The 54911-nt window shown below is 61.2% G+C and carries 61 protein-coding genes and 1 pseudogene (1 of these 62 running past the window's edge); 40 read left to right on the top strand and 22 right to left on the bottom strand.

The window, feature by feature from the left end; genetic code table 11:
- The 12 genes from nrfD to dsrA all read right to left on the bottom strand — a co-directional run.
- A protein-coding gene (nrfD, locus tag ACLP2E_RS19540; protein ID WP_442466868.1) for an NrfD/PsrC family molybdoenzyme membrane anchor subunit crosses the window boundary here: on the bottom strand, window positions 1-895 show its 5' portion. 311 nt of this gene lie to the left of the window's left edge; only the first 895 of its 1206 coding nucleotides appear in the window; it begins with the start codon at window positions 893-895; its stop codon lies off the left edge, out of view.
- A gap of 17 nt (window positions 896-912) precedes the next feature.
- Entirely contained in the window at window positions 913-1680 is a 768-nt protein-coding gene (gene dsrO, locus ACLP2E_RS19535; protein ID WP_442466867.1) for a sulfate reduction electron transfer complex DsrMKJOP subunit DsrO, read from the bottom strand.
- Window positions 1677-2162 carry a cytochrome c3 family protein gene (locus ACLP2E_RS19530; RefSeq protein WP_442466866.1) on the bottom strand — a complete coding sequence of 162 codons (486 nt, stop codon included), beginning with the start codon at window positions 2160-2162 and terminating at the stop codon, window positions 1677-1679. The genes dsrO and ACLP2E_RS19530 overlap by 4 nt, the downstream gene beginning before the upstream one ends.
- Window positions 2163-2165: 3 nt before the next feature.
- Window positions 2166-4127, bottom strand: a complete 1962-nt coding sequence (locus tag ACLP2E_RS19525) for an NAD(P)-binding protein (protein ID WP_442466865.1) — start codon at window positions 4125-4127, stop codon at window positions 2166-2168.
- Window positions 4128-4139: 12 nt separating this feature from the next.
- Window positions 4140-5693 (bottom strand): sulfate reduction electron transfer complex DsrMKJOP subunit DsrK, encoded by a 1554-nt coding sequence (gene dsrK, locus ACLP2E_RS19520; protein WP_442462336.1) that lies wholly within the window; start codon window positions 5691-5693, stop codon window positions 4140-4142.
- Between the two features lie 11 nt (window positions 5694-5704).
- Window positions 5705-6436 carry a respiratory nitrate reductase subunit gamma gene (locus ACLP2E_RS19515; protein ID WP_442462335.1) on the bottom strand — a complete coding sequence of 244 codons (732 nt, stop codon included), beginning with the start codon at window positions 6434-6436 and terminating at the stop codon, window positions 5705-5707.
- Window positions 6437-6492: 56 nt separating this feature from the next.
- Window positions 6493-6828, bottom strand: coding sequence for a TusE/DsrC/DsvC family sulfur relay protein (locus ACLP2E_RS19510; protein WP_442462334.1), 336 nt, complete (start codon window positions 6826-6828; stop codon window positions 6493-6495).
- A 27-nt stretch (window positions 6829-6855) separates the two neighbouring features.
- Window positions 6856-7164 carry a sulfurtransferase complex subunit TusB gene (tusB, locus tag ACLP2E_RS19505; RefSeq protein ID WP_442462333.1) on the bottom strand — a complete coding sequence of 103 codons (309 nt, stop codon included), beginning with the start codon at window positions 7162-7164 and terminating at the stop codon, window positions 6856-6858.
- Between the two features lie 10 nt (window positions 7165-7174).
- Window positions 7175-7591 carry a sulfurtransferase complex subunit TusC gene (gene tusC / locus ACLP2E_RS19500; RefSeq protein WP_442466864.1) on the bottom strand — a complete coding sequence of 139 codons (417 nt, stop codon included), beginning with the start codon at window positions 7589-7591 and terminating at the stop codon, window positions 7175-7177.
- 10 nt (window positions 7592-7601) lie between these two features.
- On the bottom strand, window positions 7602-7994 hold the full coding sequence (gene tusD / locus ACLP2E_RS19495) for a sulfurtransferase complex subunit TusD (RefSeq protein ID WP_442462331.1): 393 nt from the start codon (window positions 7992-7994) through the stop codon (window positions 7602-7604).
- Window positions 7995-8061: 67 nt separating this feature from the next.
- On the bottom strand, window positions 8062-9141 hold the full coding sequence (dsrB, locus tag ACLP2E_RS19490) for a dissimilatory-type sulfite reductase subunit beta (RefSeq protein WP_442462330.1): 1080 nt from the start codon (window positions 9139-9141) through the stop codon (window positions 8062-8064).
- 82 nt (window positions 9142-9223) lie between these two features.
- Window positions 9224-10531, bottom strand: coding sequence for a dissimilatory-type sulfite reductase subunit alpha (gene dsrA / locus ACLP2E_RS19485; protein ID WP_442462329.1), 1308 nt, complete (start codon window positions 10529-10531; stop codon window positions 9224-9226).
- Between the two features lie 225 nt (window positions 10532-10756).
- Between dsrA and ACLP2E_RS19480 the strand changes: the two genes are divergently transcribed.
- The 7 genes from ACLP2E_RS19480 to ACLP2E_RS19450 all read left to right on the top strand — a co-directional run bounded on the left by ACLP2E_RS19480 (window position 10757) and on the right by ACLP2E_RS19450 (window position 15828).
- Complete coding sequence (locus ACLP2E_RS19480) at window positions 10757-11734, top strand: TauD/TfdA family dioxygenase (RefSeq protein WP_442462328.1); 978 nt, start codon at window positions 10757-10759, stop codon at window positions 11732-11734.
- Window positions 11721-11921, top strand: coding sequence for a sulfur relay protein DsrC (locus ACLP2E_RS19475; protein ID WP_442462327.1), 201 nt, complete (start codon window positions 11721-11723; stop codon window positions 11919-11921). The genes ACLP2E_RS19480 and ACLP2E_RS19475 overlap by 14 nt, the downstream gene beginning before the upstream one ends.
- The gene (locus ACLP2E_RS19470; RefSeq protein ID WP_442462326.1) at window positions 11918-12142 is read left to right on the top strand and encodes a DUF6967 family protein; all 225 of its coding nucleotides are present in this window, start codon (window positions 11918-11920) and stop codon (window positions 12140-12142) included. Before ACLP2E_RS19475 ends, ACLP2E_RS19470 begins: the two co-directional genes overlap by 4 nt.
- Window positions 12143-12237: 95 nt before the next feature.
- The gene (locus ACLP2E_RS19465) at window positions 12238-13266 is read left to right on the top strand and encodes a YeiH family protein (RefSeq protein WP_442462325.1); all 1029 of its coding nucleotides are present in this window, start codon (window positions 12238-12240) and stop codon (window positions 13264-13266) included.
- Window positions 13267-13713: 447 nt separating this feature from the next.
- A complete protein-coding gene (locus ACLP2E_RS19460; protein WP_442462324.1) occupies window positions 13714-14997 on the top strand; it encodes an NAD(P)/FAD-dependent oxidoreductase in 1284 nt (427 codons plus the stop codon).
- Window positions 14998-15065: 68 nt separating this feature from the next.
- Window positions 15066-15572, top strand: a complete 507-nt coding sequence (dsrE2, locus tag ACLP2E_RS19455) for a sulfur carrier protein DsrE2 (RefSeq protein ID WP_442462323.1) — start codon at window positions 15066-15068, stop codon at window positions 15570-15572.
- 28 nt (window positions 15573-15600) lie between these two features.
- Entirely contained in the window at window positions 15601-15828 is a 228-nt protein-coding gene (locus tag ACLP2E_RS19450) for a sulfurtransferase TusA family protein (protein WP_442462322.1), read from the top strand.
- Between the two features lie 259 nt (window positions 15829-16087).
- On the opposite strand, the gene ACLP2E_RS19445 is transcribed toward ACLP2E_RS19450, so the two are convergent.
- Together ACLP2E_RS19445 and ACLP2E_RS19440 are read right to left on the bottom strand one after the other, a co-directional pair.
- On the bottom strand, window positions 16088-16378 hold the full coding sequence (locus ACLP2E_RS19445; protein WP_442462343.1) for a HypC/HybG/HupF family hydrogenase formation chaperone: 291 nt from the start codon (window positions 16376-16378) through the stop codon (window positions 16088-16090).
- Window positions 16379-16556: 178 nt separating this feature from the next.
- A complete protein-coding gene (locus ACLP2E_RS19440) occupies window positions 16557-17348 on the bottom strand; it encodes a sulfite exporter TauE/SafE family protein (protein ID WP_442462321.1) in 792 nt (263 codons plus the stop codon).
- A gap of 146 nt (window positions 17349-17494) precedes the next feature.
- Here ACLP2E_RS19440 and ACLP2E_RS19435 point away from each other — a divergent pair, with 146 nt between their 5' ends.
- A complete protein-coding gene (locus tag ACLP2E_RS19435) occupies window positions 17495-17806 on the top strand; it encodes a gamma-butyrobetaine hydroxylase-like domain-containing protein (protein WP_442462320.1) in 312 nt (103 codons plus the stop codon).
- A gap of 23 nt (window positions 17807-17829) precedes the next feature.
- Here ACLP2E_RS19435 and ACLP2E_RS19430 read toward each other — a convergent pair whose 3' ends face one another.
- Both ACLP2E_RS19430 and ACLP2E_RS19425 read right to left on the bottom strand, forming a co-directional pair.
- Window positions 17830-18177 carry an ArsR/SmtB family transcription factor gene (locus ACLP2E_RS19430; protein ID WP_442466863.1) on the bottom strand — a complete coding sequence of 116 codons (348 nt, stop codon included), beginning with the start codon at window positions 18175-18177 and terminating at the stop codon, window positions 17830-17832.
- 141 nt (window positions 18178-18318) lie between these two features.
- The gene (locus ACLP2E_RS19425) at window positions 18319-18822 is read right to left on the bottom strand and encodes a GNAT family N-acetyltransferase (RefSeq protein WP_442466862.1); all 504 of its coding nucleotides are present in this window, start codon (window positions 18820-18822) and stop codon (window positions 18319-18321) included.
- A 254-nt stretch (window positions 18823-19076) separates the two neighbouring features.
- On the opposite strand from ACLP2E_RS19425, the gene ACLP2E_RS19420 reads away from it, so the two are divergent.
- The 7 genes from ACLP2E_RS19420 (at window position 19077) to ACLP2E_RS19390 (ending at window position 26461) form a co-directional block, all read left to right on the top strand.
- Window positions 19077-20381, top strand: a complete 1305-nt coding sequence (locus tag ACLP2E_RS19420) for an OmpP1/FadL family transporter (RefSeq protein ID WP_442466861.1) — start codon at window positions 19077-19079, stop codon at window positions 20379-20381.
- Window positions 20382-20604: 223 nt separating this feature from the next.
- Window positions 20605-21093 (top strand): HyaD/HybD family hydrogenase maturation endopeptidase, encoded by a 489-nt coding sequence (locus tag ACLP2E_RS19415; RefSeq protein WP_442466860.1) that lies wholly within the window; start codon window positions 20605-20607, stop codon window positions 21091-21093.
- Window positions 21090-21533, top strand: a complete 444-nt coding sequence (locus ACLP2E_RS19410) for a hydrogenase expression/formation C-terminal domain-containing protein (protein ID WP_442461165.1) — start codon at window positions 21090-21092, stop codon at window positions 21531-21533. Before ACLP2E_RS19415 ends, ACLP2E_RS19410 begins: the two co-directional genes overlap by 4 nt.
- A complete protein-coding gene (locus tag ACLP2E_RS19405) occupies window positions 21523-22596 on the top strand; it encodes a hydrogenase small subunit (protein WP_442461166.1) in 1074 nt (357 codons plus the stop codon). Before ACLP2E_RS19410 ends, ACLP2E_RS19405 begins: the two co-directional genes overlap by 11 nt.
- Before the next feature lie 3 nt (window positions 22597-22599).
- Window positions 22600-23259, top strand: coding sequence for a hypothetical protein (locus ACLP2E_RS19400; RefSeq protein WP_442466859.1), 660 nt, complete (start codon window positions 22600-22602; stop codon window positions 23257-23259).
- Window positions 23256-24563 (top strand): (Fe-S)-binding protein, encoded by a 1308-nt coding sequence (locus tag ACLP2E_RS19395; RefSeq protein ID WP_442461168.1) that lies wholly within the window; start codon window positions 23256-23258, stop codon window positions 24561-24563. Before ACLP2E_RS19400 ends, ACLP2E_RS19395 begins: the two co-directional genes overlap by 4 nt.
- A 137-nt stretch (window positions 24564-24700) precedes the next feature.
- Entirely contained in the window at window positions 24701-26461 is a 1761-nt protein-coding gene (locus tag ACLP2E_RS19390) for a nickel-dependent hydrogenase large subunit (RefSeq protein WP_442461169.1), read from the top strand.
- A gap of 33 nt (window positions 26462-26494) precedes the next feature.
- On the opposite strand, the gene ACLP2E_RS19385 is transcribed toward ACLP2E_RS19390, so the two are convergent.
- On the bottom strand, window positions 26495-26806 hold the full coding sequence (locus ACLP2E_RS19385) for a TusE/DsrC/DsvC family sulfur relay protein (protein ID WP_442461170.1): 312 nt from the start codon (window positions 26804-26806) through the stop codon (window positions 26495-26497).
- A gap of 113 nt (window positions 26807-26919) precedes the next feature.
- On the opposite strand from ACLP2E_RS19385, the gene ACLP2E_RS19380 reads away from it, so the two are divergent.
- Window positions 26920-27813 (top strand): LysR family transcriptional regulator, encoded by an 894-nt coding sequence (locus tag ACLP2E_RS19380; protein ID WP_442461171.1) that lies wholly within the window; start codon window positions 26920-26922, stop codon window positions 27811-27813.
- Between the two features lie 272 nt (window positions 27814-28085).
- Here the strand turns inward: ACLP2E_RS19380 and ACLP2E_RS19375 are convergent, their stop codons facing one another.
- Window positions 28086-28664, bottom strand: a complete 579-nt coding sequence (locus ACLP2E_RS19375) for a DUF302 domain-containing protein (protein ID WP_442466858.1) — start codon at window positions 28662-28664, stop codon at window positions 28086-28088.
- Window positions 28665-29067: 403 nt separating this feature from the next.
- Between ACLP2E_RS19375 and ACLP2E_RS19370 the strand changes: the two genes are divergently transcribed.
- From ACLP2E_RS19370 to ACLP2E_RS19305, 14 genes are all read left to right on the top strand, one after another.
- Entirely contained in the window at window positions 29068-29649 is a 582-nt protein-coding gene (locus ACLP2E_RS19370; protein WP_442461173.1) for a rhodanese-like domain-containing protein, read from the top strand.
- Window positions 29650-29956: 307 nt separating this feature from the next.
- On the top strand, window positions 29957-30652 hold the full coding sequence (locus ACLP2E_RS19365; protein ID WP_442466857.1) for a DsbA family protein: 696 nt from the start codon (window positions 29957-29959) through the stop codon (window positions 30650-30652).
- A gap of 68 nt (window positions 30653-30720) precedes the next feature.
- The gene (locus ACLP2E_RS19360; protein WP_442461175.1) at window positions 30721-32505 is read left to right on the top strand and encodes a sensor histidine kinase; all 1785 of its coding nucleotides are present in this window, start codon (window positions 30721-30723) and stop codon (window positions 32503-32505) included.
- Window positions 32498-33121, top strand: a complete 624-nt coding sequence (locus tag ACLP2E_RS19355) for a response regulator transcription factor (protein WP_442466856.1) — start codon at window positions 32498-32500, stop codon at window positions 33119-33121. The genes ACLP2E_RS19360 and ACLP2E_RS19355 overlap by 8 nt, the downstream gene beginning before the upstream one ends.
- A gap of 451 nt (window positions 33122-33572) precedes the next feature.
- Window positions 33573-35207 carry a c-type cytochrome gene (locus tag ACLP2E_RS19350; RefSeq protein ID WP_442466855.1) on the top strand — a complete coding sequence of 545 codons (1635 nt, stop codon included), beginning with the start codon at window positions 33573-33575 and terminating at the stop codon, window positions 35205-35207.
- Between the two features lie 18 nt (window positions 35208-35225).
- Window positions 35226-35414: a hypothetical protein gene (locus ACLP2E_RS19345; RefSeq protein ID WP_442461178.1), complete on the top strand. Its 189-nt coding sequence runs from the start codon at window positions 35226-35228 to the stop codon at window positions 35412-35414.
- Window positions 35411-36277 carry a sulfur oxidation c-type cytochrome SoxA gene (gene soxA / locus ACLP2E_RS19340; protein WP_442461179.1) on the top strand — a complete coding sequence of 289 codons (867 nt, stop codon included), beginning with the start codon at window positions 35411-35413 and terminating at the stop codon, window positions 36275-36277. Before ACLP2E_RS19345 ends, soxA begins: the two co-directional genes overlap by 4 nt.
- On the top strand, window positions 36274-36576 hold the full coding sequence (locus tag ACLP2E_RS19335; protein ID WP_442461180.1) for a hypothetical protein: 303 nt from the start codon (window positions 36274-36276) through the stop codon (window positions 36574-36576). The genes soxA and ACLP2E_RS19335 overlap by 4 nt, the downstream gene beginning before the upstream one ends.
- A gap of 424 nt (window positions 36577-37000) precedes the next feature.
- On the top strand, window positions 37001-37471 hold the full coding sequence (gene soxY, locus ACLP2E_RS19330) for a thiosulfate oxidation carrier protein SoxY (RefSeq protein ID WP_442466854.1): 471 nt from the start codon (window positions 37001-37003) through the stop codon (window positions 37469-37471).
- Between the two features lie 109 nt (window positions 37472-37580).
- Window positions 37581-37892 carry a thiosulfate oxidation carrier complex protein SoxZ gene (soxZ, locus tag ACLP2E_RS19325; RefSeq protein WP_442466853.1) on the top strand — a complete coding sequence of 104 codons (312 nt, stop codon included), beginning with the start codon at window positions 37581-37583 and terminating at the stop codon, window positions 37890-37892.
- A 235-nt stretch (window positions 37893-38127) separates the two neighbouring features.
- A complete protein-coding gene (gene soxB, locus ACLP2E_RS19320) occupies window positions 38128-39849 on the top strand; it encodes a thiosulfohydrolase SoxB (protein ID WP_442461183.1) in 1722 nt (573 codons plus the stop codon).
- 29 nt (window positions 39850-39878) lie between these two features.
- The gene (locus tag ACLP2E_RS19315; RefSeq protein ID WP_442461184.1) at window positions 39879-40337 is read left to right on the top strand and encodes a DsrE family protein; all 459 of its coding nucleotides are present in this window, start codon (window positions 39879-39881) and stop codon (window positions 40335-40337) included.
- On the top strand, window positions 40337-41407 hold the full coding sequence (locus ACLP2E_RS19310) for a YeeE/YedE family protein (RefSeq protein ID WP_442461185.1): 1071 nt from the start codon (window positions 40337-40339) through the stop codon (window positions 41405-41407). Before ACLP2E_RS19315 ends, ACLP2E_RS19310 begins: the two co-directional genes overlap by 1 nt.
- Window positions 41394-41708 (top strand): hypothetical protein, encoded by a 315-nt coding sequence (locus ACLP2E_RS19305; RefSeq protein WP_442461186.1) that lies wholly within the window; start codon window positions 41394-41396, stop codon window positions 41706-41708. Before ACLP2E_RS19310 ends, ACLP2E_RS19305 begins: the two co-directional genes overlap by 14 nt.
- Before the next feature lie 587 nt (window positions 41709-42295).
- On the opposite strand, the gene ACLP2E_RS19300 is transcribed toward ACLP2E_RS19305, so the two are convergent.
- Window positions 42296-42547: a hypothetical protein gene (locus tag ACLP2E_RS19300; protein WP_442466852.1), complete on the bottom strand. Its 252-nt coding sequence runs from the start codon at window positions 42545-42547 to the stop codon at window positions 42296-42298.
- A 202-nt stretch (window positions 42548-42749) separates the two neighbouring features.
- Window positions 42750-43058 (bottom strand): ArsR/SmtB family transcription factor, encoded by a 309-nt coding sequence (locus tag ACLP2E_RS19295; RefSeq protein WP_442461188.1) that lies wholly within the window; start codon window positions 43056-43058, stop codon window positions 42750-42752.
- Between the two features lie 341 nt (window positions 43059-43399).
- On the opposite strand from ACLP2E_RS19295, the gene ACLP2E_RS19290 reads away from it, so the two are divergent.
- The 10 genes from ACLP2E_RS19290 to ACLP2E_RS19245 all read left to right on the top strand — a co-directional run bounded on the left by ACLP2E_RS19290 (window position 43400) and on the right by ACLP2E_RS19245 (window position 54017).
- Window positions 43400-44098 carry a DsbA family protein gene (locus ACLP2E_RS19290; protein ID WP_442461189.1) on the top strand — a complete coding sequence of 233 codons (699 nt, stop codon included), beginning with the start codon at window positions 43400-43402 and terminating at the stop codon, window positions 44096-44098.
- 604 nt (window positions 44099-44702) lie between these two features.
- A complete protein-coding gene (locus ACLP2E_RS19285) occupies window positions 44703-45107 on the top strand; it encodes a hypothetical protein (RefSeq protein ID WP_442466851.1) in 405 nt (134 codons plus the stop codon).
- 22 nt (window positions 45108-45129) lie between these two features.
- Window positions 45130-46359 carry an efflux RND transporter periplasmic adaptor subunit gene (locus tag ACLP2E_RS19280; protein WP_442466850.1) on the top strand — a complete coding sequence of 410 codons (1230 nt, stop codon included), beginning with the start codon at window positions 45130-45132 and terminating at the stop codon, window positions 46357-46359.
- 19 nt (window positions 46360-46378) lie between these two features.
- On the top strand, window positions 46379-50194 hold the full coding sequence (locus tag ACLP2E_RS19275; RefSeq protein WP_442461192.1) for an efflux RND transporter permease subunit: 3816 nt from the start codon (window positions 46379-46381) through the stop codon (window positions 50192-50194).
- Window positions 50191-50721, top strand: a complete 531-nt coding sequence (locus ACLP2E_RS19270) for a hypothetical protein (protein ID WP_442461193.1) — start codon at window positions 50191-50193, stop codon at window positions 50719-50721. Before ACLP2E_RS19275 ends, ACLP2E_RS19270 begins: the two co-directional genes overlap by 4 nt.
- Before the next feature lie 43 nt (window positions 50722-50764).
- Window positions 50765-51352, top strand: coding sequence for a hypothetical protein (locus ACLP2E_RS19265; protein WP_442461194.1), 588 nt, complete (start codon window positions 50765-50767; stop codon window positions 51350-51352).
- A gap of 110 nt (window positions 51353-51462) precedes the next feature.
- Window positions 51463-52086 (top strand): hypothetical protein, encoded by a 624-nt coding sequence (locus ACLP2E_RS19260; RefSeq protein ID WP_442466849.1) that lies wholly within the window; start codon window positions 51463-51465, stop codon window positions 52084-52086.
- A gap of 75 nt (window positions 52087-52161) precedes the next feature.
- Window positions 52162-52707, top strand: a complete 546-nt coding sequence (locus ACLP2E_RS19255) for a hypothetical protein (RefSeq protein WP_442466848.1) — start codon at window positions 52162-52164, stop codon at window positions 52705-52707.
- Window positions 52708-52728: 21 nt separating this feature from the next.
- Entirely contained in the window at window positions 52729-53343 is a 615-nt protein-coding gene (locus tag ACLP2E_RS19250; RefSeq protein WP_442466847.1) for a nucleotide-binding protein, read from the top strand.
- A 122-nt stretch (window positions 53344-53465) separates the two neighbouring features.
- Window positions 53466-54017, top strand: a complete 552-nt coding sequence (locus ACLP2E_RS19245) for a hypothetical protein (RefSeq protein WP_442461200.1) — start codon at window positions 53466-53468, stop codon at window positions 54015-54017.
- 24 nt (window positions 54018-54041) lie between these two features.
- Here ACLP2E_RS19245 and ACLP2E_RS19240 read toward each other — a convergent pair.
- A pseudogene (locus tag ACLP2E_RS19240) lies at window positions 54042-54237 on the bottom strand (DDE-type integrase/transposase/recombinase); the annotation flags it as partial.
- Between the two features lie 220 nt (window positions 54238-54457).
- Window positions 54458-54911: LrgB family protein (locus tag ACLP2E_RS19235; RefSeq protein ID WP_442466846.1), on the bottom strand; the 454-nt coding region annotated here is incomplete at its 5' end.

Raw genomic sequence — 54911 nt, 5'->3', positions numbered from 1 at the left:
ACAGAGGCGCCAGCGAGCCGACGACGATCTGGCCCAGCCAGAAAACGAGGGGATAGATTCCGCCGTCCCGCAACAGGAATAGTTCGACCCCCTGGGTCGCCGCACTATAGAATTTGTTGAGATGGGCGATGGCGGTCAGGAACAGGGTCGCCGCCGAAAAGATGATCAGCAGGCCGCGAAATTTGCCGGTCATCTCCGGGGTGCAGAGCTTGTCGCTGGTCTCGAATGACATCGTCATCAGAACCAGAACGGTGAAGGCGAGGCCGTAAACCAACGAGGAAGCGATAAACAAAGGCGCCATGATCGCGCCGAAAATAGCCTCGCGGGCGGCTAGGAAGCCGAAGATCGAGCCGGTGCCGGTGGTCAGGATCAGGCGCCAGGAAAAAGCGGTCCAACCGAAAATCGTGTTGACCTTCGGTATTTGCGACACGCGCCGGTCCATCATCGAAAACAGGTAGCCGGCGACAATGACGACAAAGCCCGAATAAAGGTAGATGTTCCAGGCGAAAACAGATTTAAAATTATAGGTGGTCATCGCCACGAAAACGCGCTCGGGACGACCGAGATCGAGCACCAGCACGGCCAGTCCGCCGATCAGCAAGGCGATGGCGAGAATGCCCGAAAGACGGGCGAAGGGTTTGTAAGCGAGACGGTGAAAGACGGAGGATACCGAGGCGACATTAAGCGCGCCGGACGCTGCAACGATCAGGAAGACCGCGAAAACATGCGGCATGCCCCACACGATCTGATTGGTCATGCCGGTCACGCCGTGGCCCTGTTCTTCCATGTAGATCACGGCGCCCAAGGCCGCCGCTACCACCAGGACGTGAAAGGCGATCAGCATCCAGAACTGCGGCGTATGCGCTGTAAGCCGGCGGTATTTTTGCTGCGCCATCGGCGCTCTCCCCTTTGTCATTTCAGATTGGCGTAACGCACGCCCGGATTCAGCGCGAGATCGGCGCGCAGCGCCGCCGTTGGCTGCCGGCGCAGCGTCCGGGCGATTTCACTGTCGGGATCATTGAGGTCGCCGAAAATCATCGCCCCGCCTTCGCGGGCGCAGGCTTCGACGCAAGCCGGCTGGCGACCCGCATCGATGCGATCGACGCACAAATTGCAGCCCTCGACCGTGCCTTTTCCACGCGGCGCACTGGTCTTCTGATCGTCATGCTCTTCATGCACGAAGGAGCGCGCTTTGTAGGGGCAGGCCATCATGCAATAGCGGCAGCCGATACAGATATGCTTGTCCACCAGAACGATTCCGTCGGCGCGCTTGAACGACGCGCCGGTGGGGCAAACATCGACGCAAGGCGGCTTTTCGCAATGCTGGCACATCACCGGCGCCGAACGAATAAAATCGGTCTTCGGATCTTTCAGCGTGACCTTGCGAATCCATTGCGCGTCGATTTCGGGCCGGCCCGTGCTTTTGAGACCGTTCTCCTCATTGCACGCGGTGACGCAGGCATTGCATCCCGGCGTGCATTTATTCAGATCGATCAGCATGCCCCAGCGCACTTTTGGAGAGGCTGGCTCGCCAGCGGGACGCGCGCTCGCCTCGCCGGCGCCGAAGGCGTAAAGGGTGACGCCGGGCGCGAGAAGGGTCGCAGCAAAGCCGGCCGCCCCTTTCAAGAAGCCGCGCCGTTCGACCGCCGCATCCTTGCCCTTGCCGCAACAATTGCTCATGGTCGGTTCCCCTGTTCCGCCGACGGCTTGGCCTCGCGCAGAAAAGCCGCGAGCCTGGCCGCGTCCTCGTCCCGCGGCGCGCTGGCGTCCGCGCCTTTTTGCGGCGTTTCCGGCTTCGAGGCGTGGCATTCGAAGCAATCGATCTTGACCGCCGCGTAACCATGGCAGGAGCGGCAGAAATGGTCGGGGCTGGCGAAGGAGACCGCTTTTCCGTCGGCGCCCTTGACAGAGTGACAGGAGACGCAGCCGGCCAGACTATATTGTGGCGCCCGTATCCCCTCATGCACGGCCTCCTTGCGGTGGTCGAGCATCATCAGCATGTGGTTGCGGCGCATGAAATCCGTGTCGGCGACGCAATGCTCGCCCTGGCCCTTCGCCGGATGCGGCGACGGTGTGCGTCCGCCAGCGTCCTCGGCTCTGGCTGCCGAGGCCGCCGCGAGCGCGAGGCCGGCCGCCAATAACTTTCGCAATGCGCGCGTCATGCGCTACTCCCCGAGGCCCATCTGGATGTAGCCGGTCGGGCAGACATCCGCGCAAATATGGCAACCGATGCATTTCGTGTAATCGGTATCGACATAGCGTCCGACCGCACGGTCCTTCTTCGTCACACGGAACACCGCCGTCTGCGGGCAATAGATGACACAATTATCGCATTCGAAGCACATGCCGCAGGACATGCAGCGCTTGCCTTCGGTCTGGGCCTGCTCCTCGGTGAAGCCGACGATGCGCTCGGCAAAATCGCCAAGGACGCTGTCCGCATCGACATGACGTTCATCGCGGGTCGAGCGCGCGACATAGCCGAAATGCCCCTTGAACAATTGGGTGTGCGGGATGATCTGCGTCGAGCCGCGATCCTCGTAATTATGGATCGCGAATTTGGCGTGATCGGTGCCGCGGACCTGCAAATGATCGTAAGGTGACGGGTCGAGATGGCGCGCATGCAGTTCTTCGAGAAGATTGAACTGATGGACGTCGACTTTCGGACGCTTGTCTTCCATCTCACCGTGCAGGAAATGGTCGATGGTTTCCGAGGCGATGCGGCCGTGGCCGATCGCCGTCGTCAGCAGATGAGGGCGGATGGCGTCGCCGCCGGCGAAATGCTTGTCCACGTTGCGGACCTTGTAGAGGCCGTCGACGGCGATGGAGCTGCGCCCGCTGTCGAGTTTCTCCAGTCCTTCAGACAAATCGGCCATCTGGCCGATCGCCGAAATGATCATGTCGCATTCGAGCACGAAATCCGTGCCCTCCACCGGGATCGGCACATTGCCTTTCATGCTGCATTCGCACATGCGCAGGCCGGTTGCGACGCCGTTCTCGTCCTTGATGACTTCCAGCGGCATGACCGAACCCCGGATGTCGATGCCCTCGCGCTTCGCATCCTCGCGTTCACGTTCGGCGGCGGTCATTTTTTCAACCGGGAACAAGGTGGTCAGGACCGCCGAAACGCCTTCGCGCTCCAGCGCGCTGGCGACGTCATGCGCGGCATAGCCGAACTCGCCTGGCGAGGCCGCGGCGTCGTCATGCCGGTGCGACCGTGTGACATGGCCGAGGCGGCGGGCCACCGAGGCGACGTCGATCGAGGTGTCGCCGCCGCCGACCACGACGATCTTCTTTGCCGTCGAAAACAGCCAGCCGCGATTGAACGTGTCGAGAAATTCGACGCCAGTGATGCAATTGACAGCATCGGCGCCGGGAACCGGCAGGGGCCGGCCCTTTTGCGCGCCGATCGCCCAGAACACCGCGTCGAAATTCCGGTCGAGTTCTTCGATCGAAACGTCCCGTCCGACGCGCAACCCGGTCTTCACCTCGACGCCGTCCATCGAGGTGATCCGGGCGATTTCCGCATCCAGCATGTCGCGCGGCGTGCGGTAGCCGGGAATGCCGAACCGCATCATGCCGCCAAGCTCGTCGTGCGCTTCGTGGATCGTGACGGCATGACCCTTCTGGCGCAGGAAATAGGCCGCGGACAGACCGCCCGGACCGCCGCCGATCACCGCGACGCGCTTGCCCGACAGTTCCGGCGGTTTGGGCGCCTGAAGCTTGTTCTCGATCGCCCAGTCGCCGACATATTGCTCGACGCCGTTGATGCCGACGAAATCGTCGACCTCATTGCGGTTGCAGCCGTCTTCGCAAGGGGCAGGGCAGACGCGTCCCATCGAGGCCGGGAAGGGATTAGCCTCCATCATGCGCGTGAAGGCATATTCCTGCCAGGACACGCCCGCCACGGGCGGCTTGTCCATGCCGCGCGCGATGGCCAGCCATCCGCGAATGTCATGGCCCGACGGGCAGCCGCCCTGACAGGGGGGCGCGCGATGGACATAGGTCGGACATTTGTAGCTCTTGTCCTGCTGGAAGATCTTTTTGGTCAGATCCTGGGGATCCCACGGCGATTGACCGTTCTTGAATCGACGGAAGGTAAGACCTTTGGTCGGAGCTGCTTCGTTCATGGCCTATTCTCCCTATTTGCTCGTGACGGCGGGTTCGCGCCGCTCATATTCTTCAGCCTGAGTCGAACCGGTCAGCAGGATCGCGTTCGACACCATTTGATGCACACTGACGATGGCTTCGCGGTCGAAGCCGTATTGCGGCAGGACCTTCGAGAACTGCGCTTTGCAGATCGCGCAGATGGCGGCCATGTGCGTCACGCCATGCTCGTCGGAAACTTCCTTCAGCGCGCGCATGCGCGGGAGGGCGCCCTTGGTGCGTATGTCCATGATGTCGTCGCTCAACAGGCCGCCGCCGCCGCCGCAACAGAAGGTTTGCTCGCGGATCGTCTCTGGCGCCATGTCGAAATAATGATTGCAGACGGCGCGCAGCACCGCGCGAGGCAATTCGAACTGCCCGCCTGGTTCGTCGCCCATGCGCGAGGCGCGGGCGACATTGCAGGAATCATGGAAGGTCAGGCGGAATTCGTCATTCTTCGACTTGTCGAATTTCAGCTTGCCCTTCTGGATCAGGTCATGCGTGAATTCGACTATGTGCTGGGGTATCGGATAATTCCTGTCGAGGAAGTCGAAGGGGCCGGCCAGCGTGTCGAGGAAGCTGTAAGCCACGCGCCAGGCATGGCCGCATTCGCCGAACACGATGCGCTTGACGCCGAGATCAAGGGCCGCGTCGCGGATGCGCAGCGAAATCTTCTGCATGTTCTCCTGGGAACCGATGAACATGCCGAAATTGGCGGCCTCGGCGGCGTGCGTCGAGAGAGTCCAGGAGACGCCCGCCTCATGGAAAACCTTGGCGTAGCCGATAAGGCCTTCCATATGCGGTGAAGCGAAGAAGTCGGCGGAGGGCGTCACCAGCAGGATATCGGCGCCTTTCTGGTCGAGCGGCAGCTTGACGGGGACGCCGGTCTCCTCCTCGATTTCCTCTTCCAGCCCTTCCAGCGTGGCGCGCAGGGCCTTTGGTGGAAGGCCGAGATTATTGCCAACGCTGAAAACTTTGCCGATGATCTCGTTCGTGTATTTCGAGCCGATGCCGATCGTGTCCATGATGTCGCGACCGGCCATGGTGATTTCGGCCGTGTCGATGCCATAGGGGCAGAACACCGAGCAGCGACGGCATTCCGAGCATTGATGAAAATAGCTGTACCAGTCGTCGAGAACGTCCTTGGTCAAATCCTTCGCACCGACCAGCCAGGGCAGGTATTTTCCCGCGAAAGTGAAATGGCGGCGGTAGACTTTGCGCAAAAGGTCCTGGCGGGCCACCGGCATGTTCTTCGGGTCGCCGGTGCCGAGGAAATAGTGACACTTGTCGGTGCAGGCGCCACATTTGACGCAGGAGTCGAGATAGACCCGCAAAGCCCTGGAACCATTGACCAATTCGCCAAGCCGAGCGATGGCCTTGTCGTGCCAATCCTCCACCAGTTCGCCCGGAAAGCCAAGCGGCTTCATGTGGTTGGGCCCGGCTTTGAACGGCTTGGAATCGGCCATGGCGCCGCATGCGAGATGCGGCATTTCCAGCGGGTCGCCCGAGATCTTTTCCATCGGCTTGAAATCGCTCTTTGCTTCGGCCATTTCAAAAATCCTCAAGCGCGACGCGGGGTCGATTCAAGCCGGGAGGGCGGGACGTGACGGCGTTCGCGGCTGTCGTCGGCCTGATTGCGCGAGGGACTGAAGAATACCCCCGGCGCATGCAGCAGTTTCGAAAAGGGAAAGACCACCATCAGCGTCAGCACCAGCGTCAGGTGAACGAGGAGCGCCGGGTCGGCAGGCAGAGGTCGCCAGTCGAAATACATGAGGCCGAGGAAGAACGCCTTCACAGCGACGATGTCGGTGCGGGCCAGATATTTCATGGCGAGGCCAGAGCAGCCGATCGCCATCAGCAGCGCCAGCATCAGATGATCGGACGGTCCGGTGATATAGCGGATGCGCTCGACGAAGAAGCGGCGCGCCCAGAGAGCGGCGAGCCCTGCCACCATGGCGAAGCCGGCGAGCACACCGACGGGCTGAATCAACACAATGAGAGCGGGAACCGGCTGCAAGAAATAGCGCAGATGGCGCAGCAGAACGACGGCCAAGGCCATGTGGAAAATCCAGCCGAACAGCCAGATCCACTTATTGGCCTTGAACAGGCTCTCGAAAAGCGTCACTTCGCGCAGCATCCGGAGCGCCACACCGCCTTTGGTCAGCGGCGCCGGCGTGGTCGGGATTTTCAGCGGAGCGGGTGTCGCTGCGTAAAGCCAGATGCGCCGCAACAGGGCAACAGCCAGCAGCAGCGACGCCGCGTAAAACGCCGTCGCATAAATGGTCGTCAGCATTATTCCCTCCCGGATCCGCGCGATCTTCCTGGCGCTTCGGACCTATCGGATTGACGTCAGACGCAACCGGTCGGCTTGGGCAGTCCCGCGATCTTGCAGGCCTGTTTCGCCGGTCCATAAGGGAACAGGGCGTAGAGCGCCTTCTGGTCGCCCCTGTCCTTCCCGTATTTCTTGGTCATTTCCTTCACCAGGATGCGAACCGCCGGGGCGATCTGATATTCCTCGTAATAGTCGCGCAAGAAATTGACCACGACCCAATGCTCATCGGTCATGTCGATCTGTTCTGCCTTGGCGATTACGTCGGCAATATCCTTGTTCCACTGGCCGATGTCCGTGAGATAGCCTTCTTCGTCATGTTCAATGACGGAACCATTCACCTGATAACCCGACATTCTTTTCTCCTGAGATGTTTAGAAAAATCACAGCCAGGCGCAAACGCGCGCGGCATCGGCGGCGAGATCGACGAAACCGCCGTAGTCGACAATCTCGATCCCCTCGACGAGATCGTTAGGGCCGACGCCCCGCGCCGCGACGTCGGGGCCCAGCGCATAAATGGCGCAAGTGGCTTTGGCGTCGCGCAGCGCCTGAGCGAAGGCGCCGCCCTTGCGCGCAGCCAACACTCCATCCTCGGTCAGCAAAATTCGGTCGCCGGCGATGAGATGCTCGAGACAGGTTTTCAACGAATTGCGCTCGTAGGGCGATTTGTTGACTGTGTGCAGAGTTGACATGAGCAGAGCCTCAAAAGCTGAGAACGACATCCTGGCTGGCGATCAATTGCGCCATTTCCGACCTGTCCACGACCTTGATCGAGGGCTTTTCGGCATAGTCCTCGTCTTCGTCCTCGTAGGTGATGGGCATGAGATCCTCGATCGTCAGTCCACGAAGATCCATCGACTCTTTTTCGACATAGAGCTTGCGCACTTCGTAATCGCCGAGCGCCCGGTAAATCTTGGAAAAAGTCTTCATGCCCGCAGCGGTCGCGTCCTGATTGTTCAGCAACTGGAACACGCCGTCGTCAATGAAAGCGAGGCTGACGTCCTGTTCGAAAGCGGCGCCGATCAGCACCACTTCCAAGGATTCCAGCGCATAGATCGTGCCGAAGGGCGCCCTGCGATTGATGTAGAGAAATGTCTTTCGCTGTTGTTCGTCGGTCATTTTTCTCTCCTCAATCGCCGAAAACGACCAGGCGATCGGCCTGGATGGCGGCCTCGATCAATTGACCAAGACCCGAGATGCGGAAACCAGGGGCGATATTGTCGCCATCCTTGCCTTGCCGTTTCGCCTCGTTGGCGTCGAGAATGCCGCGTCGCTGCGCGGCTGCGATGCAGACCACCAGGTCGAGCTTGTGCGCCTCCGCCAGATCGCTCCACAATTTTTGCAAATTGCGGTCGTCCTGGGGCGGCACGGTATAGCGCGTCCCGTTGTTCACGCCGTCATGATAGAAGAACACGCGGTAAATCTCGTGTCCCCTTGCCAAAACGGCCTTGGCGAATTGATAGGCCGTGTCCGACGCCTGATGCGTGTAGGGGCCTTCGTTGACTTGGATGGCGAAGCGCAAAGCGACCTCACTGATCAATGGATGGGGGCGATGACAAAGGCGCCGCCGCTAGCGACGGCGCCCGCGGTCAGAAGTGGACGTGCGCCGACATGTTCATCGTTTTGCGGGCGCCGCTCCAGGTGTCGAGATGGTGCTTGGTGAAAGCGAAGTTGGTCATCTCGAAGAAGCGTGGCCAGCCGATGCGTTCAATCCATTCGCCGACCCGCTCGTAGTCGCGCGCATTTTCCTTGTAGGTGTAAAGGATCTTGCGAACGACTTCTTCCACTTCCGGCCAGCGCGGCGGGTTGTTGGGCAGATTGGCGATGACCAGCTTGTGAAAGGTCGGCTTGGAACGGGCGTTGGAATGTTTGCCGCCGACCCAGACCGCAATCTTGGTTGAATCCGCGCCATTGATCTGCATCGGAGGACAGGGCGGGTAGCAGGCGCCGCAGCACACGCATTTCTGCTCGTCGACTTCCAGCGACGGCTTGCCGTCCACCATGGCCGGACGAATCGCCGCCACCGGGCACCGCGCGACGACGGCTGGCCGCTCGCAGACTTTCGACACGAGATCGTGATTGATTTTCGGCGGCTTGGTGTATTGCACATTGATCGAAATATCGCCCTGACCGCCGCAGTTGATTTGGCAGCAGGACGTGGTGATGCGGACGCGATTGGGCATTTCCTCGTTGATGAATTCATGATGCATCATGTCCATCAGGCTTTTCACCACGCCGGAAGCGTCTGTGCCGGGAATGTCGCAATGCAGCCAGCCTTGGGTATGCGAAATCATCGATACGGAATTGCCGGTGCCACCGACTGGAAATCCCTCTTTGCCCAAAGCTCCGACCAGCGGTTCGACCATCTCGCGCTTGCTGACCATGAACTCCATATTGGAGCGGGTCGTAAAACGGACAAAACCTTCCGCGAATTGATCGGCGATATCGCAGAGCTTCTTGATGGTGAAGACATCCATCTGGCGCTGCGTGCCGGCGCGAACCGTCCAGATTTCGTCGCCGCTCTTGGCGACATGATGCAGCACACCCGGGCGCAGGCGGTCATGCCACGCCCAGGCGCCATAGTTCTTGCGCATCACAGGATGCATGTAGGGAAACGGATCTGGGACGCCCGTTTCAACGGGGCGGCGCGGCGTAGCGACGCTATTCATTCGGTTCTCTCCCTGGATTGACTGATCTCTCGATCGCACGGCGCCGGGCGCCGGGCGATCACCGACAAAAGATACGGCTCTCTTAATCGGCCGCTACGTTGAGCCCTGCCTCGCGCGCCTTGCGCTCGAAATATTTCTCGGCTTCTTCCGTGAAATCATCGGTGCGGACATAGCAGGACGTACGCGGATGATTCATCATGTTCGGATCTGGCTCGATGCCAACCGCCTCGAGGAAGGCCGGCAACCCAATACGGTCGATGGTCTCGCCGATGCGCTCATGCTCGAGCGCGTTATCGGCGAAGAAGTCGAGCAGATTGCGCGCGATATCCTTGAGATGTTCGTAGTCTTCATCGGTTTCGAGCTTGATGAAGGGAATCATCATCACCCCCATCATGTCGCCAACCTTGAGCGCCCGCTTGCCGCCGATCAGGATCGAAGCGCCCTTGTCGTCGCCAGGCGCCAGCGCCTTGTTCATGACATTAAGGCAATGCATGCAACGCACGCAGGACTTGTTGTCGACATCCAGCGTGTCATCGTCATTCAGGCTCAACGCCCGGGTCGGGCACCGGGTGATGACTTGGTCGATCGCATATTTGCGACCGACGCGCGCTACATAGGCCCTTACCTCGTCCTGGTTGACCTTCATGTCGTCGCGCCAGGTGCCGATCACGGCGAAATCGGCGCGGTGAATGGCGTTGACGCAATCATTGCCGCAGCCGGAAAACTTGAACTTGAACTTATAGGGCAAAGCCGGTCGATGCATTTCGTCCAGGAATTCGTTCAGGACGGTGCGATGCGCCTTCACTTCGTCGTAGTTGGACATTTCGCAACGGGCATGGCCGACGCAACTCATCGACGTCCGCAGGGCGGGGCCGGCGCCGCCAAGGTCGAAGCCGATTTCGTTGAATTCGTCGAAAGCCTTCTGCACGTTTTCTGTGGAGCAGCCCTGGAACATGATGTCGCCGCTCTGCCCATGGAAAGCGATCAGCCCGGAGCCATGGCGCTCCCAGATATCGCAAAGCTTGCGCAGGATGTCGGTCGAATAATGCAACCCGGCCGGCGGCTGAACGCGCAAGGTATGAAACTCTTTCGATGCCGGGAATTTGGCGGCCACTTCGGAAAAGCGCGGAATGACGCCGCCGCCGTAGCCGAAGACGGAAACGGTGCCGCCTTTCCAATAGCCCAGGCGATTCTCGTAGGAATGTTCAAGCTGGCCGAGCAGATCGTTCATCATCGGCGCATATTGCGCGCCCTGATTATCGCGCAGGCGTTTCAGGCCGGTTACGAAACTCGGCCAGGGCCCGGTTTCCAACTCGTCGAGCATGGGCGTCGGATGACGCGCGTTCTGTTCCCCGGCGCCCCGCGCCTGATTCGATTCGTCTTGCGCCATGATCAACCTCCCCTGGCGCGCCGTCGAATTGCGGCGCAGCTTGTTACGTTTCACAACCTCTCTTCGGCGAGAGATTCTTCCCGACGCAGCGGCTTTTTTTCCCGATCCAGATCGGAAACAGCTCGCATTTTTCTTTGTTTGATGATGTATAATAACAGGAAATTCGAATATGAGAATAGATCAAAGGTGGAAAATGGAATTTTTTCAAAAACCGGATGAAAGCCAGTGAAACCAATAGATTGCGCCATAACGGAAGCGGAGCTGGCGGGCCTGGCGGCGCCTCGCGGGGGCGGGCCGGGTCGTATTTTCACGCTTGACGACGCGGAGGCTTATCGCCTCTGGCGGCGGGAAAAACTGGCGCGGCTCGAGTGTGCGCGAAAAGCTATGCCAACGCCGATCGCCAATCCGCTGGCTTTGACGAAAGTCGAACGCCAGGCTTTGTCGGCGCAGATCGCAGACGCCAATATGGCGCTCTATTCGTGGAGCGTGACGCCGCCCTCGGACTCGGAACGGGACGAATGGCTGCTCGCCTTCACGTCCTCTTTCGGCCTGCGCGCCGTGGAGGATCATCGCTCGGCCAATCGCAATGGCGTCGTGCGAATCGAGATCGCCCAAGGCGGTGGCCGGCGCGGCTATATTCCTTATACCGACAAGGCGATCAGCTGGCATACCGACGGCTATTACAATTACCACGGGCCATCGCGTTGCGTGCGGGCGATGATCCTCCATTGCGCCCGGGCCGCCGGGGACGGAGGCGAGAATCGCCTGCTCGATCATGAACTGGCTTATCTTCGTTTGCGCGACGAGGATAGGGAGGCCACGCGGCTGCTGCTGCATCCCCGCGCCATGACCATTCCCGAAGCGACGGATGAGTCGGGGCGTTTTCGGGCGGAAAATGTAGGGCCGGTTTTTTTCGTCGACGATGCCGGCGCCCTGGCGATGCGCTATACGGCGCGAAAGAAATTCGTCGAATGGCGTGATTCGGCGACGCGCGCCGCAGCGGAAAAACTGTTCGGGCTGATCGAATCGGATCCGATGATTCGCCGGATCAAACTGGCGGCGGGCCAGGGCGTGCTGTGCAATAATGTATTGCACGATCGCACGGGCTTCGTAGACGACCAGCTGAGCGCGCGGCTTCTGTGCCGCATCCGCTTTCACAACACGATAGACCACGCATCGAGGAGCGAAAATGGCGCGAATTAGCGAGCTTATCATCGGTCATCCCGAAATCGGGAGCTTTGCCGAACTGGAGCGATTGGTCGTGCAGGCGGCGCGGGAGGGCGAAATTCATCTCTATATGGACATCAAGCCCGAGTTTCCCGATACGCCGCGCAAATGGGAGCTTCAGCTCGAACTCGCCTTCTATCGCGCCGAAAGCCCGCGGAAATGACCGCAACCCCCAAGCGCGAACTGGCGGAGATCGTCGCCCCTTATGGACGGCGGATTAGGCTCGACGAAATCGCCTATGAAAGCGGGATGACCCTGCTGCGCCTGACGATTCGGGAAGGCAGCCGTTTCACCATTCTCGAAATCGACGCCGCAACCGCCGGGGAATGGGGGCGGAAGATGGTGCAATGGGCGCAGGAAAGCGGTGGGAACCCGTCCGATTGATCGAAATTATCGAACGTTTTGACAAAAATTATGCGATGGATGGTTAGATCGCAACATTCAATTATGTGACAGTTTCATGGAAAGCAGGCCGTCACATGACCAGCGTAAATGCCGCGGATGCGGCGATGCATCCCAAAAGCCCGGTTCTCGACCTGATTCCCGGTCTCGCCCTGACAGGCGGCATCGCCATCGTCGCCTATGGCCTGCGCTATATTCCGGGGGTGGACAAGCTCAGCCCGATGATCCTGGCGATTCTCATCGGCGCGGCCATCCATAATTCCGTCGGAAAAATCGAGGGAACCGCCGAAGGCGTCAATTTTTCGTTGCGCCGCATTCTGCGCCTGTCGATCATCCTGATCGGCTTGCAGATCACCGCCCAGCAGGCGGCCGAAGTTGGCTTCGGCGGCCTCGCCGTCATCGCCACGGGCCTCCTGGCCACATTGGGCGCCACAATGTTGGTAGGCCGGCTGATGGGCATTCGAAGCGGCCTCGCGCTGCTGATCGGGGTCGGCACTTCGATCTGCGGAGCATCGGCGATCGTCGCCGCCAAGGCTGCCACTGGCGGCGAGGATGACGACGCCGCCTACGCCGTCGCCGGCGTGACCTTGTTCGGCACCATCGCCATGTTCCTTTATCCCTCCCTTCAGGGCGCGCTCCATCTGTCGGACGCCGCCTACGGACTATGGGCGGGTTCGTCGGTGCATGAAGTCGCGCAAGCGGTTTTCGCCTCGTCGCAGGGTGGCCCGGAAGCCTTGTATATCGGTACGATCGCCAAACTGACCCGCGTCGCCATGATGGCGCCGGTCATCATCGTGCTCGGGGAGTTGAGCGTGCGCATGGGCTTCGCTGGCGAGGGCGTTCGTGGAAAGCCGCCGTTTCCCTGGTTCCTGATCGGCTTTCTCGCAATGGCGGCGCTGAACAGCTTGGTCGCGATTCCGCTCGAAATCTCCGGTCCGGTGCGCGCCGCGACGACGTTCCTGCTTTCGATGGCAATGGCGGCGATGGGGCTTCATACCAATCTGCGCCATGTGTTTTCGGCTGGCGTCCGACCGCTGGCGCTCGGCCTGTTCGCGTCCGCCTTCATCAGCCTTCTGGTGCTGGCCTTAATAAAACTGGCGCTGTGAAACGCTTATGAAATAGAGAGGGTGGCGCTATCGAGGAGCCATTTAATGCGTTGCCGCTCCGCTATGGCAAGAACAAATCCCTCTATTTGTCGGATTGACAGGGAGCTGCAAATGAAATGATGCGAAGACATCAGGATGTATGCTTGCCTTCGCTGGTTTTGCGGACGCGCTCGACATAACCGAATTTTTCTCCCCTCAATCGCGCCCCGACTTCCCGAAAAAGGCCAATGACTGGCCCCCGAGCGGCAAGTCGGCGCAAACGCTATTGCAGAAATCGTTAGCGCGACGGGGTACGCCGAAAGGATGAGGCTGAAACTTTCAGCGCCGCACCGCTTGATAATTTCATAAATGCGAATAAACTAATATGACAATCACAAAAATGCGACAGGGCGAGGCCACAATTTGGCGGCTGCCGTGAACGCAAACAAAAATTGCGGGGAGGCTATAGTGGCGGAAATCGTGATCATGGGCGCCGGCTTGGGCGGCGTCATAATGGCTTATGAAATGAAGGACCAGATGCGGCCGGAGGACAAACTCACGGTTGTCACCAAGGATCCGATCTATCATTTCGTTCCTTCCAATCCCTGGATACCCGTCGGTTGGCGCACACGCGAGTCTCTCGAAATCGACTTGGCTCCGACCTTTGCCAAGCGCGGCATCCGTTTCAAACCGACGCCTGTCGTAAAGCTTGATCCGGAAGCCAATCAGATCGAGCTAGCGGACGGCTCGACGCTGAAATACGATCATCTGATCATCGCCACCGGCCCGGAGCTGGCTTTCGACGAAATCGAAGGGCTCGGTCCCGAAGGCTTCACCACCTCGATCTGCCACATCGATCACGCGGAGAAAGCCGGCGTCAGTTTTGAAGAATTCTGCAAGAAGCCTGGTCCGATCATTACCGGCGCGGTGCAGGGCGCGTCCTGCTTCGGCCCCGCCTATGAATTCACCTTCATCCTGGAAACCGAACTGCGGCGCAGAAAAATCCGCGACAAGGTGCCGATGACTTTCGTGACCTCGGAACCCTATGTCGGCCATCTTGGCCTTGACGGCGTCGGTGACACCAAGGGGCTGCTCGAAAGCGCACTGCGCGAGAAGCACATCAAGTGGTTCACCAGTTCGCGGGTGAAAAAGGTCGAAGGCGGCAAGATGACCGTTGAGGAGGTCGCGGACGATGGATCGGTCAAGGCGACGCACGAACTGCCTTTCGGCTACTCGATGATGCTGCCCGCCTTCCGAGGAATCAAGCCATTGCGCGGCATCGACGGCCTGGTCAATCCTCGCGGCTTCGTGCTGGTCGACAAGCACCAGCAGAATCCAAAATACCGGAATATCTTTGCTGTCGGCGTCTGCGTCGCCATCCCGCCGATGGGTCCGACTCCCGTGCCCTGCGGCGTGCCGAAAACCGGCTTCATGATTGAATCCATGGTCACCGCGACAGCGAAAAATCTGGGCGAGATTCTGCGTGGCCGCCCGGCGAAATATCAGGGCACCTGGAATGCGGTCTGCCTGGCCGACTTCGGCGATTCCGGCATCGCCTTCGTGGCGCAGCCACAAATTCCGCCTCGCAATGTCAACTGGTCGTCGTCGGGCCGCTGGGTCCATGCGGCCAAGATCGGCTTCGAGAAATATTTCATCCGCAAGATGCGCAAGGGCGAAAGCGAGCCCTTCTACGAAAACGCCGCCCTCACCATGCTGGGCATCGGCAAGCTCAAGAACATAACCAGCGATTGAAAGTAGCGACTGCCGGTTTTTTTCACGCCGGCGGGCAAGGTGCGCAAGTGACTGCGCGTGGAGGGTCGATGACCGAGAATCAAAATTCGGGCGGCAACGCCAAGTCGATGAGCATCATTGTCACCAAGGGTTCGCTGGACTGGGCCTATCCGCCCTTCATCCTGGCGACGACGGCGGCCGCCATGGGCGTCGACGTCACCTTGTTTTTTACCTTCTACGGGCTCGAACTCTTGAAAAAGAAGCTCGACCTGCAGGTGACGGCGCTTGGTAACGCGGCGATGAAAATGCCGGTAATGGGGATGCACATGGCCATGCCCAATATCGTCAATATGCTGCCCGGCGTGGACGCCGGCGCCACGGTGATGATGAAGAATCTGATCAAGAAAAAGGGCGTCGCCTCAATCGAGGAATTGCGCGAGGCGGCGATCGAATCCGACGTCAAGATCATAGCGTGCCAGATGACGCTCGACCTGTTCGAATACAAGAAATCGGACCTGATCGACGGCGTGGAACTGGGAGGCGCAGCGACCTATATGGAACGGGCGCTAAAGTCCGACATCAATCTGTTCATCTGATCAAATCAACAAGCAAAGAGGAATCCTCATGGCCGACAAAACACTCGATGCAAAAGGATTGAATTGCCCGCTGCCGATTTTGCGAGCGAAAAAGACGTTGAAGGAAGTTCCGGCCGGGGGCACGCTGGAGGTTCTGGCGACCGACCCCGGTTCGGTAGCAGATTTTGCCGCCTTTTGCCGGACGACCGGCAACGAGTTGATTGAATCCACCTCCAGCGACGGCGTCTATCGTTTTCTCATCAAACACGTCGCCTGAGCTTCATCGATAATTTGTCGAACGCCGCTTGCAAGAGCGGCGTTCCTATTAGAGGCCTTCGAACTGATCCGGCGCGAGAAAGGCTTTGAGTGAGGCCTCGTCGACCTTCGGCAGGTCAAGGCGCGAGGCAATGGTGTGGTCGTCGCGTTTCCTCGTGATTTTGATCGGATCGGCAAAAGTCGAGCCCATGAACGGCCGGAATGCGCGGACATCGAGGCCTCAGATGGAAAGAAAGAAAGCAGCAAACTTTCCAGCGCCTTCAGCGCAAATGTCTAGGCAATTGAGGTTCGCGGTCGATCAGGTCGGCGAAAAGCGCATCGAAACTCTCGCCGCGCAGGGCGGCTTCCAGCCCGCGCAAGGCATCGTCGATCAGCCGCGCCTCCTGCGCGTCGAGCACGCGGATGGCGGTGTCGATATGGACCAGCACCTGCGTTCCCGGCTCCTGCGCGCCGATCAGCAGCATCGAGACGCGCCGGGAGTCGTCGTCGCGCGCGCACAGCGCCGAAACCTCGTCGCCCTCGATAATCCGCATCGGCACGCCAACACACATCTTGTTATCCCTCAGCTCGCCGCCAACCGAAGTTCCGCGTCGCGCCTCCAGCGGCGCCAAAAACTTTTCATCCGACATTTCCCATATGGGCCCATCCGCCTCCTGGTGACGACAGAATAGCCAAATTTCAACTCAACCGGAAGACGGAATGGCTCGGCGGCGGCTTAGGGGGTTGGCGTCACTGTTCGAGAAGGGTAAGGGCGCCACGCGAAACGACGTAGCAGCCGACCCCCGCCACCAGCACGGCGAAAACCTTCGTCAAAATTTGCTTGCCCACCGCAAGTCGCACCGCGAGCGCTCCGCCGCCCAGTCCGCCGAATACGCCGCCCGCCAGCAGGAACCCGGCCACGCGCCAGTCGACCATTCCGGAAAGCGCATAATTCGCCGCTGTGGTCGCGCCGAATGCGGCCACCGAGACGAGTGAAGAGCCGACGGCGGAAAGGATCGGCATTCCTGTCGCCGCCAACAGGCCTGGCACAACCAGAAATCCGCCACCAATTCCAAAAAACCCCGCCAAGGCGCCGACGCCAAAACCATAAAGCGTCAATGGCGGACCGAGATGCCGCGCCGTCTGCTTCGTGAAGTGAATATCGTCGTCTTGAGCGACAGGCTTCTTGAAAAACATCTGCGCGGCGATGACGATCATCAGCAGGCCGAACAGCAGCAGCAGTTTTTGCCCGTCGAAATGCTTGCCGAGGGTGGAGCCGGCCGCTGCCCCGATCACACCCGAACCCGCGAAAATAAGTGCGCATGGCCATTTCACGTGCCCTGCCCGCGCATGGCCGATCAGATTCACGACCGCATTGGCGGCGACCGCGACGGCGCTCGTGCCGATCGCTACGTGCGGTTCGGAAAGGCCAACGAAATAGACCAGCAACGGAGCGGCGAAGACGGAACCGCCGCCGCCAATCAGGCCGAGGACGAAACCGACGAGTATGCCGGACAAAAACGCAAGGGCATCAATCGACAAGCTTGTTCCTCGGGGTTGAAATCAGACTCGTCGACGGTCTTTGCCTTGTCGCATAATATGATAATATTCGAATTTAATGACCTGGATCGCGGTGCCGGTCAAGCGGGCGTTTCGCTCGCTCAGCGCCAGACATGATGAGGCGCGCGATGGATGTTTCGAATCAGCCCACTGAGATCAAGCTGACCGATCAGGGCAAAGTCCTGAGGCTTTTTTTCGAAGATGGAAGTTCTTTAGCGCTGGCGGCGGAAGATTTGCGTTCGAACAGTCCCAGCGTCGAAGGAAAGGGAATTTCATCACCAGCCGCTCAAAGCATCCCCAGCGTCAAGGACGTTGCGATTCTCGACCTGGAGCTCGTTGGCAATTACGCGATACGCGTGCAATTCGACGACAGGCATGGGTCAGGAATTTATTCCTGGGATTTGCTGCGGCGACTGGGATCTGCGAACGGAAAAAACTGAACGGGCTTTTTCTCTGTCGCGCTTCAGCGCCGGCGTTTCGGCTTGTGGCAAAAAACCGAATAGACGGCTTGCAGAATGGTGCGCACGTTGTCATTGGCCAGGTTGTAATAGATCGATTTGCCGTCGCGACGGGCCGTCACCAGGCCGTCCAGACGCAGCCGCGCCAATTGTTGCGATACCGTCGATTGCCTCTGCGCCAGCAGGGTTTCAAGATCGCCGACGGATTTTTCGCCTTCCGACAGTATGCACAGGATCAGCAGGCGGGACTCATGCGCGAGGGCTTTGAGGAATTCGCTCGCGTCCCTCGCGTTGTCCGCTATCTGTCCGAGATCTTCGGACACGGTCATGTTTTTCAATTTCGGCAAGGCCATGGGCGCCTCGTTTGTTCGCAACTGCACAATGGTTAGTTGACAAATAAGGTCAATTTAGCGCCGCGTAAAGCATTTTCTTGCAAACCCGAATATGTGGATATGTAGTTGGTATTTTGGCAGGAAAAGCTTGGTTTTCAAGGCTCATACGCGCGACTTGGTGACGCAGGCGCCGATCGTGGCGATCACGTTTCCGTTACGTCGCTGCAGGTCCGAGGTGAAGCGCCGCGCCAGATTTTGCATTGCCAGATTATCCGGTAGGATCTCCAGCTCCAAACATCTGAAGCTCTTGTCGCGGGCGGCGTCTATCATCGCCTGCATCAAGGCGCGGCCGAGACCTCGCCGCCGCCAATCGCGTTCGACGCTGAACGCCAATTCGCCCCGCCTGGGATCTTGCGCATCGGCCAGGAGTTCACCGACCCCGCGAATTTGGCCCTCCGACTCGCACCCCACGACTATGCGTCCATCGGCGACAGCGGCGCCGGCGTGAAGCGCCATCAGGAATTCTTCCGGCTCTTCGAAAAAACGAAAACGCCGATCCTCCGAGTCGAGACGCATCAAGTGATCGCAATAGCGGTCGCCGTCGCGCGGACCGAGCCGTATGAGTCGCCAAGGCGCGTCGATCGTTTTCGATTCAGGTTCAGACATTTTTGGCCGGGTAAGGATCGCAATTCATTGCACAAAGAAGCTGGAACGCAAAATCGGCGGCCGCGCCCGAAGCGGCGCCAAACTGTTGCCATAATAGCGCACCAGCCGGAATTCGAGCGGAGAACCGAAGAGCATTCTATGACGTAATACATTCATATGTGATCATTCAATTCATAATAGAATCCTTAAACGCGAAGGCGCGGAAAGCGGCGCGTCGGGGACAAAATCGAAAGGGGAGAGAGATGGCGTCGAGATTGCGGAATTCGTTTCGCGCGGGAATTTGCGCGCTGGCTTTAGGCGCGGCGACCGGCGGAGCGCAGGCGACCGAAGGCTATTTCGTCGAAGGCGTCAGCGCGCGCGATCAGGCTTTGGGCGGCGCTGGCATGGCCAATCCCGCAGATGCTCTGACCACGGCCAACAACCCGGCCGGCTTGGTTGATGTAGGCCATCAGTTCAACGCCGACGTGTCGTTGTTCAACCCCAGCCGCGAATACAGTACAAGCAACGCGCCCGGCTTCGTCGCTCCCGGCACGGTCAGTTCTTATCGCGATATTTTCGCGATTCCGGCGATCGGCTATTCGCTGCCGCTGAATGCGGATCAGGCCTTTGGCTTTGCGATGAACGGCAATGGCGGTATGAACACCACTTATGCCGGCAACACCGCCAACCCCAATTGCGCCTATCTCGGCTCGCCATCGCAGGGCGTGTTTTGCGGCGGCAAGGCTGGCGTCGACCTGAATCAGGCGCTCATCAGCGTCGGTTACGCCCAGAGGTTCGGCAATCTTTCGCTCGGCGTCGCTCCGACCTTCGTGACGCAAGTGTTTTCGGCCTATGGCCTTCGCGCTTTCTCGGGCATTTCCTCCAATCCCGGCGATCTGACCGACCGTTCCGTCGCCTGGTCGTTCGGCGCTGGCGTGCGGGCCGGCGCGCTTTATCACATCAACGAGCAGTTCTCGATCGCCATCGACGGTTCGACGCCGATCTGGGCCACGGGCTTCACCCAATACAGCGGCTTGTTCGCCCAGGGCGGATCCTTCGACGTTCCCGCCACGATCGGCGCGGGCTTGTCCTACAAGGTCCTGCCGACGTTGGCGGTCATGGTCGATTGGAAAGATATTTTCTATAGCAGCGTAAAGTCGATCGCCAATCAAATGAGCGCGCAATACCTGCTGGGCTCGACTAACGGTCCGGGCTTCGGCTGGCGCGACGTAAACGTCGTGTCGTTGGGCGTTGAATGGAAATATACCGACGCGCTGACCCTGCGCGCGGGCTATGCGTACAATACGCAGCCGATCACTTCCAACAATGTGACGTTCAACATTCTTGCGCCGGCCGTAGTCCAGAATCATATCAGCGGCGGTTTCACCTATAATGTGAACCGCAATTCGGGCGTCGACTTCGCCATAGTCTATGCGCCGCGCACGAGCGTTTCCGGACCGGAACTCACCCCGTCTGGGCCGACCGGACGCGACATCACCCTCTCGATGTCGCAGCTCGAAGTGACGCTGGGATATACCTATCACTTCGACACTCCCGCGCCAGTGATCGCGAAATATTGATCGTTCCGGCGGGTTGACCGTAGTCGCCTGTCGCGAACGGCAAAAAGGCCGAGGCCGTCGGCAAAAAGGCCGAGGCCGTCGGCAAAACGGCCTCGTTTGTTTGGCCCCGTCTTTCGCGGCGGAAAAAAGCGCATCGCCAATCCCGCTAATTAATCCACGTCAAGGCGCTGGCGGGAAAACCGGCGTTAATATATCGCCATATTCGTATTTATAGGGCTGCTCGATGTCGGCGGAGCGATCCATTCTCGTACTCGGACTTGGCAATATCCTGATGCAGGACGATGGCGTCGGCGTTCACGCCGCCAATGCGCTCGAAGCCTCTCGAGATTCCTGGGTCTATGGCCGCGACGGTGTCGTCATTCGCGATGGCGGCACGCTCGGCCTGTCGCTTCTGCCGGAAGTGGAGGCCTGCGGCGGTCTGATCGTCCTTGACGCCGCGATTTTAAGCGCATGTCCCGGAACGGTGAGGACCTTCGAGGGCGCCGCAATGGACGCCCAGCTCTCCGGCAAGAAATATTCCGTTCATGAAGTGGCCTTGTTCGATCTGCTGGCGGCGGCTGAATTTCTTGGCTCCAAACCAGAGCGCCGCGCCCTGATCGGCGTGCAGCCGGAAATCGTCGACTGGGGGCTGGAGCCGACGCCCACCGTCTCCGCCGCCATACCGGAGATTCATGCGGCTGTGCGCGAACTGGTGGAAAGGTGGAACCCATGAGCCCCGCCTGCGCCGCGCCGCCACAACCCCTCCACGAACAGACCGGGATGGCGGAGGCGGTCCTGCGGGAAATCCACGCCTTGCTGGAAGTTTTCGCCGGGACCGGCGAGACAGCCTGCGTCGATCTGGGTGGACTGCCTATGTCCGGACGCGACCGCGTCGAACTCGACGAGGTTCTTGGGCGGGGCGAAGTCGCCGCCACGATCGATCTGGCTGGACGATCCGAAGTCTGGGAGACGGCTTTTTCCGGCGTCTGGCGGGTGCGCCACTTCGGCGCGGAGAAGATCGCGGTCGATTTGATCGAAATAACGTCCTGTCCGGAAATTCTGCGGACGGACCGTCGCGACGCGAGCCGGGCGGCGCAAAAGCTGGCGCTGGCGCTGCAACAGAGAAACGCCGCTTTTGCGGAGATTTCGACGGAGATGTCGGATGGGCAATGACCAGACTTTGGCCGCCATGTTGGAGCAACGCGGCGTATCGCGGAGGGCCTTTCTCAAATACGCCTCCTATGTCGCCTCGATCATGGCCCTGCCGCCCGCTTCCGCCGGCGCGCTGGCGGAGGGCCTGGCCAAGGCGCAACGGCAATCGGTGATCTGGCTGTCGTTTCAGGAATGCACCGGATGCACCGAATCGATTACCCGCTCGCATAGTCCGACGCTGGAAAACCTGATTTTCGATTTCATTTCGCTCGACTATCACCACACCTTGATGGCGGTGTCCGGCGAGGCGGCGGAAGCCGCGCGAAAATCGGCGATGGAGGCCAACAAGGGCAAATATATCGTCGTCGTCGACGGCTCTATTCCGTTGGGAAATGGCGGCGTCTACTCGGCCATCGCCGGGATCAGCAACCAGCAGATGCTTGAGGAGACCTTGCGCGACGCTTTCGCCGTGGTCGCGGTGGGCACCTGCGCGGCCTTCGGCGGCATTCCGAAAGCGCATCCCAATCCGACCGGCGCCGTCGCCATCGGCGAACTCGTCGGCGGCAAGCCTCTGATCAATATTTCTGGCTGCCCGCCGATTCCCGAAGCGATGACCGGAGCTTTGTCCTATGTGCTTTCCTTCGGCAAACTGCCGGAGCTGGATCATCTGGGCAGGCCAAAGGCCTTTTTCGGCGAGACCATCCACGATCGCTGCTACCGGCGCCCATTCTACGAGCGCGGCCTGTTCGCCGACGGTTTCGACGACGAGGGCGCGCGACAGGGCTGGTGCCTGTACAAGCTCGGCTGCAAGGGACCGGTCGTCTATAACGCCTGCGCCACCTTGAAATGGAACGGCGGGGTCTCCTTCCCGATTCAATCCGGCCATCCCTGCCTCGGCTGTTCGGAGCCGAATTTCTGGGACCAGGGCGGCTTTTACCGGCCGCTGCCGACGCCGCTCGGCGCGATGGGTCCGGCTCTGGCCGGGGCTGCCGTCGCGGGCGTGGCGCTCGGCGTGGGCGCGGCCCTTTCGGCGCGAAAGCATCAAAAAGACTATCTCGCGGCGACCAAATCCGGGGAGGAATGATCGATGGATCTTCTCAGCTTTTCGCGCGGTCCCGCATTGACCGTCGCCATGGCGATCTTCGTCCTTGGCGTGCTGTGGCGGCTGGTCGGCGTATTGTCCCTTCCGGCCTGGCGCGACGATTCAGCCCCGCGCGAGGGGGCGCCGCCGGCCTGGCTCGCCGCGCTGCAAGCCATTTTCAGCAAGATGATTCCGCACCGGACCTTCCTCAAAGCCGGCATGTTCACCACGGTCAACGGCTATGTGTTCCACATCGGCCTGGCGATCTGCGTGTTCGCCTTCGCGCCGCACATTCTGTTCCTGAAGAGCCTGTTTGGCCTCAGCTGGCCGGCCCTGCCCAATGGCGTGATCTACGCCGCCGGCGTGCTCACCGCCGGCTCGCTGCTCGCGGCTCTGGCCTATCGCCTGACCAGTCCGGTGCTGAAACTGATTTCGCGCGGCGACGATTACATCAGCTGGGCGCTGACCTTCCTGCCGGTCGTCACCGGGCTCGCCGCCGCCGCGCATCTCGGCGCGCGCTACGAGACGTTGCTGGCCATTCACATCCTCAGCATCTGCGTGTTTTTGATCTGGTTCCCCTTCGGCAAGCTCATGCACGCCTTCCTGTTCGTTTTTTCGCGCGGCGCGACGGGCATTCGATTCAGGCATAGAGGAGCGCAGCTATGACCGCGAAAACCACCGCCTCCGGCGTCGCCTACGACATTCAGGGAAACCAGGGCGACATCGAGCGTCGCGACGCCGCCATGCAGACTTTCGTACGCGATTTCGCCAAGACGGCGGCGATCCACATGGAATCCTGCCTGCGCTGCGGCATGTGCGCCAACGCCTGCCATTTCTATGTCGGCACCGGCGATCCGAAATATACGCCGATCAACAAGCTGCGGCCGTTCGAGCAGGCCTATCACCGCCATATCGGGCCTTTCGCGCCGCTCTACCGGCTGTTCGGCATAGGCTCCAATGTCGGCGTCGAAATGCTGCAGGAATGGGAATCGCTGCTGTTCGACGCCTGCAGCCTGTGCGGCCGCTGCACGCTTGCCTGTCCGATGGGCATAGACATCGCGGAACTGATCAAGGAAGCGCGGCACGGCATGTACAAGGCCGGCCTGGTTCCGGATCGGCTGGAGCTGATGGACCGCACGGCGAAAGCCTGGGGTAGCCCGGCGACGCCGGCCGACGATTTCGCCGACATCATCCGCGAGGCCGGCGAGGAAAACGGCGTGCCGATGAATATCGACCTGCCCAAGACCGATTATGTCGTCACCACCGCGCCGGCCGAACTGACCGAGCATACCAAGGCGCTGGCCGACATAGCGAAGATCCTCAACAGGATCGGCGCCAGCTGGACCTATTCGACCGAAGGATTCGAGGCCTCGAACATCGGCTATATCAACGGCGATCTCGACCTGCAGGAGAAGATGACGCGGAAAATGATCGACAATGCCGTCAACATCGGCGCGCATACGCTCATCTTGCCCGAATGCGGCCACGCCTATGGCGCGGCGCGTTGGGAGGCCGCGCGCTGGTATCGCGGCAAGATTCCGCTGCGCATCATCCACATGACCGAATTTCTGGGCGAGATTGTCGCCAGCGGCAAGATCAAGTTGAAGCAGATCGGCGAAACAACGTCCTTCCACGATCCCTGCCAGTTGGCGCGGCGTGGCGGCGTCACCGAGGCGCCGCGCGAAGTGCTGCGCGCCATGGGCTTCGAGATCAAGGAACTGGAGGATCACGGCGCGCTCGGCTGGTGCTGCGGCGGCGGCGGCGGCGTGGTGTCGAATGTCCGCGCCGATCCGTTGCGCTTCAAGGCCTTCGAGTTGAAGAAGAAGCAGGTCGAGGACGCCGACGCCCAGCATTTCGTCACCGCCTGCGGCCAGTGCCGCATCACCCTGACGCTCGGGGCGAAGAAATTCAAATGGGACAAGAAGGTCGAAAGCCTGCTGGAGCTGGTCGCCGACAACATGATCGATTGAGAAGAATGTTCGAGCATGCCCCTTTCGGGAGGCGATAGCCTGTCGGAAGCGGTTAGGAGCGAATGCGACGCCGAGCTGACGCGAGGGACCTTGATCGCGACCCGTCGCGACCAAGAAAACCAACTGAGGAATATCCGATGAACAAGCGCATTGTCGTGGACCCGATCACCCGGATCGAGGGGCATCTTCGGATCGAAGCGGAATTGTCCGAGGACGGGGCGATCAAGAACGCCTATTCGTCAGGCACGATGGTGCGCGGCATCGAGCTGATCCTGAAAGGGCGCGATCCGCGCGAGGCCTGGGCTTTCGCCCAGCGAATCTGCGGCGTCTGCACTCTGGTGCATGGACTGGCGTCGGTCCGCGCCGTCGAAAACGCCCTGGGCTATGACATTCCCGCCAATGCCGCGCTCATCCGCAACCTGATGGTCGGCGCGCAATATGTGCATGACCATGTCATGCATTTCTATCATCTGCATGCGCTCGACTGGGTCGATGTGGTCTCGGCGCTGAAGGCCGATCCCAAGGCGACGTCGGAACTGGCGCAGTCCATCTCGTCCTACCCTAAATCGAGCCCCGGCTATTTCATCGAGGTGCAAAAAAAGCTGAGGACTTTCGTCGATAGCGGACAGCTCGGCATTTTCGCCAATGGCTATTGGGGGCATCCAGAATACCGGTTGCCGCCGGAGGCCAACCTTATGGCGGTGGCGCATTATCTCGAAGCGCTTGCCTGGCAACGCGACGTCGTGCAGATCCACACGATTTTCGGCGGCAAGAATCCGCATCCGAACTTTCTCGTCGGCGGCGTCGCGGCGCCGTTCAGCGGCGGGCCGGAAGCGCTCGGCTTCGGCACAGGCGGCGGAGCGGCTTCGACCGCCTTCAACATTGTCGCGATCAGTCAGGTCCGCTCCATCATCAAGTCGATGAGCGATTTCGTCGAACAGGTCTATATTCCCGATGTCCTGGCGATTGCCGGCTTCTACAAGGACTGGTTCGCACGTGGCGAGGGCCTGGGGAATTTTATGACCTATGGCGATTTCCCCGCCGACGGCCGCGCCAATGGCGCCAATCTGCTCATTCCGTCGGGCGTGATCCTCAACCGCGACCTGACCCATATCGAGCCGGTCGATCTCAACGATCCCGAGCAGATTCAGGAATTCGCCGCCCGTTCCTGGTATGACTACAGCGTCGGCAAGGACGCCGGCCTGCATCCCTATGCCGGCGAAACGACCTTGGCCTATAGCGGTCCCAAGCCGCCCTATGAACAGCTCGACGTGGAAAAATCCTATTCCTGGCTGAAGGCGCCGCGCTGGCGCAACAAGGCGGTGGAGGTCGGACCGCTGGCGCGCGTGCTGATGCTTTACGCCAAGGGACATGAACAGACCCGCGAACTCGCCGGCTATGCGCTCAAAAAACTCGACTTGCCGCTGACCGCGATGTTTTCCACCCTGGGCAGGACCGCCGCCCGCGCGCTGGAGACGAAGATCATCGCCGACCAGATGAATGGCTGGCTCGACGCGCTGGTCGCCAATCTCCACCGGGGCGAGGTCAGCGTCCACAACAACAAGCTTTGGGACCCGGCGAGCTGGCCAAGCGCGGCGCGCGGCGTCGGCTTCATGGAGGCGCCCCGTGGCGCGCTGGCGCATTGGGTGGTGATCAAGGACGGAAAAATCGATAATTATCAGGCCGTGGTTCCGAGCACCTGGAACGCCGGCCCGCGCGACGGCAAAGGCCAGAGCGGCGCCTATGAGGCGGCGCTGCAGGACCGCCACAAGCTTTTCGACCCCAAGCAGCCACTGGAAATTCAGCGCACCATCCATAGTTTCGACCCCTGCCTCGCCTGTGCGGTGCATGTGGTCGATCCAAACGGCGAGGAACTGGTCTCGATCAATGTGACCTGAACGCGCCGGGCGGGCGCCGCGCGACGCGATGGTTCAGCCGGTGCTCCAGACACGCGGACGGCGCATGCCCGCAAGTTTGCATGCCTGCCCGACATAGCCATAAGGGAAAAGCTCGAACAGGCGGTTGCGGCCGGCGCCTTTGGTCTGGCTGAGATGGCGCATGACGAAACGCGCGTCGGGCGCGACCTGGCGCTCGTCGAGGAAAGCGCGCATAAAACGCAGCGCCTCCCAATGGTCTTCCGTGAGGTCAACCTGGAGGCGCTTCGCGGTTTCCCGCGCCCAGTCCTCGCTCCAGGCGGAGGGGTCGACGAGATATCCTTCGACGTCAAGCTCGGGGGCGATCATATTTGCGACTCCTCGGTCGAAAATTCGCGACAAGCGCAGACAAGTATGGATCGAACCGCGATTGGGCTATTTGTGCAAGCGCAAATTCGCGCGACAAGCTTCCGGGAAAACCCATGACGCTCGATCAATTGCGCATTTTCGTCGCCGTGGCCGAACGCGAGCACCTGACTCAGGCTGCGAACGCGTTGAACATGACGCAATCGGCCACCAGCGCCGCCGTCGCCGCCCTCGAGGCGCGACACAACGTCAAATTATTCGACCGATTGGGGCGGCGCATTGCTCTCACTTCCGCTGGAAAGTCCTTTCTCGGCGAGGCCAAGGCCGTTCTCGCACGGGCTTTCGCCGCCGAACAGGCGCTTGCCGATCTGGCTGGGCTGAAAATCGGCGCCTTGACCGTCGCGGCCAGCCAGACCGTTGGCAATTATTGGCTTCCGCCACGGCTGAATCGCTTCGCCGGGCTTTACCCTGGCGTTTCGATCAAATTTACCATCGGCAATACCACGGAAGTCGCGGCGCTCGCGGCTGAAGGAGAAATCGACCTGGGTTTTGTCGAAGGCGAAGTCGACGAACCCAGTCTGGCGATCCGGCCGATTGACGAGGACGAACTGATCGTCGTTGCGGCTCCCGGCCAGGCCGTGGCGCCTGACGGGCTGAACAAGGAATGGCTAATGCAGGCGCCGTGGGTCGCACGAGAAAAAGGTTCGGGAACCAGGGCCGTTTTCGAAGCGGCGCTGCGAGATTTCGGCGTCGAGACTTCGAACCGCAATATCGTGCTGGAACTTCCATCGAACGAGGCTGTGCGTGCTGCAGTGGAATCTGGCTGCGGCCTGGCGGCCATGTCGCGGCTTGTCGTCAGCGCCTCTATCAAGGCCGGTTCTCTGGTCGCCTTGCCCCTGGCTTTGCCGCGGCGGCAGTTTTACGTCTTGCGGCACAAAGAGCGTTATGAATCGCTCGCGGCGCGAGCATTTTTAGATGTGGCGGAAAATTTTACGTCTTCAATTCGATAAAGTTTGCTTGATTGCCAGCTTGCAAGGTCCGGGTTCCGTTTGCGCAGAAGCGCCTCGATATTCGTTTGATAATTCGATCGCCGGCATTGCAGTATCGTTTCTGGCGTCCCTCGTTCAGAATGTCAGGCTAACTTTGGAGCCAAGGCTCTCCGCTTCCTTTTGGTCCAAGGAAAGCGCGGCATGAGCGCGGCCATCGTGGAGATATCGCTGCTGTCTCAGCTGCGGTCATTTTGCCCTTAAAAAGATTCCGCCTGTTCGACCGCAAGTTCAATTCAAAACTCTCCGTTTGCGCCGTCAGTCAGGATGGCTTGCATGACTTTCTTCACTTTCAGCGCCTCTTCCTTGAGTGCGGGAGGCAGCGGCTTTCCGCCGTAAATCAGCAGGTCCATATTGATGGTATAGATCCATAATTTACCTGTCTTGTCCTGTAGCAAGGCAATGCGACAAGGAAGATAGGCAGAGAATGCGTCGGAATAGTCGATCATTTGCGCCGCCGTGAGCGGGTTGCAATACAAATAAATTTTCAGCTTTCTCCAGGGCTTTCCTTCCATCGCGCTGACCTGGTCGCCAAGCGGGAGTGCGCCTACGTCCTTGATGTTCATCGCCGCCGCGATCGATCCGATCGCCTGATCGACGTCATCAAAAGTAAGCCCATCCCTGACTTGCGCTTTCCACACCGTCGCTTCCGCAGGATTTCCCGTCTCGAGCAAGACCTGCGCGATATTCGCGTAGGTCGCGCGCGCTTCCGGATCGAAGCCGGCCAGGACCGACTGCGCCTTGAAAAAAACCGCCACGATCGCGAGAATCGCGATCACGCCTATGAACGCAAGGATGCTCTTGATGAGCTGCATGTGTTTTTCTCCTTGCCCTTTTTCTGATTTTTCACTCGATGCCCAAGTCGGCCGCGCATTGTTTTGCGCTTGCAATTAAGACTCGACGCCTTCTACGCCCTCATTGTGATCGCGTTGGCGATCACGCTGACGCTATTGGAGAAAAGATACATTTATAAATCGTGATGTTGCAATATCATTTCGGTCTCGGCTATCATTGGACGTTCGTTCGCGCCGGTCGCGCGGCGATTGCCAACCAAAGGCGTCGGATGCCGTCGAAGCGCCGAATGCGCCGCACAATGAAGCCGGAATGGGCGCCTTGAATAAACTAATGTTGCGCGGGTTAGGCGACGTCGGTGCAAGAATGCCAGAACGGCCGTCACCAAACAGGGCGCGAAACGCCCGAAAATGGGAGGAGAGAGTCGTGAAAAAGTTGATCCTTGGCCTGCTGATGGCCGTGTTGCTGACGCCCGCTTTTGCTGGAAACTACCAGCCGGTCGATACGAGCAAACTTCCCGAGGTCAAGCAATCCAAACTCGGCCTTTATCTCTCGGCCCCGGAAGCCTTCAATATGAAGACGAAGGGCGGCGAGAAGGTGCTCTTCATCGACATCCGGACGAAGGGCGAATTCCTGTTCCTCGGAACCCCTTCGGTCACCGATATGAATATCCCCTATATGGAAATCGACGATCCGGCGAGTTGGGACAAGAAGAATAATCGTTACGCCATGTCGCCCAACTCGGATTTCGTGAGCGCTGTCAGCGCCTTGGCGGACCGCCAGCATCTGACCAGGAACGATCCCGTCATCCTGATTTGCCGCTCCGGCGATCGTTCCTCCCGCGCCGCAAACCTGCTGCAAGAGGCGGGCTTCTCCAAGGTCTATTCCGTGGTCGATGGTTTCGAGGGCGACATGGACAAGGACGGACGCCGCGACCTCAACGGCTGGAAAAACGCCGGCCTTCCTTGGGCCTATAAAATGACCGAAAGCCAAGCCTATATCCGTTGACGGAACTCGTTGGACGAACATCGGCAAAGCGACCGTCGCGGCAGGACAATGCCTGCCTGAAGGTTGGCCCCGCGCCAGGGCGAGGGGGACGCACGGGCGACGCCAGGCCCAAACCCCAAACATTCTGAGCCGTCGGATGACGGCTCAGCTCCGATCGCTCCATCGTCATTGGATTTTGCCGGCGTTTCGGAGCGCGATTCAGGAGACAGGGCGCCGCGACCTCATCGGAACGCCTGACATTCCGTCGGATTTTGTCCATTCCGTCGGTGTCGCAGGGCTATTCATTGAGTCGAAATGGGGGTTGGAAATGCCGTTCCTTCTGAATCGCAGGTCCCTTTTCGTCGCAGCGGCGGCGGCGCTTTCGGCGTCGGGCGTAGGACAGGCGAAGACGGGGCGGGCCTTCGAAATTGCGACTTCGGACGGCGCTCCAATCCGCAATTTTCGTATTGCGCCCGCCAAGGCGCCCTCCGATCTGCCCGGCTTGATTCTGACGGGTTCCGCGAATGCGGAGCCTGTCCTTTACGAATTTTTCGATTACGCCTGCCCCTATTGCCGGGTCGCCTCGCAGGAGATCGACATGCTGCTGTCTCCTGACTCGGGCGTAAGATTGGGGCTGGTGCAGCACCCCGTGCTTTCCTCTCGATCCGCGGATGCGGCGCGGGTGGCGCTGGCGGCGTCGCGGCTTCACGGCGACGAGGTCGCCTACCGCCTGCATGTCGGCATTTTCCAGGCGCCCGGCGCGGTGAATGCGGAAAAGGCTCTCGCGGTCGCCGCGGGGCAGGGACTAGACGCCGGAAGTCTGGCGAAGGAAGCAGAGCGCGCCGAAATCGCGGAGCTCCTCGCCGCCCACGTCGAGCGCGCGCGAACGCTGTCGCTTCCTCAGGCGCCCTCTTTCGTTCTTGGCGAGTTCGCTTTCGTCGGCTGGCCCGGCGTGGAGCCGATCGAATCATTTATCGCGGCGACGCGCCGATGCGGCGGTCTGCGCTGCGCGTCACCCTATTGAAACATACGCATACAAATGTGAGAATGTTTTAAGTCGATCGACTTTTGGCCCCTGACGGTTGGAGAAACATGTTTCGACGGGCGCGCAAGATATTGGCGCTTTCTGCGGTGCTGGCCTTTTGGATCGCACCGTTCGTTGGCGCGGCGCAACCGACCGAAATTCGGGTCGGCGTGCTCGCCTATCTCGGCCTCGAAGAGGCAGAAAGCGCTTGGGAGCCAACCCTGGCCTATCTGAACGCGACCCTCCCGGGCTACCGCTTCACCATGGTCGCGGGAAACGTCGCCTTTCTCACCGCGGCCGTCGCAGCGCACCGCCTCGATTTCCTCATTACCAATCCCGGCCATTATCTTGAATTGAAGATCGATTATTCCGCTTCGGCTCTGGCGACCGAACAGGACCTCGACGGTTTCGCATCGGGGGAATCGGTCGGCGCGGCCGTTGTCGCGCTCGATCGGCGGAAGGATTTACAGCATTTGACCGATCTGCGAGGATTGAAACTTGCCGCAGTCGCGCCCGACGCCTTCGGCTTTCGCGCCGCCTCGCGGGAACTGCAGGATCGCGGCGTCGATCCACTCAAGGACGTCAGTCCGGTGTTTGTCGGCTATCCCGCCGACGGCGTCCTGGACGCCCTGCGTTCGGGCCGCGCCGACACTGGAATCATCCGATCCTGCCTTTTGGAAAAGCTCATCGGGCAGGGCAAGGCTGACGCTGACGAATTCAAGGTGCTCGGGCGCAAGCCGACGGATATAGCGACCTGTCAGGTTTCGACACGCCTTTATCCCGGCTGGGCCTTCGTCAAGGTTGCGCAAACTTCTGCCCCGCTTGCCGACGCCGTCACGCGGGCGCTGCTCGGCATGCAGCCTGGACCCGGCGATAAAATTTGGACTGAACCCAACGACTACCAAACGGTGCAAGAGCTCTATCGTTCGCTCAAGGTCGGGCCTTATGCCCCTTTCACCCGTCTGGGCATGGCCGATCTGCTCTGGCCCTATCGTTACGCCGCCGCCTTGGTCGGGATGGCCGCGCTGTGGTGGGTCTCCCATGTGATCCGCGTCGCGCAGATCATCAGGAGGCGCACGCGCGAACTGGAAGAGGCGCACGAACTCGCCCGTTTGAAGGACGCGAAAATGGAGCACGCCATGCGCCTTTCGCTCATGGGCGAAATGGCCAGTTCGCTCGCCCATGAGATCAATCAGCCGCTCGCCTCGATTCTCAGCTATGCGCGCGGTTGCGAACGGCGGCTGGCGCACGGCGAGGATGTCGATGGCGTGCGCGAGGCGATAGGCCGTATCGCCGTCCAGGCCGAAAGGGCCGGAGACATCGTCCATCGCATGCGCGAATTTGTGCGCAAGAATCCAGCTCGCCAAGAGCCGCTCGAACCCGCTGCAATGTTTCGTGACGCCCTTGCCTTGTTCGAACCTTCCGCGGCGGCCCACGAGCTGCGGGTGAAAGCCGAGGTGCCAGATTCGCTGCCCCCGGTTCTCGCCGATCGCGTCCAGATCGAGGAAGTGACGCTGAACTTGCTGCAGAATGCTCTCGAGGCCGTCGATGGACAGCCGGAAAAGAGAGTCAGGCTCGTCGTGACGCAGGAAGGCTCCTCGATTGTCGTAGCTGTCAGCGACAACGGTCCCGGCCTCTCGCCCGCAGCGCGAGAACGATTATTCGAGGCCTTCCACACCACCAAGCCCGGAGGCCTCGGTCTGGGCCTCTCGCTCAGCCGCTCGATCGTCGAAGCCCATGGCGGGCGTCTCAGCGCGGACGAAAACGCGCAACGCGGCGCCACCTTCCGATTCTATCTGCCGATCGCCCAAAATGAAGCGCAAGAAAACGTCCAGGAGCGCGCCCTTGTCTGAGGCGTCGCCGATCATCTATATTGTGGACGACGATCCGGCCGTGCGCGACGGCATCGCCTTTCTTGTCAGCTCGGTCGGCTATCGCCATCGCCTTTGCGCCTCGGCGCAGGAGCTGATGCACGCGCTCGACGACAGCCTTCCCTCCTGCCTGGTGCTCGACGTGCGGCTGCCGGGTTTGAGCGGACTGGAATTGCAACGCGAATTGGCCGAGCGAAAATCCGCCGCACGCATTGTGTTCATTTCAGGTCATGGCGACATCCCAAAGGCCGTGCGCGCAATCCAGCTAGGCGCCGTGGACTTTCTGGAAAAACCCTTCGACGATCAGATGCTGCTCGACCGCATTGGCGATGCGCTCGCCGCCAGCGCCGAAGAATTGCGCCGCCGCGCCAGCCGCGCCAGCCTCGAACGGCGACTCAGCGGCCTGACCGAACGCGAGCGCGACGTGCTGCGTCTGTTGATTGCCGGCAAGACCAGCAAGGTTATTGCGTCGGCGCTGGATATTTCGGTCAAGACGGTAGAAAATCACCGCCACAATATCATGACTAAGGCCGGCGTGGCCTCGGTGGCCCAACTGATTGCCTGGGCGACGGAAGCCGACGGGGCGGCGCCTGGGTGAAAACCCCCAGGCGCCCCCGGCGCCATCCCGGATAGGCATGCGGCCTCGCCGCCGCCAAGATTTGTCAAACGAGGAACAACGTCCGGGCAGGAAAAGCGCCCGGCGCGGATCGAGTACACGTCCATCATAGAGGGAGAGCAACTCCCCGGACGCCATGACTTCGGTTCGCGTGGTCGAAAAGACGACGTGTCGACGGGAGGAATGATGACGATATCCGAGCCGCGCCTGAGCGCCCTAGCGACTTTTTGCGCCCGGGGACTTGGTTCCGAAGCCGTCAATGCGGACGCCAGCGCAGCCCCCGCCAGCTTCGTCGCGCCCCCTGGCCTCGAGGAATGATCGGCTTTGCACTGCAACCTGGGTCGGGATTACGCGCGTCGCCAATTTGGCATGCTCGCCTTGTCAGGGTCTCGAAAATCAATCTCGTCGCAGGCAGCGTCTCATGGGGGTTGGAGTGTCGGTCATAAAATTTCTCAAGCTCAGTGTCTCCGTTGCGGCGATTGGGTTGGCGGTTGCCGTTGGCGGCAGCTACCTGGCGCCAATCTGGTTCGCGCCGCGGCAGAATGTTGATGTGAATTCCGCCGATCCGGCCCTGATCGAAAAGGGTCGGTATATCGCGCAAGCGTCGGATTGCGTGGCGTGTCATACCGCCAGCGGCGGCAAAGCGTTCGCCGGCGGTCTGGCGATGCAGACGCCGATCGGCACGATCTATTCGACGAACATCACTCCGGACAAGGAAACGGGCATAGGCGGATACGACTTTGCCGATTTCGAACGGGCGGTCCGTCATGGCGTCCGCAAGGATGGCTCCCCGCTCTATCCGGCGATGCCCTATGTTTCCTATTCCGTGCTGACCGACGAGGATGTGCAGGCGCTTTACGCCTATTTCGTCTCTACGGTTCAGCCCGTCGCGCAGCGCAACCAGGCCTCGACGATCCCGTGGCCGTCCAATATGCGTTGGCCGCTTGCCTGGTGGCAAATGCTATTCGGCGGTCATCGCGGTTTCACCCCGCCGGAAGGAGCAACGCCGGAAGTGGCGCGTGGCGCCTATCTCGTCGAGGGGGCCGGGCATTGCGGCGCCTGCCATACGCCGCGCGGCGCCGCCTTCCAGGAGAAGGCCCTCAAGGATGGACCCGATGGCGAATTCCTCTCCGGCTCTGAACTGGAGGGATGGTACGCCAAGAGTCTGCGTCACGAGGATGTTGGGCTGGCGAGCTGGTCCCAGCAAGAGATCGCCGATTTCCTCAAGACAGGTCGCAAAGCCCGCACGGCGGCGTTTGGCAGCATGGCCGACGTCATTCAGCACAGTACGCAACATCTGAGCGACGCCGACACATCGGCTATCGCCGCCTATCTGGCAAGCCGCCCGGCCCGGCCCAGCCATGACCCATTCGCGTCCAGGGCGAAGGACGACACCACTGCGAAACTTTATGACAGCGCGGAACATAGCCCGGGGGCGCTCGGCTATGTCGCGCAATGTGCGCCCTGCCATCGCATGAATGGGCAGGGCACGCCAAGGTTGTTCCCCGCTCTGGCGGGCAATGCGGTCGCGCAGACGGACAATCCGAGTTCACTGATCCACATCACGCTCGCTGGCGGCGCGATGGCCAGAACGCCGGCGGACAAGACGCGTCCTTCCATGCCGGAGCTGGCCAAGCTGGACGATGGCGCCGTGGCTGACATTCTCACGTTCATCCGCGCCAGCTGGGGCAACAAAGCATCGCCGGTCTCCGCGAGCGACGTCGCCGCCATACGTGGCGCGATCGCCCACAAACCACTCGATTATGTTCCGGAAAATCCGACGTCGTCGCATGCGGATGACGTCAAGGCCGGGCAGGAGCTGGCGCTCGATCGCGCCAAGGGCAATTGCCTCGCCTGCCATACGATCAAGGGCGGCGACGCGCCCAGCAGCGTCGGTCGCGAGCTTGTCGACATGAAACGTCGCTTCCCCAATCGCGCCGATCTGGTGGAGATCCTGACCGATGAGCCGAACCGCAATTCGATAGCGCCAATGCCGCCCTTTGGCCGCGACCAAATTCTGACCCGGGCCGAGATCGAAAAGATCATCGACTTCCTTTACACGCAGTGATCGACATGGCGTATCGCAATGCAAACGTGGGATTCCGTCTCAATCGAGGCGACCTCTTGGACCTGGACCGCGCCGCAGCTGCCCGCCGCGCCTGGCGCGCATGGTTTGAGCCGTCAGGTAGTCGCCGGTATCTTTCCCGGCCAGCGGGAAGCGGCATGGATGGGCAACCTCGGCAAGACCGACATTGTGACGGTGACAATCGCATGATCAAGTCCCGCCTGCGCGACCGATTTGCACTCGCCCGGAATGTTGTTTGCGCTCTGATGCTGGCGATGGCGCCGGCGATGGCCGCGGACAAGGCGGACCCAGAAGAGGATCGCAAGGCTTTTCAGGCGTTCTTCTTCGCCAAATTCCCCAAAGTGGCGAAAGACGATTTCGGGAATGGCCCTTATGCGGTCAATGAAGACATGCGCAAGCAGTGGAAGGAAATCATGGAATTTCCTCCCTACGAACTTTCGCTCGATGAGGGGCGCGCCGAGTGGGCGAAGCCTTTCGCCAACGGCAAGCATTACGCCGATTGTTTTGACAACAAGGGCGAGGGCATCCGTCAGACCTATCCGCGCTTCATCGCCGGGACCGGTCAGATCGAGACGCTGGAAGGCGCGATCAATCGCTGCCGGGTGGAGAATGGCGAAAAGCCGCTCGATCCGATGACGGGCCTGATGGCGTCGCTGGCCGCCGTGATGTCCGAGTCCTCGCGCGGCAATCCGTTCGCGATCGCCATCCCGGACGATCCGCGCGCACTGGCCGCCTATGAACGCGGCAAGGAATTCTTCTATTCGCGCAAAGGCCAGCTCGGCGTCTCCTGCGCGTCGTGCCATATGTCGCCGGCGGGCCAGCGTATGCGCGGCGACATTCTGGCCCCGGCGCTGGGCATTCTGGCGGCCATGCCGATCTATCGCTCCGATTGGGGCAGCATGGGCACCTCGATTCGTCGTATTTCCACCTGCTCGTCGCAGACCCGCGCCTTGCCGCTGAAGCCAGACGACGAGGATTATCGCGATGTCGAATATTTCCTCTCCTACATGAGCAATGGCATTCCTATCGTCGGTCCAGGGGCTCGTCCATGATGCGTTCAATCGTTCTTGCCGCCGGGCTCGCGATGCTGAGCCTGCCCGCCCTGGCGGCGACACAGGCGGAAGCCGAAGCGGCTCTGGCCGCCGCGCATGCGGCCGAATCGGAGGCGGTCGCCGCCAAGGCTGCCTGGACGACGACCGAGGCCGCTTTGGCCAAAGCCGACAAGGCGGTCGCCGCCGGGAAATGGGACGAAGCGAAAGCAGCCGCCGATGAGGCGCTGGCGCAGGCCAAACTTTCGGTCGAACAGGCCAACGAGCAGAAAACGCTCTGGCGTAACTCCGTCTTCCGCTGAGCCGCGCCGACCATCTCGACGCGCGTCTCGGCGGGATGCCGGAAGGTCTGGGCGATCGCCCGGAGGACCGGGGCGTATCCTGGGTGAAAACACCCATACGCCCCCGGCGACGTCCCGGATAGGCGCGCGACCTCGCCGCCGCCAAGATTTGCAGGACAAGGAACAGCGTCCGGGCAAAAAATGCCCGGCGTAAATCGGGACAATGTCCATCGCGGAGGGAGAGCCCCCCTGGACGAAGACGCTCCGGTTTGCGCAGTCGGAAAGGCGACGCGTTCAAGGGAGGAATGATGACCGTAGCCGCGTTGCGCCCAGGCGACTTTGAGTCTTCGCGCGCCAATGACCTCGTCCTTTTTGCAACGCGCGGCGGGATCCCGACCGCCAGAACGAGCTTTTTCGCTTTGACCTTCCCTCCAAGGAGAAAATCATGAATCTCGAACACCAAGCCAGCCGTCGCGGATTTCTGCGCCAGACGGGCCTGCTCGGCCTTGCCGTCTCCGCCCTGACCTTCCTGCCGCGCGCGGCCCATGCGGCCTGGAACAAGGCGGCCTTCGAGGCCAAGACCATGGCCGACACATATAAAGTCATGGGCGTCGACGCTCCGACCGCGAGCGCCGACGTTCAGCTCATTGCCTCGGATATCGCCGAAAATGGCGCCGTGGTGCCGGTCCAGGCGATCAGCAAGATTCCCAACACCACCCAGATCTCCTTTCTGGTGGAAAAGAACCCGAACATGCTCACAGCCCAGTTCGACCTCGGACCGGATACGCTTCCGGACGTCAGCACTCGGATCAAGATGGGTCAGACGTCCAATGTCGTCGCGCTAGTGAAAGCCGATGGGAAATTCTACACGGCTACCAAGGAAATCAAGGTGACGCTCGGCGGCTGCGGCGGCTGATGTCACTGAAGCCTTGGCGCCAGTCGTCGAGCGGTTGGCGAAAGCCAGAGCGAGACGCCACAGCGCCAACGCCACGTTCGCTCGAATTCGAAATCAAAGGAGAAATCTCATGGGCCTTCCGATGAAAATCCGCGCCGCCGCCAAGGATGACGTGGTCGAAGTGAAAGTGCTGATGAACCACGTGATGGAGACCGGGTTGCGCAAGGATGGGTCCGGCGCGCTTGTCCCCGCCCTGTTTATCAACGAGGTCACCGCCAAGCTCAACGATAAGGTGGTGATGCAGGCGCAATGGGGACAGGCGGTGTCGAAGAACCCGTTCCTGGCTTTCAAGGTCAAGGGCGGCAAGCCCGGCGACAAGGTTTCCGTCACATGGACGGACATTTCGGGCGACTCCCGCACGGACGAAGCGACTGTAAGCTGAGGCGGGATTGCGGGGGCGGCCATCGCGCCGTCGTCGTCTTCAAGAAGAAATGACGCGGAAACAGCGTGGTGCACCTGGGGCAAGAATTATAATTCCAAGGCGTCCAAAGCCTGCTCCAACATGCCGCGTGGCGAGCGCATGGGCATCCCGACAGAGGATCAGATTCACGATCCGACGGCCCTGCTGTTCGACCCGCAATCGCCCGTCAATCAATAAGCCGAACCAGGACCACGCCATGAACCGCCGCGAATTTTTGCAAGTGCTTTCCGCCGCCGGCGCGGCGGGTCTGGCGCTGCCTCTCGATCCCGCACGGGCCGAACAAGCCGCCGAGGCGATTTACGACGCGCCGGCCTTCGGCAACGTGTCCCTGCTGCACATCACCGATTGCCATGCGCAATTGCGGCCGATTTATTTCCGCGAGCCTAATGTGAATATCGGCATGGGCGACATGGCGAACCGGCCGCCGCATCTCGTCGGCGAGGCATTCCTGAAACACTTCGCGATCGCGCCGGCGACCCGACTCGCCCACGCCTTCACCTTTCTCGATTTCGAGCGTTACGCCGCGCTTTACGGCAAGGTTGGCGGATTCGCTCATCTGGCCACTTTGGTGAAGCGCCTGCGCGCGACCCGTCCCGGCGCGCTGTTGCTCGATGGCGGCGACACCTGGCAGGGCTCCGGCGCGGCGATGTGGACTCAGGGGCAGGACATGGTCGAAGCGGCCAAGCTGCTCGGCGTGGACGCCATGACGTTGCACTGGGAATGCACCTACGGACAGGACCGGGTGAAGGAAATCGCCGACAAGGATTTCGCCGGCCATATCGACATCGTCGCCCAGAACATCAAGACCACCGATTTCGGCGACCCGGTATTCAAGCCCTACGTCACGCGCGCGATCAATGGCGTCAAGGTGGCGGTGATCGGCCAGGCCTTTCCCTACACGCCCATCGCCAATCCGCGCTATATGGTCGCCGACTGGAGCTTCGGCATCCAGGAAGACAACATGCAGAAGACGGTCGACGCCGCCCGCGCCGAAGGCGCGCAGGTCGTCGTCGTCCTGTCGCATAATGGCATGGACGTCGATCTCAAAATGGCTTCGCGCGTGCGCGGAATCGACGCCATTCTCGGCGGCCACACCCATGACGGAATCCCGACGCCGAGCATCGTCGGCAACGGCGGGGGCAAGACCCTGGTGACCAACGCCGGCTCGAACGGCAAATTCATCGGCGTGCTCGATTTCGACGTGAGGGACGGCCATGTCGCCGACTTCCGCTACCGGTTGCTTCCGGTTTTCGCCAATCTCCTGCCGGCGGACGCGGAGATGGATGCGCTGATCACCCGGACGCGCGCGCCCTTCGAAAGCAGGCTTACGGAAAAGCTGGCGGTGAGCGAGGGGCTGCTCTACCGGCGCGGCAATTTCAACGGCAGTTTCGACCAGGTGATCCTCGACGCCCTGATAGCGGAGAAGGATGCAGAAATTGCCTTTTCGCCCGGCTTCCGCTGGGGGACGACGATCATGCCGGGCGAGTCGATCACGATGGAAAACGTGCTCGACCAGACGGCGATCACCTATCCCTATGTCACGCTGACGCCGATGAAAGGGTCGCAGATCAAGCAGATCCTCGAGGACGTCGGCGACAATCTGTTCAACGCCGATCCCTATTATCAGCAGGGCGGGGACATGGTGCGCGTCGGCGGCATGAGCTACTCCTGCGATCCGGCCGCCACGATAGGCAATCGAATCGGCGATATGAGCCTCAACGGCAAGCCGATCGACGCGGAAAAGACCTACAAGGTCGCCGGTTGGGCGCCCGTCTCGGAGGCGGCCCGGGACGCCGGCGGCGAACCAATCTGGGCACTAGTCGCCCGGCATCTTCGCGCGAAAAAGTCCATCGCGGCGCCCAAGGTCAACCTTCCTCAACTGAAGAACGTCCAGGGCAATCTCGGCATTGCGAGCTGACCGTTCCTCGCGGGTCACGGAGGCGCGCGATGCGTTGGTTACAGGCTGTTTTCATATTGACGCTGTTTTGCGCGGCGCCTGCCGTTGCGCAAGACCAGGCGGCGCCCGCCATGGCCCAGGCCGAATCCGCGCGGGACAAGGTAGTCTATCATATCGACGACGCAGCCGGGCAAGCGCTCAAGGCCCTGCGCAATATCCGCAACCAGATGGATGTCGCGCCGGACACCAGGATTATCGTCGTGGCGCATGGCGACGGCGTCGATTTTCTGTTCGATGGCGCGCGCGACCCGAAGAGCAACGTCGAGTTTGGACCGCTGATCGCCGGCCTTAAGGTCCAGGGCGTGACCTTCGAAGTTTGCGAGATCACGATGAAGCGCCGCAATCTTGGCAAGGAACGATTCGTGATGGAGGCGGATTACACGCCGTCCGGCGTCGTTCGCATCTCCCGGCTTCAGACTCGAGACCATTTCGCCTATATCAAGCCGTGATGCTGGACCAACTGATCGATCTCGTCGGCGACCGCAACGCGCTGGCCCTGGGCGGAGCCCTCATCGGCGTGCTGTTCGGCGCGCTGGCGCAGAGGTCGCGCTTCTGCCTTCGCGCCGCGACCTTGGAGGTCGCCCATGGCGTGGTCGGCGAAAGGCTGGCCATCTGGCTCTTCACCTTCTCCACGGCGCTGATCGCGACGCAGGTGTTGATCCGGTTCGGCCTGTTCGACACCGGCGCGGTGCGCGCGCTCAACAACCGCGGCAGCCTGTCCGGCTCGATCGTCGGCGGGCTCATGTTCGGCTGCGGCATGGCGCTGACCCGCGCCTGCGCCAGCCGGATGCTGGTGCTCTCCGCGACCGGCAATCTGCGCGCCCTGCTGTCCGGCCTGGTCTTCGCCGTGGTGGCCCAGATGTCGCGCGAGGGCGCGCTGGCGCAGCTGCGTTCGGGCATCAATGAATGGTGGACCATCGACAGTTCGTCGCGCGACATGATCGCCATGTTCCATATGGGTCATTCTGGCGCTATTCTGTTCGGCGTCTGTTGGCTGGTCCTGGGCTTCTTCATAGCTCTGCGGCGCAAGGTGCGGATATTGAACTGGCTGGCCGCCGCGGGCGTCGGACTGACGGTCGCCGCGGCCTGGGCCTTCAATTACGCCATGTCCGCAAGCTCGTTCGAAATGGCGCCCGTCCATTCGCTGAGCTTTACTTCGCCTTCAGCCGACGTGCTGATGTATGTGCTTTCGCCGCCGGGAACGGGTCTCTCCTTCGATCTCGCCTTGATTCCCGGCGTCTTTCTCGGCGCGTTTCTCGCGGGCGCGGCGGGCGGCGATTTGAAGCTGGAAGGTTTCCACGACGGGGCAGGCATGCGACGCTACATCGCCGGCGGCTGCCTGATGGGCTTCGGCGGCGTGATGGCGGGCGGTTGCGCCGTCGGCGCTGGCGTTTCCGGCGCCTCGGTTTTCGCCGTCACGGCCTGGATCGTGTTATGGTCCATGTGGATCGGCGCCGTGCTCACCGACAGGTTGCTCGATCAGAAAAAATTCTGGGGGTTTGGCCATGTGGTTCCATAAAGCTGTGCTTCTGACCCTTTTCTCGACCACCAGCGCCGCCTGGGCCGGAGAAGACGCGACCATCGCCCTCGGTCGCAGCCTGCTGGCGGAAAATGACTGCAATGGCGCCTGCCATCAGAAGCATTCGCCGGATGGCAATGCGCTCACCCTGTACACGCGCCCCAATCCCAAGGTGAAGGATTTGGCGGGCCTGCGAAAACAAGTCGAGAGATGCGTGGCGAGCCTGAACGCGCCGATCGCTCCCGATGAAATCGGCGCCTTGGTCGCGGCGCTCAATCACGATTACTACATGTTCAAATAGCCGTCTCGAAAAGGGCGCCATGAGAACGCGCATCACAAGACGAGGCCTGTTTGCCTGCGCGGCGTTTTCCGCGCCGCTGCTGTGTGGTGGCTGGAAGGCCTGGGCCGGACCGCTCCCGACGCCGAAGGCCTTGTGAAGGGCCCGCCGGCGCCGGGTCGGCCGCCGACAAAAATCAGCCCGCACGTCTATATGATCGAGGCGCAAGGAGGGAGTACGCGATAAAGCAACAACCGCCGGCCATTTTCGGCGGTCAAGCCGACGCGGATGCGTCCGGCGAGCAGCAACGCAAAACCCGGGCACGGCTCGCCCGGAGGGAACAGGCGTTTGCCTTCGAAACTCCATCGGCAAACAGCGAGCCAGCGCCGAACGCGACGGCTCTTCAAGCTGCGCAAGCGGCGTAAAAGCATTAAGCCAGGCGGTAGCTGGTTCCTTTTCCAAGTAAATCTTCCCTATCATTGATCTTGCGGCGCCAAAGTCGCGCGCTGCTGAGGGGATGATTTCTGGTTTTGGCGCCAGGCGGTCCTACCGCAGCTGACCACAACGTCTAACCGTGCCCAAGATCCCGCCTTGAAATTCGCGTCAGCCCTCTAAATACCCGATCCACCGCCTTCGCTCAGGTGCGGCGGCTCAGGCAAATCGGCATCCAAAAGAGCAGCGCGGCGCGTAGGAAAACTCGTCGGCAGCGGCATCCAGAACACCAGCTCCATATCTGTATAGACGAATTGGCATTCGGCATCCGAATCCACCGCGATCCAGCAGGCGTCGCTCGAATGCTGCGGAAATCCCCATTTGACGACATCGACTTCGGCCGCCGCCTGCTCCGAGGCGCGAATGACCACGAGTATCCGCGAACTATCCCTTGGCGCTGTGGCGATGGGCCGCCACACGCCGAAATCTTTTCCGCTCATCCGTAAGTCCCTTTCGAGGCTTTCAAATTTTCTGGAAGTTTATAAAATTAGACAGGACTCGCAACAGCGCCATGGGGGACCTTCCGAACCCGGATCAGGCAAGCTGGTGCTGACATCTATTCGCGGTTGATGGTCACGGGTGAGGCGTTTTCCCACAAAAACGTTCAGAGAGAACTCTCATAAGCATTTCAACACGCATATCCGCGAGCCGGTAAAAGCGCGTCGTGCCCCTGCTGCGCGAAGCAACGATCCTATCCTTTTTTAATAGGGCGAGATGACGTGACACCGTCGGTTGCGGGGCGCCCATCGCTTCGGCGAGGGCCGTCACGGAATGCTCGCCCGTTGACAGCAGGCAAAGCAGGCGCAAGCGACCTGGGGCTGCTAGAGCCTTCAAAAAATCGGAGGCCTCTTCGGCCGCGTCGTTTAATCGCTTGACGTCCATGCCTTAGTATATTCATACATCCGAATAAACGTAATACTAATTTGCTGCGGCAGCCAACACAGGACCGCTTATGCGCCGACATCCCTGTCGCTCGTGGGCCTTGAAACCCTTTTTCTGCTCCGCATCGCTGGCGCTGATCATTTTGCGCTAGCTGTCGGCGAGAAGGCTGGAGACGGCGAATTCCTCGTGCAACCGACCTTGCGTAGCATCCGGTTGATAACCGAAGATTCCACCGACGCCGCCGATGGCCCCATTTTATAGATCGCCCTGGCGTTGTTGGTGAAAGCATCGACAAGGGCGCCGACGGAGCGGCGAGAGTTTCCGGCGATCATTGAGGAAGAATGCCTTTGAGAATCTCGACCATCAAAATCCCGTTCGTCAATGTTCCCGAATCGGAATCGATTTCGATCGACCGACGATTTTTCTTGCACGCGGGCTTGTCGGCTGGCGCGATCGCCATCGTCGATCTGGTCGGCGCCGTTGGCGCCAAAGCTCAGGCGATGACGCTGCAATCAATCGCCAACGATCCCGACGCGCCGATCGCGGGCAATCCCAACGGCGATGTGGTGATCGTCGCCTTCCTCGATTACAATTGCCAATATTGCAAGAAATCGGCGCCCGACCTCGAGCGGATCGTCAAGACCGACGGCGGCGTCAAGCTTGTCTACAAGGATTGCCCGGTCTTGACCGAAGCGTCGGTATATGGCGCGCGCATGGCTCTGGCCGCGAAATACCAGGGCGCCTATGAATTGGTCCATGGGACTCTGATGCGTGTGCCCGGGAAGAGAAACCCGCAATCCTATATGGAAGAGGCCATCGCCTCGTCCGGCGTCGACGTTGCGCGGCTCAAGGCCGATCTCGAAGCGCATGGGCCCGAAATCGACGCGCTGATCAAGCGCAATGTGGCGCAGGCGCAGGCGCTCGGCTTCGAAGGCGTGCCTAATTTTCTGATCGGTCCGTTCAAGGCGAGCGGGGGGCTTGATTACGAGGCGTTCAAATCGGCAGTCGCGCAGACGCGGGAATTGGCGCGCAAAAATTGAGATCCGCTTTCATGGAAACTGGCAGGGCGTGCATGAAGGTCAGTAACCCTACTTAAGTTTAGTTGCACGGCGATGCCCTCTCGAAATCTGGCGCAGCCTTTTCATTTCACTCCGAAAATTCTCGCGGAGCCTTTGAAACAAACGGCACAGCCGCGAAGTAATTTTCACGAGCTTCGATTTCCGCCTTGACAGGATCGCTTTAGCTGTCTTAACATCTTAATAACGTCATATATGAATGTGACTAAATTAGAAAATAAGTCGGGTCATCGCGAGACATGATCGGCGGAGGGAGCCTTTGACGAATATCGGCGGCATGCGCAAACGAGCGCCAAAGATCACATAAAAACCTCAGCCCCACGCCAACATCGCGCTTCACTGCGCGCGCGCGTTCGCGTCCGAGTTGATCGATCGGAAAATTTCACGAATTGGTCTTCGCGGTTTACCTGCCCGGGTCTGCTGCCCATTGCAATGAGCTCTGCGGCCTCGCGGAGACCGAAATGCCCCCTATTTGCGCGGTCATCTGATCGCGTCGTTTACGTCTCCGGGTCAACCGGAGCGGACGAGAATGTGTGCGCGGTCTTTCGCGTGAGATTGGAGCGTCGAAATGGCGTCTTTGTTTTCCGACGACTGGATGGTCGATTTCGGCAATGCCTGGAACGAGGACAAGGATCTTGGCGACGCGCTCGCCAAGATCGGGTTCAAGTCGACCATCGGCTATGGCTTCGACGGCGAAGACAAGCCTCGCGGCGTGGTGAGGGTCGAAAACGGCTATGTGATCGAGGCCGGCGCCTATGCGGGGCAGAGCCTGAATTGGGACCTGCGCGCCAGTCCTGCCGATTGGGAGAAATGGTGCGCCAAAGGCATAGGCATGATGTCGCTAGGCATCGCCTACACGTCCGGAAAGCTGAAATTCAAGGTCGGCGATTACGGCGCGATGATCAAGAACCCTGCGATGGCGGGTCCCTTCATCAAGAGTTTCGGCGCGATGGGAACCGTCCCGCGCAGCTAGTTCCCGGAAGGGTCGTCGCGTAATGTTGTCGAGCTTAATCCGGGCCCTGGCTTTTTTTCTCGCCGCTCTCGCGGGTGGTTTTGTTGTTCTGTGGCTGGGTGGCCATCCGCAACAGAACCAGCCGCCCATTCCTCCTGCCGCTGCGGGCATGTTCTTTTCGCCGCAGGCGCCAGTGGTCGAAGTTACGCAAATGCCGACCGCGGCGCGCTTTAAACTGGGCGGATATGTCGAGGCCCGCAATTTTGTCCGGCTGACGGCGCAAGGTCCGGGTCGGGTGACCTTCGTCGCCGGGCAGGAGGGCGAGAGAATCTCCGCCGGCAATACGGTCGTCGCACTCGACGACGACGCCTTGCGCGTGGAGTATCGTTCCGCCTGGGCGGCGTTGAGCGGCGACATGGCCGCCCAGCAGAATGCGCAGACGCAGCTATATCATTCGCTGTACGGCGCGAGGCAATCTCCCATGGGAGGTCCCGGCTACGACGCCTATGAACGCCTATTCACGCCTTTCTACAACATGATGCAGCCCTTCATGGGCGGCGGCGCGCCGATGCAGAGCCAGGCGCAGCAGCAGCATTCCTTCCCCGCCATGAATAATGCGCGCGCCGATTACGAGCGTCAGCAGGCCGGCCTGGTCGCCTCGCAGGCCCGCATTGACGCGCTCGACCAGCAATTGCGCAACCGGCGATCCGTGGCGCCTTATGCCGCGGTGCTCATGACCCGGCATGTGCGTGTCGGGGACGTCGTTCAGCCTGGCCAGCCGCTCGTTGACCTCGCCGATCCCGATCAGCTCGATCTGCGCGTCGAGGTTCCCGCCAATCTCGCCGTCAACATGAAAATCGGAGATCAATTGCCGGTCAGCCTCTCCGACGCCAACGTCTGGGCGGTGGTTTCGCAGATCTTTCCGGCCGCCAATACGCTGCAGCATACGGTGACTGTCAAGGCGGCGCTGCCGCCTGCCGCGCCGGCCGCGCCAGGCATGTACGGGTTGGCCTGGGTCGCGCAGCCGGGGGGCGGCGGCCAGTCCGAGACGGCGCCCTTCCTGCCCAACGGCGCCATCGCCTATCGCGGCTCGCTGCCCGTCGCCTTCGTCGTCAACGGCGCAGGCGCGGTAGAAATGCGCATCCTGCGGCTGGGCGAAGTCTCGGGCGACAAGACCGCGGTGCTTTCTGGACTGCAGCCCGGCGAACATGTGGTCGCCCATCCGGAGCCGGATCTGAAATCCGGCGATTCCGTCTTCGGACAGAGACGTTGAGGAGGGGAGGTTTTCACGCATGACCGATTCCTCCTCGCAGACCGAATCCGCCCCTACCAGCGCCTCGCACCATCGCCAACTGGGCATAGCCGGACGCACCGCGCGCGCCTTCATCGAATCGCCTCTGACGCCGCTCCTGCTGATGGCGTTCTTCCTGATCGGGCTGCTCGGCATGATGATCACGCCGCGCGAGGAGGATCCGCAGATTTCCGTGCCGATGGTCGATGTTTTCGTCGCCTATCCCGGCGCCTCGGCTAGCGAGGTCGCCAATCTGATTTCCGAGCCTCTGGAACGGCTGATGTCGGAGCTTTCCGGCGTCAAGCATGTCTATTCGATGTCGCGCGAGGGCCTGTCCATGGTCACCGTGCGCTTCGACGTTGGCGAGCAGATGGAGCCTTCGCTCGTCAAGCTTTACAACAATCTCTTTTCGCACATGGACGCCATTCCCAAGGGCGTCATGCAGCCGCTGGTCAAGCCGAAAAGCATCGACGACGTGCCGGTGGTGACTGTCACGTTGAGTTCCGACAAAATCGATCTGGTGCAGTTGCGCAAGCTCGGACTGGATGTCGTCCAGCGATTCAAGGCGCTGCCGAACACCGGTCAGAGCTTCGTCGTCGGCGGTAGTCATGAGCAGATCCGCATCGACGCCGATCTGCCGCGCATGGCCGCGCATGGAGTCACCCTCGGCCAGGTGGCGCATGCGGTCGCCGCCGCCAACCAGCGCGCGCCCGCCGGCGATATCGTCGAAGGCAGCAAATGGTTCAATATTTACACCGGCGCCTTTCTTTCCAATCTGCGCGACGTCGGAAATCTCCTCATCGCCGTCGATGAGAACCGGCCGGTGTTCCTGCGCGACGTCGCCAATATCCGCCAGGGCGAATCCGAGACGAAAAGCGTCGTCGACAATTCCACGCGCACCGCCGACGGCGACTTCAAATCGAGTTCGGCGGTGACTGTCGCCGTCGCCAAGAAGCGCGGTTCGAATGGCATTGATGTCGCCAGCGCGATCAATGCCGAACTGGAGGCGCTGAAAGGTTCGCTCATCCCGGATTCGGTTCAGGTCGTCGTGTCGCGCGATTACGGCGAGACCGCGCAGGACAAGGTCTCGCACCTGATCTTCAAGCTGTTCATCGTTTCGGCGCTGGTCACGGTTCTCGCTTTCCTGACGATGGGCCTGCGTCCGGCGCTGATCGTGATGGTGACGATTCCGGCGGTCCTCCTGATGTCGATCGCCGTCGCCTATGTGCTGAAATTCACCATCAACCGCGTATCGATGTTCGCGCTGGTCTTCGCCATCGGCATTCTCGTCGACGACGCCATCGTCGTCGTTGAGAACATCTACAGGCGCTGGCTGGAATCGGGAAAGACCTCCGACGACATCACCGTCGAAGCAGTGGACGAGGTTGGCAATCCGACGATTCTCGCCACCTTCACCGTCGTCGCGGCTTTGCTGCCGATGGGCTTCGTAGGCGACATGATGGGCCCCTACATGCTGCCCATCCCCGTCTTGTCCTCGGCGGCGATGATCTTTTCTCTTTTCGCCGCCTTCGTCTTCGTGCCCTGGCTCGCCGCGCGCTTGAAACCGAGCATGGCGACGCTGGAAAAATCGGAGGAGCGCGAGCGCCGCGAGTCCGCCTTCATCGGCCGCCATTACAATTCGATCATCTCGCCGATCATGGACAATCGGCTGGTTGGCTATCTGACCCTGTTCGCCATCATCGCCGCGATGCTGGGCGCGGTCTCGATGTTCGTCTTCAAGCTCGTGCCGTTCAAGATGCTGCCTTACGACAACAAGTCGGAGTTGCAGGTCGTCATCGACATGCCGGAAGGAACCGATCTGTTCCTCACCGCCAATCTCGCGCATCGGCTTGGCGTGGAGCTAGAGAAAATTCCCGAGGTGACGAATTTCCAGACCTATGTCGGCGCCTCCTCGCCGTTCAATTTCAACGGGCTCGTCCGCCATTATTTCCTGCGCTCGCAGCCTTGGCAGGGCGACATCGCCGTGCAATTGCTCGACAAGGCCAAACGCAGCCGGGCCAGCCACGAAATCGCCGCCTATGTGCGCTCGACGCTGACGCCGATCGCGGCCGCCGCCGGCGCGCGTCTGACCATTGCCGAAGCGCCTCCGGGGCCGCCGGTGCTCGCGCCTATGGTGATCGAGCTTTACGGCCCGACGCCGGAGATCCGGCGGCAGGTGGCGACCGACCTGCTTGCGATCCTGCGCAAGACGCCCGACATCGCCGACATCAACACTTTCATGGAAAGCCCGCACGAGAACTTGCAATTCGAAGTCGACCGCTTGCGGGCGTCGATGTTCGGCGTCTCCGTCGAGGACATCAACCGCGAGATCTCGCTGACGACGGGCGGCTTCGAAATAGGGGCCTTGAAGAGCCCGCGCAATCTCGAACAGGCCGTCATTGTGCTGCAGGCGCCGCTGGCGACGCGCGGCAATCTGGGCAATCTCCTGGTCATGCCGGTGCGTAGCCAGACGGGCGCGCTGGTTCCGCTCAGCGAATTGGGACGCTTCGTCAACAAGCCCGTCGATCCCGTGATCTACCACAAGGACTTGCGCGCGCTCGAATATGTCACCGCCGACGTGGTCGGGCGCCTGGGCGCGCCGCTTTACGGCATGCTCAATGTCGACGCCGCCCTGAAAAATTACGTAACGCCGGACGGCAAGACCATCAGCGGCCACTATTTTGGCCGGCCCGAGGACACCAATCGCACCGGCTTCAAATGGGACGGCGAGTGGGAAGTCACCTATGTCACCTTCCGCGACATGGGACTGGCCTTCATGGCCGCCTTGGTGCTGATCTACATTCTGGTCGTCGCTGAATTCAAGAGTTTCATGCTGCCGGCGGTGGTGATGGCGCCTATCCCGCTGACGCTGATCGGCATCGTGCCTGGCCACTGGCTGCTCGGCGCCGATTTTACCGCCACCTCGATGATCGGCTTCATCGCCCTAGCCGGCATCATCGTGCGCAATTCCATCCTGCTGGTGGAATTCGCGCGCGGAAAAGTCGCCGAGGGCCTCAGCGTTCGCGACGCGGTGGTGATGGCCGGCCGCGTGCGCCTGCGCCCGATTCTCATCACCGCGATGGCGCTGGTGATCGGCTCGATGGTGCTGCTGAGCGATCCGATCTTCCAGGGCATGGCGGTCTCGCTGCTGTTCGGCTCGCTGATCGCGACCTTCCTCACTTTGATCGTCATTCCGCTCGGCTGCGTGTCGGCGCGCAAATATTTCAACGGGGATGACGCCGGCCAGACGCCGCCGAACGGCGGGCCCCCACCCTTCAATCCGCCGTCCGCGCCGGAAGATGGCCCCCGCCCGCCGCGACTGCAGCGCAAGACTGAAACCATCCCGGATGAAGCCTTGGCCTCGGTCCCGGCTTCGGATGAGACGACCGCATCGGTGCGTCCGGCGCGGCTGGTGAAGAAGTCGGAACAGGTTTCAGCGGCCCCTGAAGAAGCAGCCGCGGAAGTCAGCCCGCAGGCAGCGGGACGTCCTCCGCGCCTAGTCAGAAAATCCGAAGCCGTCTTGACGACGGCTCCTGCGGCCTTCGGCGAAACGCTCGCCGCTCCGGCGGCGAGCCGACCGCCGCGACTCGTCAAGAAATCAGAGCCGCTCCCGGCGGAGCAAGCGTCGGCGACGGTCATGGACCCGCTGCCGCAAGACGCTGTTCCCGTGATCGCCCCGAAGCCAGCGCGCGCCGTCGCAGCCCTCAAGGCGGCAAGGAAAGCCAAGACCACAAGCGCGGCGCCGCGTTCGCGCGAAAAAGTCGCACGCGGCATTCGCCTCAAGACGGAAACGTCGGATCCGGGAGAACTGGCATGAAACCGGGATCATCCACCGCAATGCGCTCTCTGGCGGTCGCCGCGACGGCCCTTCTGGCGGGAGCGGTCTGCGTCGAAAGCGCGGTTGCCGCGACCTACTCCGAACTGTCGGCAATGCAGGGCGCGCCGCCGCCGGGGTTCTATCCGCCGAACCCTTACGCGGCCGGTCCCTATGCGTCGCCTCCCGGCGTCGGCGCCTGTCCGCAATGCCCGCCGCAGCCTTACTATGGCGGACCGCAAGGCGTTGCCCCGGCGGCGCTCGACGCGCCCGGCGCGGCCTCGCTGCCCTCCGCCCGAACTTCGCCAAGACCCTATCTGCCGCTCGGCCCGGAGGGCGACCTCCCCAATGGACGGCTGCAGGTCTGGAGCTTCGGCCAGGCCAATTCAACGACGGACCCGTTCAATTCCTCGGGCCTGAGTACCCCTTTCATGTTCGTGCCCTGGAGCACCCCGCTGTCGGGATGGACCAATGCGCAAACATGGAACTGGTGGCGCGAACGCGCTGGCGTTCAGCCGCCCTACTGGTAGGGCCGCGTCCGCGACCCCAAACATGAGTAAAGGGAGTGAAGCAATGAAAAACATAATCAGACTGGCGGCAATCTTGAGCGCCGCTGGCGTCGCCAGCGCCGCGTTCGCCCAGCAAACGCCGCCTCCGCCGTCGGGCCCCTATAACGCCCAGCAGCAGCAACAGCCGCAACAGCAGAGCGATGCATCCGCCGCCGGCAACCAGCAGGCGCAGCCGCAGCATCCCAACTGGGGTCCGCCGCCGCCCCCCCCGCCGCCACCCTACGGCTACGGCTATGGATATCCGCAGCAGCCGCAGCAACAGGCCGCCCCGCAGCAACCGCCGCAGGGCTGGGCCCCGCCGCCGCCTCCCCCGCCGCCGCAATACGGCTACGGCTACGGCCCGGGCTATGGCTACAATCCTTATTACGGACCCGGCCCTTATTACGGCAATAACGGCTATGGCAACGGATACGGCAATGGCTATGGCAGCGGCAACGGCTACGGCGCCGGCAACGGCCGCGGCAACATGAAAGGAAGCTTCAGCTTCGGCGGCGACGCCGACATGAATGGCAATGGCTGGGGCAATAATGGCTGGAACGGCAATAACGGCTGGAACGGCAATAACGGTTATGGCAACCGCGGCTGGTGGTGAGCGCCAACTGACCCGGCGGCGCGACTTTCCATAACGGAAAACGCGCCGCTTCGATCAAAATGCGATCACGACCCGTTCGTGATCGTATTCTCCCAACGTGGAGGTGAACGATGCGAAAAATCAAAACCTGGCTGACGGCTGCGGCGATCGCTTCGACTCTGCTGACGCCGCTCGTCGCCGAGGCGCAATGGTGGGGCGGCAGTCCCTGGAGCGGCGGTCCTCAAGGTGGGGGGCCCTGGGGCGCTCCCGGCTATGGCTATAACGGCTACGGATACGGCAACGGATACGGCAACGGATACGGCAATGGCTACGGCAACGGCTGGGGCCGCGGCAACGGCAACGTGAACTTTTCCGCCGACCTCGGCGGATGGGGCAACGGCTGGAACAACCTTTGGGGCAATAACGGCTGGGGCAACGGCTGGAACAACAATCCCTGGGGCGGCGGCGGTCCCTGGGGAGGAAGCCCATGGAGCGGCGGCAACCCATGGGGTGGCGGTCCTTGGGGCGGAAGTCCCTGGGGCGGCGGCAGTCCTTGGGGTGGAGGACCTGGCGGCCCTTGGGGCGGCGGTCCTTGGGGTGGTTATCCTGGAGGAGGCTATCCCGGCATGTCGCCGATGGGACCAATGGGCTATCCGGGCATGTCGCCGATGGGTGGCCTCCCGGGCGGCGGCTTCCCAGGCGCCACGCCTTGGGGCGGCGGCCCCTGGGCGGGCGGCCCCTGGCGCAGCTTTTGACGGCGTAACGGCGAACGAAGGGCCACGAAACCCAACGTTCGTCTCCTTTCAACCAGCGGTCATCGAGGTGTCGCGATGGTATCCTGGATCGGAACACGACTATTCTATGCCATCTTCTTCTTCTTTCTCGGAGCCTGGGTCGCCTCGGTTTCGCCGGGCATGAAGAACGTCCTGCGCCAGACCAGCGAGGCGGGCGTCCACAGCTTTGAAAAGCTGAGCGCCTGGACATCGAGCACGCTTGCGCCGGCGCCCGAAAAGGCTGTCGAGAAGGCGACGGCGCCCGCAGCGCCTGCCGCCGCGCCCGAAGGCGGCGAACTTCTGGTCAATGCGCGCGCGGCCTATGCGCGCCAGGACATTCTCAGCTCGATCAACGCTTATCGCGGTTATATCGATCGCAATCCCAACACCATTGAGGCGCGCGGCGAACTGGGAAATGTCTATTTCTCCAGCGCGCGGCTGCACGACGCCGCACAGGTCTATTTCGAAGCGGCGATGTTGAAACTCAAGAGCGGCGACGTCGCCGGCGCGGAGGCATTTCTCAGCGCCGTCCGACAGGGCGACGGCGCCCTTGGAGACGATCTCAAGCGGGAGATCGCGAAATTGGAAACGCCCAAGAAGTAACGCGCGACGGGAAATCGGCCGGTGAAGGACAACAGCGGGCTCGCGCCTGAAAAACGCGGCAGGAAATCGGCCCCGACCAAGGCGCCGGGGCCGCTGGTGGTCGTCGGCAATCTGAAGGGCGGATCGGGCAAGAGCACGGTCGCTTTCAATCTCGCCGTATGGCTGGCCACGCGAGGATTCGAACTGGCCCTGGTCGACCTCGATCCGCAAAAAACCTTGAGCGATCTCGTGGCCGTTCGCCAGGAGGTCGGCGCGACGCCAAGTCTTGAGCCTCCTACACAAACCCTCGGCTCCGCCGTCGCAGGCCGCTGGACGCTGATCGATTTCGGGGCCGCCGATATGGCGCGAATGAACGAGGTCCTGCCGCATGCGGACATCGTTCTCGTCCCCGTTCTGCCGAGCCAGGCGGATATCTGGGCGACGCAGCGTTACCTCAAGCAGATCCTCGCGCAACGCAAGCCGAACGCGAGCATCGCCCTTTTCGTCAATCGCGCCGATCCGCTGGAAGCCTCACGAGAGACACGCGAGACGTTGACGGCGCTCAAGGCGATGGCGGGCATGTGCGACGGCGCCAGCGTCCTGCCGACCATGCTCGGTCGGCGGATCGCCTTTTGTCGCAGCTTGAGCGAAGGCTAGGGCGTGTTCGAACTCAAGAAAGAATCGAAAGCCAGCAAGGAGTTCGACGCTTTCGCCAAATCGGTGATGGCGCTGAGCTGACTTTTTCGAAGGGCGTCGCGGCGCCGGAAAGGACCGACGCTATGGAAACGCTCGAAAGCCTGCCCAGGGACCAGTTGAAAAACGACTATCCGCGGCAGGTCTATCCCGATCCGCCCTATCAGCCGCCGGAATATCTGGCCTATCTAGAACAGGCGACCAATGCGCTCAAATCGGTGCGCATTGTCGTCTATGCCGGAATGACCGCGTTCGTCCTGCTCGCGGCTTACGGATTCTTCCTCATTTATCTACTGACCAGCGACGCGCGCGTCATGGCCCAACAGACCTTGCGCATGGCCGACCAGATGGAGCTGATTTCGCGCAACATGGCCGCGATGAACGTGACAATCAACGATATGCGCTCCAATGTCAGCGACATGCGCGCATCGCTGGCGCAAATGGACCGGCACATGGAATCGATGGACGCCTCCACCATGCATATGGCGGCGACGGTGGCGTTGATCCAGCATTCCGCGCGAAATCTCGATTCGAGTTTCGGGCCGGCAATGGGTGTGATGAACAACTTCATGCCGTTCGGCGCCGGAGGAAACAGCTACCCCGGCGCTCCACCCTTTGCGCCGCTGCCGGCCAGGTGAACGAACCGCGCCGGGTTTGCCGGAGGACGAGCCCGCCACCATGAACGGGCCGGCGTTCGTGCAGGGCCTGCTCAAGCGCGTCGAGGACAAAGGTGGCGTGGGCCGTCCGACTGACCCGCCAGCCAACAATCCGCCGGGAATAGGTGTCGATGACAAAGGCGACATAGACCATGCCGCCCCACGTCGAGACATAGGTAAAATCCGACACCCACAGCGCCTGACCCGCTCGGAAAGCTTCAAAGGATCCACGCGCTGGGAGATATGGGCATGATAGGTTGAAGGGGCGATCGGCCGGATTTTGCAGATCGGCTCGACCCCTGTGCTTTCCGGTGATCGTCGATAAAGGCGACCATCACGCCGGCAGCAATCACCCATTCAAATCCAAGCCGCCCCAATCGATCCGAACAATGAAGGGGAATTCTTAGCAATCGCGTTTAAGGTCAGGACTTCAGCAAATACGAGATGGCCGACGCCGCGACCACGTTGAGCAGGCCGACGAGCACCATGACAAGGCCGGCGATTGAGCCTTCTTCGCGGCCGATTTCATGCGCCTTGGCGGTGCCGGCGCCATGCGCGCCAACGCCGAACAGCGCCCCGCGCGCCAGCGTCGAGCGGATCGGCAGCCACGCCAGAATGAACTCGCCAAGGGCAGCGCCGAGGACGCCCGTGATCACGACGAACACTGCCGTGAGGTCGGGGACGCCGCCGATATCGCCCGAAACCTCCATGGCGAAAGGCGTGCTGATCGAGCGCGGCAGGAGGCTCATGCGAAGCGCGCCATCGAGGCCCAAAAGCGTCGCGAGCAGCCAGCTGGTTCCAATGGATGTGGCGGTGCCCGCGAGCATCCCGGCGGCCAGCACCGGCCATTGGCGGCGGATCATCGCGCGTTGCTCA

Origin of the sequence: Rhodoblastus sp., from assembly GCF_052145335.1 — a bacterium.
Lineage (GTDB): Bacteria > Pseudomonadota > Alphaproteobacteria > Rhizobiales > Beijerinckiaceae > Rhodoblastus.
This window is presented reverse-complemented; position numbering and strand designations above follow the sequence as displayed.

Excerpts from the sequence above, each read along its gene's own strand:
- dsrO (WP_442466867.1), bottom strand. The coding sequence starts at position 1,680 with ATGAGCAATTGTTGCGGCAAGGGCAAGGATGCGGCGGTCGAACGGCGC.
- ACLP2E_RS19530 (WP_442466866.1), bottom strand. The coding sequence starts at position 2,162 with ATGACGCGCGCATTGCGAAAGTTATTGGCGGCCGGCCTCGCGCTCGCG.
- ACLP2E_RS19525 (WP_442466865.1), bottom strand. The coding sequence starts at position 4,127 with ATGAACGAAGCAGCTCCGACCAAAGGTCTTACCTTCCGTCGATTCAAG.
- dsrK (WP_442462336.1), bottom strand. The coding sequence starts at position 5,693 with ATGGCCGAAGCAAAGAGCGATTTCAAGCCGATGGAAAAGATCTCGGGC.
- ACLP2E_RS19515 (WP_442462335.1), bottom strand. The coding sequence starts at position 6,436 with ATGCTGACGACCATTTATGCGACGGCGTTTTACGCGGCGTCGCTGCTG.
- ACLP2E_RS19510 (WP_442462334.1), bottom strand. The coding sequence starts at position 6,828 with ATGTCGGGTTATCAGGTGAATGGTTCCGTCATTGAACATGACGAAGAA.
- tusB (WP_442462333.1), bottom strand. The coding sequence starts at position 7,164 with ATGTCAACTCTGCACACAGTCAACAAATCGCCCTACGAGCGCAATTCG.
- tusC (WP_442466864.1), bottom strand. The coding sequence starts at position 7,591 with ATGACCGACGAACAACAGCGAAAGACATTTCTCTACATCAATCGCAGG.
- dsrB (WP_442462330.1), bottom strand. The coding sequence starts at position 9,141 with ATGAATAGCGTCGCTACGCCGCGCCGCCCCGTTGAAACGGGCGTCCCA.
- dsrA (WP_442462329.1), bottom strand. The coding sequence starts at position 10,531 with ATGGCGCAAGACGAATCGAATCAGGCGCGGGGCGCCGGGGAACAGAAC.
- ACLP2E_RS19475 (WP_442462327.1), top strand. The coding sequence starts at position 11,721 with ATGGCGCGAATTAGCGAGCTTATCATCGGTCATCCCGAAATCGGGAGC.
- ACLP2E_RS19470 (WP_442462326.1), top strand. The coding sequence starts at position 11,918 with ATGACCGCAACCCCCAAGCGCGAACTGGCGGAGATCGTCGCCCCTTAT.
- ACLP2E_RS19465 (WP_442462325.1), top strand. The coding sequence starts at position 12,238 with ATGACCAGCGTAAATGCCGCGGATGCGGCGATGCATCCCAAAAGCCCG.
- dsrE2 (WP_442462323.1), top strand. The coding sequence starts at position 15,066 with ATGACCGAGAATCAAAATTCGGGCGGCAACGCCAAGTCGATGAGCATC.
- ACLP2E_RS19450 (WP_442462322.1), top strand. The coding sequence starts at position 15,601 with ATGGCCGACAAAACACTCGATGCAAAAGGATTGAATTGCCCGCTGCCG.
- ACLP2E_RS19445 (WP_442462343.1), bottom strand. The coding sequence starts at position 16,378 with ATGTGTGTTGGCGTGCCGATGCGGATTATCGAGGGCGACGAGGTTTCG.
- ACLP2E_RS19435 (WP_442462320.1), top strand. The coding sequence starts at position 17,495 with ATGGATGTTTCGAATCAGCCCACTGAGATCAAGCTGACCGATCAGGGC.
- ACLP2E_RS19430 (WP_442466863.1), bottom strand. The coding sequence starts at position 18,177 with ATGGCCTTGCCGAAATTGAAAAACATGACCGTGTCCGAAGATCTCGGA.
- ACLP2E_RS19425 (WP_442466862.1), bottom strand. The coding sequence starts at position 18,822 with ATGTCTGAACCTGAATCGAAAACGATCGACGCGCCTTGGCGACTCATA.
- ACLP2E_RS19415 (WP_442466860.1), top strand. The coding sequence starts at position 20,605 with ATGTCGGCGGAGCGATCCATTCTCGTACTCGGACTTGGCAATATCCTG.
- ACLP2E_RS19410 (WP_442461165.1), top strand. The coding sequence starts at position 21,090 with ATGAGCCCCGCCTGCGCCGCGCCGCCACAACCCCTCCACGAACAGACC.
- ACLP2E_RS19405 (WP_442461166.1), top strand. The coding sequence starts at position 21,523 with ATGGGCAATGACCAGACTTTGGCCGCCATGTTGGAGCAACGCGGCGTA.
- ACLP2E_RS19400 (WP_442466859.1), top strand. The coding sequence starts at position 22,600 with ATGGATCTTCTCAGCTTTTCGCGCGGTCCCGCATTGACCGTCGCCATG.
- ACLP2E_RS19395 (WP_442461168.1), top strand. The coding sequence starts at position 23,256 with ATGACCGCGAAAACCACCGCCTCCGGCGTCGCCTACGACATTCAGGGA.
- ACLP2E_RS19390 (WP_442461169.1), top strand. The coding sequence starts at position 24,701 with ATGAACAAGCGCATTGTCGTGGACCCGATCACCCGGATCGAGGGGCAT.
- ACLP2E_RS19385 (WP_442461170.1), bottom strand. The coding sequence starts at position 26,806 with ATGATCGCCCCCGAGCTTGACGTCGAAGGATATCTCGTCGACCCCTCC.
- ACLP2E_RS19380 (WP_442461171.1), top strand. The coding sequence starts at position 26,920 with ATGACGCTCGATCAATTGCGCATTTTCGTCGCCGTGGCCGAACGCGAG.
- ACLP2E_RS19375 (WP_442466858.1), bottom strand. The coding sequence starts at position 28,664 with ATGCAGCTCATCAAGAGCATCCTTGCGTTCATAGGCGTGATCGCGATT.
- ACLP2E_RS19365 (WP_442466857.1), top strand. The coding sequence starts at position 29,957 with ATGCCGTTCCTTCTGAATCGCAGGTCCCTTTTCGTCGCAGCGGCGGCG.
- ACLP2E_RS19360 (WP_442461175.1), top strand. The coding sequence starts at position 30,721 with ATGTTTCGACGGGCGCGCAAGATATTGGCGCTTTCTGCGGTGCTGGCC.
- ACLP2E_RS19345 (WP_442461178.1), top strand. The coding sequence starts at position 35,226 with ATGCAAACGTGGGATTCCGTCTCAATCGAGGCGACCTCTTGGACCTGG.
- soxA (WP_442461179.1), top strand. The coding sequence starts at position 35,411 with ATGATCAAGTCCCGCCTGCGCGACCGATTTGCACTCGCCCGGAATGTT.
- ACLP2E_RS19335 (WP_442461180.1), top strand. The coding sequence starts at position 36,274 with ATGATGCGTTCAATCGTTCTTGCCGCCGGGCTCGCGATGCTGAGCCTG.
- soxY (WP_442466854.1), top strand. The coding sequence starts at position 37,001 with ATGAATCTCGAACACCAAGCCAGCCGTCGCGGATTTCTGCGCCAGACG.
- soxZ (WP_442466853.1), top strand. The coding sequence starts at position 37,581 with ATGGGCCTTCCGATGAAAATCCGCGCCGCCGCCAAGGATGACGTGGTC.
- soxB (WP_442461183.1), top strand. The coding sequence starts at position 38,128 with ATGAACCGCCGCGAATTTTTGCAAGTGCTTTCCGCCGCCGGCGCGGCG.
- ACLP2E_RS19315 (WP_442461184.1), top strand. The coding sequence starts at position 39,879 with ATGCGTTGGTTACAGGCTGTTTTCATATTGACGCTGTTTTGCGCGGCG.
- ACLP2E_RS19310 (WP_442461185.1), top strand. The coding sequence starts at position 40,337 with ATGCTGGACCAACTGATCGATCTCGTCGGCGACCGCAACGCGCTGGCC.
- ACLP2E_RS19305 (WP_442461186.1), top strand. The coding sequence starts at position 41,394 with ATGTGGTTCCATAAAGCTGTGCTTCTGACCCTTTTCTCGACCACCAGC.
- ACLP2E_RS19295 (WP_442461188.1), bottom strand. The coding sequence starts at position 43,058 with ATGGACGTCAAGCGATTAAACGACGCGGCCGAAGAGGCCTCCGATTTT.
- ACLP2E_RS19290 (WP_442461189.1), top strand. The coding sequence starts at position 43,400 with ATGCCTTTGAGAATCTCGACCATCAAAATCCCGTTCGTCAATGTTCCC.
- ACLP2E_RS19285 (WP_442466851.1), top strand. The coding sequence starts at position 44,703 with ATGGCGTCTTTGTTTTCCGACGACTGGATGGTCGATTTCGGCAATGCC.
- ACLP2E_RS19280 (WP_442466850.1), top strand. The coding sequence starts at position 45,130 with ATGTTGTCGAGCTTAATCCGGGCCCTGGCTTTTTTTCTCGCCGCTCTC.
- ACLP2E_RS19275 (WP_442461192.1), top strand. The coding sequence starts at position 46,379 with ATGACCGATTCCTCCTCGCAGACCGAATCCGCCCCTACCAGCGCCTCG.
- ACLP2E_RS19270 (WP_442461193.1), top strand. The coding sequence starts at position 50,191 with ATGAAACCGGGATCATCCACCGCAATGCGCTCTCTGGCGGTCGCCGCG.
- ACLP2E_RS19265 (WP_442461194.1), top strand. The coding sequence starts at position 50,765 with ATGAAAAACATAATCAGACTGGCGGCAATCTTGAGCGCCGCTGGCGTC.
- ACLP2E_RS19260 (WP_442466849.1), top strand. The coding sequence starts at position 51,463 with ATGCGAAAAATCAAAACCTGGCTGACGGCTGCGGCGATCGCTTCGACT.
- ACLP2E_RS19255 (WP_442466848.1), top strand. The coding sequence starts at position 52,162 with ATGGTATCCTGGATCGGAACACGACTATTCTATGCCATCTTCTTCTTC.
- ACLP2E_RS19245 (WP_442461200.1), top strand. The coding sequence starts at position 53,466 with ATGGAAACGCTCGAAAGCCTGCCCAGGGACCAGTTGAAAAACGACTAT.